The organism is Nocardia cerradoensis NBRC 101014 (assembly GCF_000308535.1).
Taxonomy (GTDB): Bacteria; Actinomycetota; Actinomycetes; order Mycobacteriales; family Mycobacteriaceae; genus Nocardia; species Nocardia cerradoensis.
This window is the reverse complement of the sequence record NZ_BAFW01000001.1, coordinates 1-52922: the sequence shown is the minus strand read 5'-3', so window position 1 is coordinate 52922 and position 52922 is coordinate 1. Positions and strand designations below refer to the sequence as shown.

49 protein-coding genes and 1 tRNA gene are annotated in these 52922 nt (G+C 68.5%); 33 read left to right on the top strand and 17 right to left on the bottom strand.

The window, feature by feature from the left end; translation table 11 throughout:
- Positions 1–12 precede the first annotated feature (12 nt).
- The 3 genes from ON23_RS00245 to ON23_RS00235 all read left to right on the top strand — a co-directional run bounded on the left by ON23_RS00245 (position 13) and on the right by ON23_RS00235 (position 2411).
- Positions 13–1161, top strand: coding sequence for an LCP family protein (locus ON23_RS00245; RefSeq protein WP_083903582.1), 1149 nt, complete (start codon positions 13–15; stop codon positions 1159–1161).
- 9 nt (positions 1162–1170) lie between these two features.
- Positions 1171–1710 carry a ferritin gene (locus tag ON23_RS00240; RefSeq protein ID WP_039775100.1) on the top strand — a complete coding sequence of 180 codons (540 nt, stop codon included), beginning with the start codon at positions 1171–1173 and terminating at the stop codon, positions 1708–1710.
- Positions 1711–1862: 152 nt separating this feature from the next.
- Positions 1863–2411, top strand: a complete 549-nt coding sequence (locus tag ON23_RS00235; protein WP_039775099.1) for a ferritin — start codon at positions 1863–1865, stop codon at positions 2409–2411.
- Positions 2412–2502: 91 nt separating this feature from the next.
- Here the strand turns inward: ON23_RS00235 and ON23_RS00230 are convergent, their stop codons facing one another.
- The 4 genes from ON23_RS00230 to ON23_RS36615 all read right to left on the bottom strand — a co-directional run bounded on the left by ON23_RS00230 (position 2503) and on the right by ON23_RS36615 (position 5849).
- Positions 2503–3429 carry a DUF5926 family protein gene (locus ON23_RS00230; protein ID WP_039775097.1) on the bottom strand — a complete coding sequence of 309 codons (927 nt, stop codon included), beginning with the start codon at positions 3427–3429 and terminating at the stop codon, positions 2503–2505.
- 102 nt (positions 3430–3531) lie between these two features.
- Positions 3532–4299, bottom strand: a complete 768-nt coding sequence (locus ON23_RS00225) for a glycerophosphodiester phosphodiesterase (protein WP_036496965.1) — start codon at positions 4297–4299, stop codon at positions 3532–3534.
- On the bottom strand, positions 4296–5393 hold the full coding sequence (locus ON23_RS00220; RefSeq protein WP_039775095.1) for a DUF4328 domain-containing protein: 1098 nt from the start codon (positions 5391–5393) through the stop codon (positions 4296–4298). The genes ON23_RS00225 and ON23_RS00220 overlap by 4 nt, the downstream gene beginning before the upstream one ends.
- Before the next feature lie 72 nt (positions 5394–5465).
- A complete protein-coding gene (locus tag ON23_RS36615) occupies positions 5466–5849 on the bottom strand; it encodes a rhodanese-like domain-containing protein (RefSeq protein WP_039775093.1) in 384 nt (127 codons plus the stop codon).
- Positions 5850–6299: 450 nt separating this feature from the next.
- On the opposite strand from ON23_RS36615, the gene ON23_RS00210 reads away from it, so the two are divergent.
- The 4 genes from ON23_RS00210 (at position 6300) to ON23_RS00195 (ending at position 9598) form a co-directional block, all read left to right on the top strand.
- Positions 6300–6908 (top strand): hypothetical protein, encoded by a 609-nt coding sequence (locus ON23_RS00210; protein ID WP_039775091.1) that lies wholly within the window; start codon positions 6300–6302, stop codon positions 6906–6908.
- 258 nt (positions 6909–7166) lie between these two features.
- Complete coding sequence (locus ON23_RS00205) at positions 7167–7790, top strand: superoxide dismutase (RefSeq protein WP_036496963.1); 624 nt, start codon at positions 7167–7169, stop codon at positions 7788–7790.
- Between the two features lie 203 nt (positions 7791–7993).
- Positions 7994–8521: a hypothetical protein gene (locus ON23_RS00200; RefSeq protein WP_039775088.1), complete on the top strand. Its 528-nt coding sequence runs from the start codon at positions 7994–7996 to the stop codon at positions 8519–8521.
- A 360-nt stretch (positions 8522–8881) separates the two neighbouring features.
- Positions 8882–9598 carry a TMEM165/GDT1 family protein gene (locus tag ON23_RS00195; RefSeq protein WP_039775118.1) on the top strand — a complete coding sequence of 239 codons (717 nt, stop codon included), beginning with the start codon at positions 8882–8884 and terminating at the stop codon, positions 9596–9598.
- 24 nt (positions 9599–9622) lie between these two features.
- Here the strand turns inward: ON23_RS00195 and ON23_RS00190 are convergent, their stop codons facing one another.
- The gene (locus ON23_RS00190; RefSeq protein ID WP_039775086.1) at positions 9623–10597 is read right to left on the bottom strand and encodes a helix-turn-helix transcriptional regulator; all 975 of its coding nucleotides are present in this window, start codon (positions 10595–10597) and stop codon (positions 9623–9625) included.
- Positions 10598–10658: 61 nt separating this feature from the next.
- Between ON23_RS00190 and ON23_RS00185 the strand changes: the two genes are divergently transcribed.
- Positions 10659–11228 (top strand): DinB family protein, encoded by a 570-nt coding sequence (locus ON23_RS00185; RefSeq protein WP_039775085.1) that lies wholly within the window; start codon positions 10659–10661, stop codon positions 11226–11228.
- Positions 11228–11665, top strand: coding sequence for a VOC family protein (locus ON23_RS00180; protein ID WP_039775082.1), 438 nt, complete (start codon positions 11228–11230; stop codon positions 11663–11665). Before ON23_RS00185 ends, ON23_RS00180 begins: the two co-directional genes overlap by 1 nt.
- A gap of 17 nt (positions 11666–11682) precedes the next feature.
- On the opposite strand, the gene ON23_RS00175 is transcribed toward ON23_RS00180, so the two are convergent.
- Positions 11683–12366 carry a TetR/AcrR family transcriptional regulator gene (locus tag ON23_RS00175; protein WP_051041729.1) on the bottom strand — a complete coding sequence of 228 codons (684 nt, stop codon included), beginning with the start codon at positions 12364–12366 and terminating at the stop codon, positions 11683–11685.
- Between the two features lie 186 nt (positions 12367–12552).
- On the opposite strand from ON23_RS00175, the gene ON23_RS00170 reads away from it, so the two are divergent.
- Positions 12553–13320, top strand: a complete 768-nt coding sequence (locus ON23_RS00170; protein ID WP_036496958.1) for an SDR family NAD(P)-dependent oxidoreductase — start codon at positions 12553–12555, stop codon at positions 13318–13320.
- Between the two features lie 188 nt (positions 13321–13508).
- Complete coding sequence (locus tag ON23_RS00165) at positions 13509–14861, top strand: lipase family protein (RefSeq protein WP_083903577.1); 1353 nt, start codon at positions 13509–13511, stop codon at positions 14859–14861.
- A 105-nt stretch (positions 14862–14966) separates the two neighbouring features.
- Here ON23_RS00165 and htpG read toward each other — a convergent pair whose 3' ends face one another.
- Both htpG and ON23_RS00155 read right to left on the bottom strand, forming a co-directional pair.
- Positions 14967–16970 (bottom strand): molecular chaperone HtpG, encoded by a 2004-nt coding sequence (gene htpG / locus ON23_RS00160; RefSeq protein ID WP_039775080.1) that lies wholly within the window; start codon positions 16968–16970, stop codon positions 14967–14969.
- Entirely contained in the window at positions 16967–18685 is a 1719-nt protein-coding gene (locus ON23_RS00155; protein WP_174376451.1) for a TM0106 family RecB-like putative nuclease, read from the bottom strand. The genes htpG and ON23_RS00155 overlap by 4 nt, the downstream gene beginning before the upstream one ends.
- 382 nt (positions 18686–19067) lie before the next feature.
- Here ON23_RS00155 and ON23_RS00150 point away from each other — a divergent pair, with 382 nt between their 5' ends.
- The 7 genes from ON23_RS00150 (at position 19068) to rraA (ending at position 23656) form a co-directional block, all read left to right on the top strand.
- Positions 19068–19709, top strand: coding sequence for a DUF6474 family protein (locus ON23_RS00150; protein WP_039775078.1), 642 nt, complete (start codon positions 19068–19070; stop codon positions 19707–19709).
- Positions 19710–19723: 14 nt separating this feature from the next.
- Positions 19724–20329 (top strand): hypothetical protein, encoded by a 606-nt coding sequence (locus tag ON23_RS35655; protein WP_051041728.1) that lies wholly within the window; start codon positions 19724–19726, stop codon positions 20327–20329.
- Positions 20330–20402: 73 nt separating this feature from the next.
- The gene (locus ON23_RS00140; protein WP_039775076.1) at positions 20403–21059 is read left to right on the top strand and encodes a YcnI family copper-binding membrane protein; all 657 of its coding nucleotides are present in this window, start codon (positions 20403–20405) and stop codon (positions 21057–21059) included.
- Entirely contained in the window at positions 21056–21610 is a 555-nt protein-coding gene (locus ON23_RS00135; RefSeq protein ID WP_039775074.1) for a copper resistance CopC family protein, read from the top strand. The genes ON23_RS00140 and ON23_RS00135 overlap by 4 nt, the downstream gene beginning before the upstream one ends.
- Positions 21607–22548: a CopD family protein gene (locus tag ON23_RS00130; RefSeq protein WP_039775073.1), complete on the top strand. Its 942-nt coding sequence runs from the start codon at positions 21607–21609 to the stop codon at positions 22546–22548. The genes ON23_RS00135 and ON23_RS00130 overlap by 4 nt, the downstream gene beginning before the upstream one ends.
- Before the next feature lie 91 nt (positions 22549–22639).
- Positions 22640–23098 carry an SRPBCC family protein gene (locus ON23_RS00125; RefSeq protein ID WP_036496952.1) on the top strand — a complete coding sequence of 153 codons (459 nt, stop codon included), beginning with the start codon at positions 22640–22642 and terminating at the stop codon, positions 23096–23098.
- Between the two features lie 72 nt (positions 23099–23170).
- On the top strand, positions 23171–23656 hold the full coding sequence (rraA, locus tag ON23_RS00120) for a ribonuclease E activity regulator RraA (protein ID WP_039775068.1): 486 nt from the start codon (positions 23171–23173) through the stop codon (positions 23654–23656).
- A gap of 34 nt (positions 23657–23690) precedes the next feature.
- On the opposite strand, the gene ON23_RS00115 is transcribed toward rraA, so the two are convergent.
- On the bottom strand, positions 23691–23912 hold the full coding sequence (locus ON23_RS00115; RefSeq protein ID WP_030516732.1) for an RNA-binding S4 domain-containing protein: 222 nt from the start codon (positions 23910–23912) through the stop codon (positions 23691–23693).
- A 156-nt stretch (positions 23913–24068) separates the two neighbouring features.
- Here ON23_RS00115 and lysX point away from each other — a divergent pair, with 156 nt between their 5' ends.
- The 4 genes from lysX (at position 24069) to ON23_RS00095 (ending at position 29090) form a co-directional block, all read left to right on the top strand.
- The gene (gene lysX, locus ON23_RS00110) at positions 24069–27404 is read left to right on the top strand and encodes a bifunctional lysylphosphatidylglycerol synthetase/lysine--tRNA ligase LysX (protein WP_039775111.1); all 3336 of its coding nucleotides are present in this window, start codon (positions 24069–24071) and stop codon (positions 27402–27404) included.
- Between the two features lie 70 nt (positions 27405–27474).
- Positions 27475–28104 carry a histidine phosphatase family protein gene (locus tag ON23_RS00105; protein WP_039775067.1) on the top strand — a complete coding sequence of 210 codons (630 nt, stop codon included), beginning with the start codon at positions 27475–27477 and terminating at the stop codon, positions 28102–28104.
- A 109-nt stretch (positions 28105–28213) separates the two neighbouring features.
- The gene (locus ON23_RS00100; protein ID WP_245555882.1) at positions 28214–28531 is read left to right on the top strand and encodes a hypothetical protein; all 318 of its coding nucleotides are present in this window, start codon (positions 28214–28216) and stop codon (positions 28529–28531) included.
- 244 nt (positions 28532–28775) lie between these two features.
- Complete coding sequence (locus ON23_RS00095) at positions 28776–29090, top strand: hypothetical protein (protein ID WP_039775062.1); 315 nt, start codon at positions 28776–28778, stop codon at positions 29088–29090.
- Between the two features lie 83 nt (positions 29091–29173).
- Here ON23_RS00095 and ON23_RS00090 read toward each other — a convergent pair whose 3' ends face one another.
- The 5 genes from ON23_RS00090 to aroQ form a co-directional block, all read right to left on the bottom strand.
- The gene (locus ON23_RS00090; RefSeq protein ID WP_083903576.1) at positions 29174–30097 is read right to left on the bottom strand and encodes a cutinase family protein; all 924 of its coding nucleotides are present in this window, start codon (positions 30095–30097) and stop codon (positions 29174–29176) included.
- Between the two features lie 348 nt (positions 30098–30445).
- Positions 30446–31915, bottom strand: coding sequence for a glutamate synthase subunit beta (locus ON23_RS00085; protein ID WP_039775061.1), 1470 nt, complete (start codon positions 31913–31915; stop codon positions 30446–30448).
- Between the two features lie 59 nt (positions 31916–31974).
- Positions 31975–36627 (bottom strand): glutamate synthase large subunit, encoded by a 4653-nt coding sequence (gltB, locus tag ON23_RS00080; RefSeq protein ID WP_039775059.1) that lies wholly within the window; start codon positions 36625–36627, stop codon positions 31975–31977.
- Positions 36628–36659: 32 nt separating this feature from the next.
- Complete coding sequence (locus ON23_RS37645; RefSeq protein ID WP_157170126.1) at positions 36660–36800, bottom strand: hypothetical protein; 141 nt, start codon at positions 36798–36800, stop codon at positions 36660–36662.
- A 582-nt stretch (positions 36801–37382) separates the two neighbouring features.
- Complete coding sequence (aroQ, locus tag ON23_RS00075; RefSeq protein WP_051041727.1) at positions 37383–38069, bottom strand: gamma subclass chorismate mutase AroQ; 687 nt, start codon at positions 38067–38069, stop codon at positions 37383–37385.
- Between the two features lie 354 nt (positions 38070–38423).
- Between aroQ and ON23_RS00070 the strand changes: the two genes are divergently transcribed.
- The 5 genes from ON23_RS00070 to ON23_RS00050 all read left to right on the top strand — a co-directional run bounded on the left by ON23_RS00070 (position 38424) and on the right by ON23_RS00050 (position 44779).
- Entirely contained in the window at positions 38424–40388 is a 1965-nt protein-coding gene (locus tag ON23_RS00070) for a DUF4407 domain-containing protein (protein ID WP_244970074.1), read from the top strand.
- A gap of 157 nt (positions 40389–40545) precedes the next feature.
- Entirely contained in the window at positions 40546–41454 is a 909-nt protein-coding gene (locus ON23_RS39040) for a hypothetical protein (protein ID WP_245555881.1), read from the top strand.
- Entirely contained in the window at positions 41451–42488 is a 1038-nt protein-coding gene (locus tag ON23_RS39035) for a DUF4129 domain-containing protein (RefSeq protein WP_039775058.1), read from the top strand. Before ON23_RS39040 ends, ON23_RS39035 begins: the two co-directional genes overlap by 4 nt.
- 10 nt (positions 42489–42498) lie before the next feature.
- Entirely contained in the window at positions 42499–43482 is a 984-nt protein-coding gene (locus tag ON23_RS00055; RefSeq protein ID WP_039775056.1) for an AAA family ATPase, read from the top strand.
- A gap of 4 nt (positions 43483–43486) precedes the next feature.
- Positions 43487–44779 (top strand): DUF58 domain-containing protein, encoded by a 1293-nt coding sequence (locus ON23_RS00050; protein WP_039775054.1) that lies wholly within the window; start codon positions 43487–43489, stop codon positions 44777–44779.
- A 4-nt stretch (positions 44780–44783) separates the two neighbouring features.
- On the opposite strand, the gene ON23_RS00045 is transcribed toward ON23_RS00050, so the two are convergent.
- Complete coding sequence (locus ON23_RS00045; protein WP_039775053.1) at positions 44784–45614, bottom strand: RDD family protein; 831 nt, start codon at positions 45612–45614, stop codon at positions 44784–44786.
- Between the two features lie 151 nt (positions 45615–45765).
- Between ON23_RS00045 and ON23_RS00040 the strand changes: the two genes are divergently transcribed.
- Together ON23_RS00040 and ON23_RS00035 are read left to right on the top strand one after the other, a co-directional pair.
- Positions 45766–46758, top strand: a complete 993-nt coding sequence (locus ON23_RS00040; RefSeq protein WP_039775051.1) for a stage II sporulation protein M — start codon at positions 45766–45768, stop codon at positions 46756–46758.
- 710 nt (positions 46759–47468) lie between these two features.
- Complete coding sequence (locus ON23_RS00035) at positions 47469–47807, top strand: GNAT family N-acetyltransferase (RefSeq protein WP_039775050.1); 339 nt, start codon at positions 47469–47471, stop codon at positions 47805–47807.
- Positions 47808–47831: 24 nt separating this feature from the next.
- Here the strand turns inward: ON23_RS00035 and ON23_RS00030 are convergent, their stop codons facing one another.
- The gene (locus ON23_RS00030) at positions 47832–48455 is read right to left on the bottom strand and encodes a TetR/AcrR family transcriptional regulator (RefSeq protein WP_051041725.1); all 624 of its coding nucleotides are present in this window, start codon (positions 48453–48455) and stop codon (positions 47832–47834) included.
- A gap of 78 nt (positions 48456–48533) precedes the next feature.
- Between ON23_RS00030 and ON23_RS00025 the strand changes: the two genes are divergently transcribed.
- Positions 48534–49541: a GlxA family transcriptional regulator gene (locus tag ON23_RS00025; RefSeq protein WP_039775049.1), complete on the top strand. Its 1008-nt coding sequence runs from the start codon at positions 48534–48536 to the stop codon at positions 49539–49541.
- 174 nt (positions 49542–49715) lie between these two features.
- Here the strand turns inward: ON23_RS00025 and ON23_RS00020 are convergent.
- A tRNA-Leu gene (locus ON23_RS00020) sits at positions 49716–49798 on the bottom strand.
- A 280-nt stretch (positions 49799–50078) separates the two neighbouring features.
- Between ON23_RS00020 and ON23_RS00015 the strand changes: the two genes are divergently transcribed.
- The 3 genes from ON23_RS00015 to ON23_RS00005 form a co-directional block, all read left to right on the top strand.
- Complete coding sequence (locus ON23_RS00015) at positions 50079–51530, top strand: FHA domain-containing protein (RefSeq protein ID WP_039775047.1); 1452 nt, start codon at positions 50079–50081, stop codon at positions 51528–51530.
- 186 nt (positions 51531–51716) lie between these two features.
- Positions 51717–52184: an FHA domain-containing protein FhaB/FipA gene (locus ON23_RS00010; protein ID WP_030516711.1), complete on the top strand. Its 468-nt coding sequence runs from the start codon at positions 51717–51719 to the stop codon at positions 52182–52184.
- Positions 52181–52922: Stp1/IreP family PP2C-type Ser/Thr phosphatase (locus ON23_RS00005; protein WP_039775043.1), on the top strand; the 742-nt coding region annotated here is incomplete at its 3' end. The genes ON23_RS00010 and ON23_RS00005, both read left to right, overlap by 4 nt.

Sequence of the window (52922 nt, the reverse complement as noted above, 5' to 3'; positions counted from 1 at the left end):
AACAATCCGCCGCTGGCCTGGTCGCAGGTGCCGAGCAGTCCCGCGCGGCCGCGCGGCAATCCACAGCCCTACGAACACGGCGGCGAACCGCCCACCCACGCTCCGACCCAGCGCCCGATGCCGTACCGGGAGGCACCGCCGCCACCGCCGCCGGCACGTCCCCGCCGCGCCGAGCGCCCGCCGCGCGAACCCCGTGTACCGCAGGCCCGCCGGAAACGGCATTGGGGCCGATGGTTGCTGATTCTGCTGCTCATCGTCATTCTGCTGCCGGTCGCCGGGGCGATCTATCTGGATCGCTCACTCCACCGCATCGACGCGCTGGCCGCCTATCCGGACCGCGTCGCACAAACGGCCGGTACCAATTGGCTGCTCACCGGATCCGACACCCGCGTCGGTCTGACGCCGGAACAGGAGCAGGAACTGTCGACCGGCGACAGCGCCGACGCGGGCGGTGAGCGCAGCGACACCATCATGCTCGTGCACATCCCGAAATCGGGTGCGCCCACCGTGGTGAGCCTGCCGCGCGATTCGTATGTGAGCATTCCGGGCGTCGGCAAGGACAAACTCAATGCCGCGTTTTCCGCCGGGGGCCCGAAATTGCTGGTGCAGACGGTCGAGAACGCGACCGGCCTGCGCATCGACCACTTCGCCGAAATCGGCTTCGGCGGTTTCGCCGGCATGGTCGATTCACTCGGCGGCATCGATATGTGCCTGCCCGATGCGATCGATGATCCGAAGGCCGGTATCGACCTTCCGGCCGGATGTCAGCATCTGTCCGGCTCGCAGGCGCTCGGCTTCGTGCGGACCCGCGCCACCCCGCGAGCGGATCTGGACCGTATGAACAATCAGCGGCTGTTCCTGTCCGCGCTGCTGGAGAAGGCGACCAGCGCGGGTACGCTCGTCAACCCGTTGAAGGTGTGGCCGCTGGCCCGCGATGTGGCCTCCTCACTGCAGGTCGACAACGGCGACCACATCTGGGATCTCGGCCGGTTGGGCTGGGCGCTGCACGGCAAGACGATCGCCACCACCGTGCCGATCGGCGGCTTCGTCGACGAATCGGGTTCCGGCAACGTGTTGCTGTGGGACAAGGATCGGGCCGGCCGCTTCTTCGATGCGCTGGCACACGACCAGGCGGTCCCGGACGATCTGCTCACCCGGTAGCGTCGGGGTATGTCCGGTACCGGCCCCTTCCCCGACCTGCTGCGCGCGCAGATTCGACGCGAATTCACCGCCTCACAGCAATATCTCGCCGCGGCCGTCCATTTCGACGCGCAGCGGCTGCCGCAGCTGGCACGTATCTGCTATCTGGGCGCGGAGGACAAACGCGCCCATGCCCTGCGGATGGTGCAGTATCTGCTCGACCGGGATGCCGCCGTCCCGGTCACCGGTACCGACGAGGTGCGCTCGGAATTCGAATCCCCCACGGCCACCGTGGAATTCCTGCTGACCCGGGAACGGGAACTGACCGATCACATCACCACGCTGACCCGCACCGCCCGCGATGCGGGGGATTATCTCGGCGAACAATTCGTCCGCTGGTTCCTCGAGGATCAGCTCGCGGAGGTCGCGCGGCTCACCACACTGGCGGCGGTATGCGAGCGAGCGGCGGGCAATCTGTTCGACATCGAGGAGTTCGTGGCGCGCGAGATCCCGGCCACACGCACAACCGACGCCTCCGCTCCGAAACCGGCGGGAACCGCGCGGCGATGAAATTGCGAGGGCAGCCGAAATCGCAGGCAGCCGGCGAATTCCGAAATGCGGCCGGGCAGCTCGGGTAAGGCGCCGGTAACTAAGGCAATACTTGCCTCATTAAGGGTGTACTTGGATGACAGCCGAACTTGACCAGCACTAATGTCGGGCTCATGTCCAGCCACGCCGATTTCTCGCACAGCAAATTTCACGCCCTGCTCCACGATCAGATCCGGCATGAATTCAATGCCGAGCACCAGTACATCGCGATCGCGGTGTGGTTCGACAATGCCGATCTGCCGGTTCTGGCGAAACACTTCTACGCCCAGGCCATCGAGGAACGCAATCACGCGATGATGATCGTGCGATATTTCCTCGATCGGGACATGAGCGTCGAACTCTCCGGGGTCGACGCCGCGCGGTCGCAATTCGAGAATGCGCGCGAGCCGATCCAATTGGCGCTGCAGCAGGAGAAGACCGTCACCGAGCAGATCATCCAATTGGCCAGCACCGCCCGCGAGGAGGGCGATTATCTGGGCGAGCAGTTCATGCAGTGGTTCCTGAAGGAACAGGTCGAAGAGGTGGCACGGATGACCACGCTGCTCACCGTCGCCGACCGGGCCGGGTCGAATCTGTTCGACCTCGAGTATTTCGTCTCCCGCGAGATGAGCGGTCCGAGCGATGCTTCCGGGGCGCCGGCGGCGGCCGGCGGAAATATCTGACGCGAGGAAACGATGAACTCGGCCTGCCGTCCGGCGGGCCGAGTTCGTCGTGTTGAGCCGATGCGGAACGCTTGTCCCGCAGTGGGTTTCGCTAGCGCAGCGTGACCTGGCGCGAGCGCAGACCGTCGCGCGAGCGGCGCTCCTCCGAACTCAGCGGGGCGTCGGAGGCCAGCGCCTCGGCCAGGCGGGCACCGAATTCGTGTGCGGGAGTGACCCATTCGCTCGGGTGCCGTTCGCGATCCAGATCGAAGACCGGCACCAGCAGGCCGTGCGTACGGAACGAACCCGCGAATCGGGAGCCGTCGCCCAGGTGCAGCCCACCCGCGGCGTGCACGCGTGCGAGGGCCAGCATCAGGGCATCCTCGTCCTCGGGCCGGACCCAGCGCAGATGCGCCTTCTCGCCGGCGTCGACCCACCAGGCCGCGCCCACGGATTCGGCGCCGAGGGCCAGCCGGTCCGACGGCATGATCGCCTGATCGGCCTGGTCGATGGTCGCGGCGACCTGCGGATCCGGAGTGACACCCTCCGGAACCCACCACTGGAAGTTCTGGTGGACGGTCAGATCCAGATTCGCCTTGGGATCGATGACCTCGGACAGCGGGGGCACCGCGTCCTGGGCGGCTTCGCTTGCCGCGGTGAGCGATTCGCCGGGTTCGGCGGCCTGCGTCCACAGAATCGCGGCGGCCAGATCGGCGGCCGGATCGTCCGACTGGACCTGCACCTGCGCACCGACGAATCCGGTCGGCTCGTCACCGGCGCGCACCAGGGCGGCCACGGCGCCGGGCAGCACGGTGGCCAGCGTCACCGGGCGCTCGGCGGAGACGCCCGCTGCCAGTTCCAGGGTCGCGGTCGCCGACGGGACGAACTCGCGGAGTGCGACCAGGTCGCATTCGGCGGCCAGCCCGGCGAAGGGGCGCGTCACGGCCGAAGCGGCCTGCTGTTGCGCCGCACGACGTTCGGCGAGGCGCTGGGCCCGATTACTGTCGGGCTTGGGACTGTTGCGCTTGCTCTTACCCACGAACGCAGAACCTACAGGTTCCCGCGGCCACCACCGCGCAGGGGCGCACCGAATGTGGCGCGTAGGGGTGAACCGATTCGGCCGCCGGGTTGTCCCGTTCGGTCAGATACCGTCCAGCACGTTCTTGGTCCGGCCGGGATGGTTGGTCGCGACCCAGCTGACGCCCAGCTCCGCGCACAGTTCGACGTCCTGGGGATCGTCGACGGTCCAGCAGTAGGTGGCGCGTCCGGCGGCGGCGGCCTTGTCGACCAGTTCGGGGTGTTCGCGCAGGGTTTTCACCGACGGACCGACGGCGGTGGCACCGACCGTCGTCGCGGCGCTTCCGCCCAGGTACCGCGAGGATTCGCCGAGCAGTACGGTCGGCAACAGCGGCGCGGCCCGGCGGATGCGCCACACCGCGGTGGCGGCGAACGACATCACGACCGCGCGGGAATGGTCGGCCGAGGCCGGTGTGGCGATGCCGAAGCGCTGCAGTTCGGCCAGCACCTTGTTCTCCACCAGCGCGCCGTACCGGACCGGATGCTTGGTCTCGATGAACAGTTTGGTCGGCCGGCTGCGCCAGTCCAGTACCAGCGTGATCAGTTCGCTCAGCGTCAGCACCGGAGCGGGGCTGCCGTTGCCGCCGAAGTCGAGATCCCGCAGCTCGTCGAGGGTCATCTCGCTGACCAGGCCGGTGCCTGAGGAGGTGCGGTCCACCGTGCGGTCGTGCACACAGACCAGATGACCGTCACGAGTCAGCCGGACATCGCATTCGACACCGTCCGCGCCCTCCTCCAATGCCAGCTCGTAGGCGGCGAGGGTGTGTTCGGGACGGGTACCCGACGCACCCCGGTGCGCGACCACGAACGGTGCGCGATTGCCCTGGCTCACTTGGCCATGACCTCCTCCTGTTCGACGCGCTCCGCCTCGGTGTTCTCGGCGCCGGTGTGCTCGGCTTCGGTGTGCGGCGTTTCGGCGTTCCCGGCAGCCGCCCGGTCCGGAGTGTCCACCGCGGTGACCGGATGGACGGGCTCGATCACCGGGACCGCCGGACCGGCCGCGGGCAGCCAGCGCTTGGCCATCCGGATCCGGCCGCGCAGATCACGACCCTCGCACATCCGCAGCACCCACAGCGACAGCACCGCCGCCGCGACCGCGACCAGATCGGTGTAGACCGTGAAGATCACACCGTCGGCCTGGCCCTGCAGCGTATCGGCCGTGCGCCAGAACAGCGACGCAATGACCATCACACCGTTGAGAACCCAGACGCACCACCAGATCCGCACCGCGCGCAGCGTGCGTGGGTCACCGCCGAGCTGGCGAGCCAGTTCGGTGAGGAAGACACCGGGCCAGACCAGGTTGACCACCGGGATGAGCCCGCCGCACAGCAGCGCCCGCAGGGAGCGGGGATCGCGGCGGCCGTTTCCGGCATAGGCGCTGCGGCGGGCACGGACCAGCCAGCCGAGCAGGCCGACCGCGGTGATCAGCGCGCAGATCAGCGCGGCGACCGAGGTCGCGTAGACGGTGAGGTCGGAGAAGAACAGCAGCAGCGGCTGGATCAACCGGGTGCGGTTGCGCAGCAGAATCAGATAGCGGCCGAATTCGGCGACCGCCGACAGTCCGAACAGGATGACGGTGGCCAGCAGCAGACCGGCGACCCGTTCGGTCAGCCAGTGCAGGACGGCCTGGATCCGGTTCTGTGGCGCGGCGGCGACGTGCGGCGGCCGGTCCCGCAGTCCCCAGCGCGGAATCTCGGTGTAGCGCGGGGTGGCCGGATCGATCGCGGGCGCCGGACGCGGGCGTTCGACCCGCGGGCCGCGCCCCGGCGGGCGGGCCACCCAGCGGTAGTTGCGCCGTTCCGGCGGGGCGTCGACGGGCGCCGGGGACAGCAGCACACCGCGGCAGCGCGGGCACCAGTGCATCGGGGTGCCGTGCACCGCCCAGCGGGCGCCGCACCGGGCGCAGGGTTGCACGACCGTACTCACCGGGCTGCTCCCCCTTCCATCCAGTCGACCTTCATCATCGGGTGTGCGGTTGCGCTCGTCTTCGACAGCTCGTCAGTAGATTTTCGCCTCGGCGTCGCCCGCGCCGCTCAGCGGGCGTCCGGCCTGCTGCCAGGCGACCATGCCGCCGACGACCTGGTAGACATCGAATCCCACGTACGCGAGATACTTGGCGACCTCGATCGAACGTCCGCCCTGGCGGCAGACGACGTAGATGTCGGCGTCGTAGTCCAGTTCGTCCAGGCGCGCGGGCACGTCGATCATCGGGATGTGCAGCGCGGCCGGCGCGTGGCCGAGCTGCCATTCGTCGTCCTCTCGGACATCGAGCAGGATCGCGGAGGGGGCGCCGTCTCCGGATCCGGCGCCCGCCGACGGTGCGGCGTCGAATTCGGCAGGCAGATCCTGGACCGGCACCGAGGGGATTTCGGAGCTCGTCACAATGGACGATCCTGCCACGTCCCCCGGATCGGCGGGGAGACCCGGCAGTCGATCGCCCGGGTGAACTCCAGGTTTGTTCCGGCCGTCCATACCGTGCCGCACACCCCGGGCATCCCGACCTGTGTATATCTCACCCCCAGTTATCCACATAATCCACAACCTCATCCACAGGTTGCGACTTGCGAGACCGGTCGGTTCGCATCAACCGATTCCGGAAAACGGAACGGGGGCCGCTCCGGGACTCCCCTCCTCGGTCCCGGAGCGGCCCCCGCCGCCGCCTGCGGGCCTCCTGCGCTGGTCAACGGTGTATCACCGGCCGCTACGAGAGCCCGACACATACTTGGACGGGGCGGCTGACCGATCGGTTCCCTCCCTTCGGCAAAAAAACGACACCACTAGCGAGAAACCGAAATACCGAGCTCTACGGTGGGGAATCGGTAGCCTGACGCTATGGACGCGAGCAGGGCGTTACTCGACGGATTGGATACGACCGGGCTCAACACCGCACTCGCCGAGGCGACCTGTCTCGGACTCGTGGTCGACGCCGCGGACGGACGACTTCGAATCGAACTGGAGGTACTCACCCTCCCCGGCGACGGGCAGCCCGCCGACGGCCGGGTGTCGCTCACACTGTCCGGGGTCAGCCGGGTCGCGGCATCCCTGCGCCGGCAGCGCTGGGACGATCTGGAACCGCGCATCTTCCCGCTCACCCTCGACACCCTCGGGGAGGCCATCGCCGGATTCGGTGGCGGCGCCCTGCACGGCTGGGATTTCATCGACGTCGACGACAGTGGCTGGGCGCTGTGGCGCGAGCTGCTGAGTTTCGACACCACGATCAGCGATCGGACCCCGGCCCACGTCCTCGAGTTCTCCCAGCAGGAGGGCACCGATCCGCGCGAACTGGATGTGCGGGTCTGGTTCGAGGACATCACCATCGAGACCGCCGACGGAAGTCTGATCGGCCTCGACGATTTCGTCGCCGGCGCGCGGCGCTGGTGGAAGGCACACGATTCGTGCGATCCACGCACCATGCTGCCCGACGTCGCACCGCCGATGTAGACGCCGGCGGACCGCCGAAGTGGCGGAACCGCGTACCGCGATCCGGGCGAAATCGCGCCGACATGCGTTCAGCGTGAATAAATCTCCGAGCCGGGGCATACCACGGGCGTGCGCCCTCGATCCTGGCCGAGCCGTCGATTTCGGGCCGTGGGAATCTAGGGTGGACCGGACCCGGTTGCATCGAGCGGGTGTACGAATGAAGGTTGGTGTGCTCGACATGACCGGGTACACGCGCCGACATCATGAGGAAGGGACATCGTGGCTGAGTACACGCTGCCAGATCTGGATTACGACTACGGCGCCTTGGAGCCTCACATCTCCGGGCAGATCAACGAGATTCACCACTCGAAGCATCACGCCGCATACGTCGCCGGCGTCAACACCGCGCTCGAGAAGCTGGAAGCCGCGCGCGAGGCCGACGACCACGGTGCGATCTTCCTGCACGAGAAGAACCTGGCCTTCCACCTCGGTGGTCACGTGAACCACTCCATCTGGTGGAAGAACCTGTCCCCCAACGGCGGCGACAAGCCGGTCGGGGACCTGGCCGCCGCGATCGACGACCAGTTCGGCTCGTTCGACAAGTTCCGCGCGCAGTTCACCGCTGCCGCCAACGGCCTGCAGGGCTCGGGCTGGGCGGTGCTGGGTTACGACACCCTCGGCCAGAAGCTGCTGACCTTCCAGCTGTACGACCAGCAGGCCAACGTGCCGCTCGGCATCATCCCGCTGCTGCAGGTCGACATGTGGGAGCACGCCTTCTACCTGCAGTACAAGAACGTCAAGGCCGATTACGTGAAGGCGTTCTGGAACGTCGTCAACTGGGCCGACGTGCAGGAGCGCTTCGCCAAGGCCGTCGCTCAGGGCAAGGGCCTGATCTTCGGCTGATACGCCTCTCCGCGTACTCAGGCCATACCCATCGGGTATGGCCTGAGTTGCGTTGCGGGCGTGTTACCTGCGACTTAGCACTCTCTGGTACTTGTGTGCCAGACATTGTTCGGGTCATTCTCGGGTACTCCTATCGCACGATAGGCCGAGGACGGGCTCGCTCATCGTGGAGCCGCCCCCGTTGACAGTTCGGGAGGCATCCGATGCGTACGAACAATCCGGTCGGGGTCACGCCGTTCCAGGCCCGCGGCATACTGCGTGGCTTCGTGATCTCCGGGCGCTGGCCCGATACGACCAAGGAATGGGCGCAACTGCTGGCGCTCGCGGTGCGGGTGGCGAGTCTGCCCGGCCTGCTGACCACCACGACGGTCTTCGGTGCGCGCGAAGAACTGCCCGACGATCCGCATCCGGACACCGTCGGCCTGGTGGTGGCCGAGGGGCCCGTATTGGGCGAGGAAGCGCTCGAACCGGGACGCTTCGCCGATCATGTGCCGCCCGCGTTGATGATGTTGCATCCGCCCTCCGAGACGAATCCGTCGCTGCCCGAATGTGTCGGCGCCGCGTCGGGATGTGTTCTGCTGCCGGGCATTCCGCATCTGGGGCTCGCACACCGGGCGGCGTGGGTGGAGGCCGAGCTCGACGGCACGGTCACCTCGATGGTCAGCCGCGTGGGGGTGGATCCGATCTCGGATCCGGATACCGCGGTGCTGGCCATGCTGCTCGCCGCCTGAGGCCCACGGGTCTCCCGGCAACCCACGGGACGGACGTCCGAACGCGGTGCGGAGCCCCGGCGAAACACCTTCGACGGGTACCCGAAACTTTTCGGCCGCATCGCCAAACTTATTGTGCGCATTGCGATTTCAGCAACAGGGACTTGGCGGCAGCGCGCAGGTAAGGGTAGGCTGAAGGACAGCGAAGGGGAGTAGCCCGCAATCGCATGGTCGACATACTGATCCGCTGAATGGATCCGGCCATCCGAACCGGATTTCCGGTGGGCGAGACCTTCGGCCGACGACAGACCGTTCATACGGGCGTGGTCGGCTGAGGGCGCCCCGTCTTCGGCCGACACGCCGGAGACCTGGGAGCCGATGATGATCGCCGCGATACTACTGAGCTTCGGCGTGCTCTTCGTCGCCGAACTCGGCGACAAATCGCAGCTGATGGCCCTGACCTTCGCGTTGCGTTACCGCTGGTGGATCGTGCTGGGCGGTATCACCGTCGCGAGCGTGCTGGTGAACGTGATCGCCGTCGGCGTCGGACATTTCCTCGGAGCGGCCCTGCCCACCGACTTCATCGCACTCTGCACCGGCCTGATCCTGCTGGCGGTCGGTGTGTGGACGCTGTGGGCGGCCCGGCACGAGGAGCCCGATCCCGACGAACCCGAGACCACCGGCCCCGCCTCACCCGGCCGCGCCTTCCTCATCGTGATCTCGTCGTTCCTGCTCGCCGAACTCGGCGACCGCACCATGTTCGCCACCATCGCGCTGGCCTCGAATCACAGCTGGGTGGCCGTCTGGGTGGGTTCGGTCGCGGGTATGGTCGCCGCCGGCGGTCTCGCCATCGCCATCGGCATCACGGTCGGCAAGCACATTCCGGAGCGCGCGGTCGCCGTCGCGTCCGGCCTGCTGTTCCTCTACATCGGTGCCGCCACCCTGCTCGGCGCGATAGCGCCGGACCTGGGCAAACTCGGCGAGTATTCGATCGCGGCGGTGGTGCCGCTGGTCGGCGGCGCGCTGTGGGGAGTGCTCGGGCGGGCGAATCGGACCGACGAGGAGCCGGCGGAACCGCATTCACTGCACGGACGCTGAGCGGCGCGCCGCACGGCGGTCGGCTCAACCCGGTTCGAATGATCCCCGTTCGGCCAGCGCGGACAGATCGCGGGCCAGGTGAGCCGCTGCTTCGCGGAGTTCCGGAGGCTCCAGCACGTCGACCTCGAATCCCAGACGGACGATGCGGACCGCGAGCCAGTCGAGGTCGTCGCCCGCCACCACCAGAACCGACCAGCCGTCGCGATCGTCTTCGACGCGGCCGACCTGGGGCGGAATCAGGTCGCGCACCCGGGCGGAATCGGCGTGGACGCGGATCCGGGCGAGGAAGCGGTAGGGCGCCTCGGCCACCGATCGCTGGACGTAGCCGACCGGATCCGGATGGTCGCGCGGCCGGAAACGCCAGGTCGTGGCCTGCACCTCCCGCATGCGGTCGAGGCGGAAGGTGCGCCAGTCGTCGCGGTCGATATCGCGAGCCATCAGATACCAGCGCCGGCCGGTGGTGACCATGCGGACCGGTTCGACGGTCCGTTCACCGGCAGTCCCGTTGCGGCCCGAGTACTGGAAGCGGACCCGGACGGCGTCGCGGCAGGCCCGGGCGAGGGTCATCAGCAGTTCCGCATCGATCTCGATACCCGGACCGACCATGGTCTCGGTGGCGTCGTGTACCGCCCGCACCTCGGCACGCAGTCTGGGCGGCATCACCTGATCGAGCTTCGTCAGCGCCCGCAGCGCCGCCTCACCCGCGCCGGCGACGGTTCCTCCCGTAGCCAGGCGCAGCGACACCGCGGTGGCGATGGCCTCCTCGTCGTCGAACAGCAGCGGCGGCAGCCGCGTCCCCGCACCGAGCCGATATCCGCCGCCGACACCGGCCGTGGCCTGTACCGGATAACCGATCGCGCGCAGCCGTTCCACGTCGCGGCGCACCGAACGGTCGGTGACGCCCAGCTCGTCGGCCAGTTCCGTAGCCGTCCACGACGGCCGGCGTTGCAACAGGGCCAGCAGCCGCAACACCCGCTCGGTGGTCGCCTCGACGGTCATGCGGTCATCGTGGCACAGATAGCGGAAGGTTGCTGTCCGCTATTCACGCGAAGCTGTGCTCATGACCGACTGGAACACCCTGCTTCGCGAGCAGATCGACCGGCACTGGACCGACCAGATCCGCCCCCGGCTCGACGGACTCACCGACGACGAGTACTTCTGGGAACCCGTGCCCGATTGCTGGAATCTGCACCCGCGCGGCGCCGGCAACGCACCGATCCAGGGCGGTTCCGGCGCGATGACCATCGACTTCGCCTTCCCACCGCCGGATCCGGCGCCGTTCACGACGATCGCCTGGCGGCTCGGGCACGTGATCGTCGGCGTCCTCGCCGTGCGCAACGCCTCGCATTTCGGGCGCGCGGCCACCGACTACCATACGTTCGAGTACGCCGAGACCGCGAAAGACGCACTGGCCCAGCTCGATTCGGAGTACGCCGGCTGGCTCGACGGCATCGGATCACTGGGCGAAGACGGCCTCGCCCGGCCGTGCGGCGCGGCCGAAGGGCCCTATGCCGAATTACCGTTCTCGGCGCTGGTTTTGCACATCAACCGCGAACTGATCCACCATCTGGCGGAGGTCTGCCTGCTGCGCGACCTCTACCTGCACCGCAACCGACAGGAGGCGAGCTGATGGCCCGCGATGTCCAGATCACCTTCGACTGCGGCGATCCCGCGGGATTGGCCGCGTTCTGGGCCGAGGCGCTCGGCTACCGACTGCAGGATCCACCGCCCGGATTCCAGACCTGGGACGAGGCACTGGCGGCCATGAACGTGCCGCCGGAACGGCGCAACGACGCCTCGGCGCTGATCGATCCCGAGGGTGCCGGGCCGCGGTTGTTCTTTCAGCGGGTGCCCGAGGGCAAACAGGCCAAGAATCGGGTCCATCTGGATGTGCGGGCGGCCCCGGGCCTGACCGGCGACGACCGGATGGCCGCCCTGCAGGCCGAGGCCGAGCGACTGGTATCCCGCGGCGCGACCAGGCTGCAGCGTTACGAACCCGCTCCCCCGCTCGGCAACGGTCACATCGTGATGGCCGATCCGGAGGGCAACGAGTTCTGCCTCGACTGAGCCGGCTCCCGCGGTGGTCACCAGGGATCGAAATGCTCCCGCGGGTCCGCGCGACCGGGGGCGGCGGGCACGCCGCCGAACAGATCGCCGCTGCGCCGGACCAGCTCGAGCATGGGCTCACGCAACTCCCGCAGCCCGTCCGGATCATCGGCCGCGACGTGAGTGGTCACCATGGCGCTGAGCGCGGCGACCATGGTGCGGCACGCGAAGCGCTGCTGATCGGTGCGGGCGTCGAGAATGTCGGCGACGAGCGAGACGAACGATTCCTGCAGTTCCGCGCGCCGCGCGATGGCCTTGGGCCCGGCGGCGTAGACCTCGACGAGGAACAGCCGCGCGTAGGCGGGTTCGGCGGCCAGACCGTCGAGGTAGGCGTCTAGGAGGGCGCCGATCGGCGGTTCGGCCGGGGCGTCGGTCCGTGGCCGCAGCGTGTCCTGGATCCGGGCGATCAGCTGTTCCACCGCCCGCTCGTAGGCCGCCTCGAAACAGTCCTCCTTAGAGCGGAACTGCTCGTAGAAGGTCTCCCGCGACACTCCCGCACGCTTGATCACCGCCGCGACCGACGTGCCCACATATCCGTGGGCGGCCATCGCCTCCGCCATCGCCGCGAGAATCCGGTCACGCTGGTCCCGGACGACCGTTTCCCGCGGGATACCGTGCCGGCCCCGAGGTAGCCGGCGGTCCGCGGGGGCCGAGGCGGTCATGTGGCAACTCCATCGTTCGATCGCGTACCGGTTCGCAAACGAAACTAGCTGGTTGTCTTCCATTCTGCGCGGTGCCGGCTTCCCACGCGGCGCACCCCCGGCTGTGACGGCACCCACGCCCGATATGGTGCTGTTGACGGAAGGCCAGTACCCATAGGGCCGTCACTAACGAGAGGACCAAACACCGTGGAGATTTCGGGCTCCGCCGCGATCATCACCGGAGCTGCGTCCGGTCTGGGCGCCGCGACCGCACAACGCTTCGCCGACCAGGGTGCGACCGTATTCGGTCTCGATCTGACGCAGTCGATCGAACGGGCCGGCGACAGCGTCCCCGCCGGTGTCACCCTGATCCCGACCGATGTGACCAGCAACGACGAGGTCGCCGCCGCGGTGGCGAAGGTCGTCGAATCCGGTGTGCCGCCGCGCATCGTGGTCAACTGCGCCGGTGTGGGCTGGGCGGGACGCATCCTGTCCAAGAACGGCCCGCACGATCTGGAGCTGTTCCGGACCGTGATCACCGTGAATCTGCTGGGCACCTTCAACGTGATGCGCCTGGCCGCCGACGCCATCTCCAAGACCGAGCCGGTCGACGAGTACGGCCAGCGCGGCGTCGTGATCAACACCGCGTCGGTGGCGGCGTTCGAGGGCCAGATCGGCCAGATCGCCTACTCCGCCTCCAAGGGTGGCGTCGCCGGCATGACCGTCCCGGCCGCGCGCGACCTGGCCCAGTTCGGCATTCGCGTCAACACCATCGCCCCCGGCATCATCGACACCCCGATGCTGGCCGGCGTCACCGAGGAGTACCGCAAGGGCCTCGAGGCCGGCGTGCCGTTCCCGTCGCGCCTGGGCCGCCCGGACGAGTACGCGCAGCTCGCGCAGTACATCACCGAACACGACTACCTGAACGGCGAAACCTTCCGCATGGACGGTGCGCTGCGCATGGCGCCGCGCTGACATTCGAGCCGAGGCCGACACGGAATTCCCGTGTCGGCCTTTTGCTTCGACGGCCCTCGGTTGTGAACGATCACAAGCATGGCGGCGTCACTTCGGTGCGAGTGACAGGAATTTCTCCCCAGCGGGAATCAAGGCTAAGTTAAAGCTGATTCTACTGGGTAGTAAGTTCAAAAGGCCAGGTCGTAACGATGCAACTGGGTGACAGAGCACAGCGCTCGCGGGCGAGCGGATCGCCGAGACGGGGTGGGGGCGGCTTCCGCCGGATAATCGCACTCGGGGCCGCGGCATGTGCGGGGGCGGCGCTCGGTTGTGCGGCCGCCGGCACCTCCACCGCGACGCCGGTGAGCGAGTTCTACACTCCCCCGGCGCAATTCGCGACCACACCGGGCTCGGTGATCAAGACCGAGGCGATGCCGGTGTTCGTGGCGCCGCCGGGATTCGGGCCGTGGCCCGCGAACGCGCAGAAGGTCATGTACACCTCGCAGACCCAGGACGGCGCTCCGACCGCGGTCAGCGGCACCTACCTCGACGCCACCGCCGCCTGGCAGGGCACCGGACCGCGGCCGACCGTCGTGATCGCGCCCGGTACCTCCGGACAGGGCGATCAGTGCGCGCCGTCGCAGGCCTTCGCCACCGGTCTCTACGCCCGGATCACCCCGCCGAGCATCTCCGCCAATCAGGAGGCGGTATCGGCGATGGTGTGGCATGCGCTGGGCGCCCGGGTCTTCGTGACCGACTACATCGGACTGGGCACACCCGGCGTCCACACCTACGTCAACCGGGTGGAAGAGGCGCACGCCGTTCTCGACGCGGCGCGCGCCGCGAACGCGCTCTCGGGTACCGGAGCGCAGACGCCGCTCGCCTTCTGGGGTTACTCCCAGGGCGGCGGTGCGACCGCGTCGGCGGCGGAGTTGCAGCCCAGCTATGCACCGGAACTGAATCTGAAAGCGGTGTGGGCCGGCGCGCCGACCGCCGATCTGAGCGCGGTGCTGCAGAAGATCGACGGAAATCTCATCGGAGGTGTGGTCGCCTACGCCCTCAACGGGTTTCTGGAACGCTATCCGGATCTGAAGCCCGAGCTGGACGAGCGCGTCACGCCGCAGGGCGCGGGCCTGCTCGCGGAACTGCAGGACAGTTGTGTGGGCGATGTGATCCTGAAACATCCGCTCCTGCGCGGCAGTGACTTCACCCGGGACCATCGACCGATTCTGGACAACCTGCGCGAAGTACCGGCGGCCATGGACATTCTGGACCGGCAGCGCATCGGCACCCTCAGCCCGACCGCACCGGTCCTGATCACCAGCGGGGTCAACGACGACACCGTGCCCTATCCGCAGGCGCGCCGGCTCGCCGACGACTGGTGCGGCAAGGGCGCCACCGTCACCTTCCGCAGTAACGGTCTCCCGCCGATCCTGCCCGGTATGGCGCTGCCGAACCACTTCGGTCCGGAGATCATCGACGGTTTCAGCCCGAGCGGTGTCATCCCCTATCTGATGGACCGGTTGAACGACAAGCCGATCGCCGGTTGCACCGTCGACTGATGCGCCGCCGACGGCGGCCCGCATTCCGCGGCACGCACGGAGAGGCCCGCGCGCCGAGGCCCGCAAGGAAATTCCTTGCGGGCCTCGGTGTTTCGGTTGTCGTGGTCAGAAGGTCTTGGTGAGGCGGTCTGCCAGGACCCGGGCGAAGTGGGCCGGGTCTTTCAGTTCCCCGCCTTCGGCCAGCACCGCTGTGCCGTAGAGCAATTCGGCCGTTGCCTGCAGATCCTCGGACTCCTTGTCCTTGGCGTAGGCATCGCGCAACCCGGTGACCAGGGGGTGCTCCGGGTTGAGTTCCAGAATCCGCTTGGATTCCGGGAGCGCTTGGCCGGAGGCGCGGTACATGCGCTCCAACTGCGGGGTGAAGTCGAAGACATCACCGACGACACAGGCCGGGGAGGTGGTCAGGCGGGAGGACAGGCGGACCTCCTTGACGCTGTCGCTCAGCGTCTCCTGCAACCACTTCAGCACATCGCCGAAATCCTTCTCCCGCTGTTCGCGCAGCTGTTCGGAGGCCTTCTTCTCCTCCTCGGTCTCCAGATCCACCTCGCCCTTGGCGATCGACTGGAACGGCTTGCCGTCGAAGTCCGGCACCGAGCCGACCCACATCTCGTCGACCGGGTCGGTGAGGATCAGCACCTCGAGGCCCTTGGCCTTGAAGGCCTCCATATGCGGCGAATTCTCGATCTGCTGCCGGGATTCACCGGTCATGTAGTAGATCTTGTCCTGGCCCTCGGCCATGCGCTCCACGTACTGCGCGAGCGTGGTCGGCTCGGAATCCGAGTGCGTCGAGGCGAAAGACGAGACCTGCAGGATGGTTTCGCGGTTGTCGAAGTCGGAGAGCAAGCCCTCCTTGAGAACTCGGCCGAATTCGTTCCAGAAGGTCTGGTACTTCGACTCTTTCGCGGTGGCCTCGTCGGAACCGGATTCGGCCGATTCGGCGCTCTGCAGATCCTTGATCGTCGACAGCACCTTGCGGACCAGGCGCTTGCGGATCATCTGGATCTGCCGGTCCTGCTGCAGAATCTCGCGCGAGACGTTCAGCGACAGATCCTGTGCGTCCACCACGCCCTTGACGAAGCGCAGATACTCCGGCATCAGCTCTTCGCAGTTGTCCATGATGAACACCCGGCGCACGTAGAGCTGCACGCCGCGCTTGTGCTCGCGCATGAACAGATCGAACGGCGCGTGCGAGGGAATGAACAGCAGCGCCTGATATTCGAACGTGCCCTCGGCCTTGAGCGGGATGATCTCCAGCGGATCGTCCCAGGCGTGCGAGACGTGCTTGTAGAACTCCTTGTACTCCTCGTCGGAGACGTCGCTGCGCGGGCGCGTCCACAGCGCCTTCTGCGAATTGAGGGTCTGCTCCTCGAGGATGGTCTTCTCGGTCTTCTCCTCACCCTCACCCTCGGTGACGGTGCGCTCCACCTGCATCCGGATGGGCCAGGAGATGAAGTCCGAGTACTTCTTGACGATCTCGCGGAGCTTCCACTCCTGCGTGTAGTCGAAGAGGTGATCGTCCTCGTCCGCGGACTTCAGGTGCAGCGAGACCGCGGTGCCCTGGGGCGCGTCGTCGAGGGTTTCGATGGTGTAGGTCGAGCTGCCGGCCGCGGACTCCCAGCGGGTGCCCTCGGACTCACCCGCACGGCGGGTGGTCAGCGTGACCTTGTCGGCCACCATGAAGGTCGAGTAGAAGCCGATACCGAACTGGCCGATGAGGTCCGCGGGAGCGGAGCCTGCGGAGCGACCCGAAGAATTGGCGTCGGCTCCTTTCATCTCCAGCAGCTGGCGGCGCAGCTCGGCGGTGCCGGACTTGGCCAGGGTGCCGATGAGATCGACAACCTCGGCGCGCGACATGCCGATGCCGTTGTCGCGGACGGTCAGCACCCGGGCGTCCTTGTCGACCTCGAGTTCGATATGCAGATCCGAGGTGTCGACCTCGAGATCCTTGTCCCGGAACGACTCGAGCCGCAGCTTGTCCAGCGCGTCCGAGGCGTTCGAGATCAATTCCCGCAGGAAGGTGTCCTTGTTCGAGTAGACCGAGTGGATCATCAGTTCCAGAAGCTGATGGGTCTCGGCCTGAAACTCCAGTTGTTCGACGTGATCGGTCACGTGCAGATATTACGACGGACCGCGGGTGGCTCGCGAAAGTCGGTCATCGCGGGAACCTGCGCGTCGGCACTGTGCGCGCGGGGTTGCGCGGGCGCCATCCATTCGCGCAGCACCTGGGTGGCGCGGACGTCGTCCTCGTTGTACTCCAGCAGGCGGGTGCGCTGCGACAGATCGGGCGCCCCGTCGTACCCGACCGCCAGGCGATACCAGCTCATCGACGCCTCGCCGCCGGCCTCCGGATCGCGCCAGCCGAATCCGGCGACCGGGGCGATCTTCTTGAGCCCCTTGCCGTTCGGGCAGATGAACTGCTCCGACACCGCCTGGAACATATCCACCCACTGCGGGCTGTCGACGAAGGCGCGGACCTCGTCCTCGGTGGGGACGCCGGGCCGACCGGCGAATCGGCGCGCCGATTCGTAGAGCCACTTGTCCTCGGCCGTGCGCGAGTAGCAGTAGGCGGCGAACGTCTTGCCGGCCGCGGCCGCATCGGCGCGCACCGCCATCAGCCAGGTCCAGAACTCGGCGAACGAGCGGGCCTCGTCGGCGGTGGGCAGCGGATCCCAGGTGAAGAAGGGGCGATACACCCCGTCGAGCAGGGTCCCCCACAGGTAGGCGCCGTACTCCTGATAGCTCTCCAGATCGACGTCGACCTCCACGTCGGCCCGGGCGACCCGCACCCGGTCCACGCGGCGGACCAGCGGCGCGCCCGAGATCCAGGCACGCGCGGTCACGACCGTCTCGGCGAACGGCTCGTACTGCCAGTCCTCGGGTTCCTCGGCGGTCCACTCGGCCAGGTCGTCGATGGTCTGCACGCCGTGGCGGCGCAGCAGTTCGGCCCGCGAGCCGGGAGCGACAAGGCTGACGTCGCGGTGGGCCGCCAGCCAGCCCTCGCAGCTCACCGCGGGCGGTTCGGTGATGTCGCGACGCTCACCGCCGGCCGCACTGGGCGCCCGCGTCCACCACGGGCACTGCCGGCATTCCGGCACCTTGGACGGAACGGTCGGCAGCTCACCGCGCACCACCGCGATGCGATCGGCATAACGCCGGTCGTACTCGTCGAGCACCGGGGCCAGATCGTGCACCAGGATCCGGTCGAAGTGATAGCCGATGGCGCCACCGACCAGCGCGGGACTGGCCAGGCCGTGCCGCTGCAACATGCGATAGAGGTGGGCCAGCCGCTGCTGGTCGCGCGGTTGGGTGCGGACCCGGACGTGCCGGTCGGGACGCGGATCCCAGCGGTACAGGTCCGAGGTGGTGGGATGGAAATCGGCCGGATCCGGCTGGCGCGGATCGGTCACCTTGTGGTTGACCACGATGATCGGGATGTAGCCGCCGCGATCGGTATCGCGCAGCAGGATCTCACAGCCGCCGCGACGGCCGGTATCGGACTCCTGCGGCAGCAACGCCCCCCAAATACGCTGCGCCCCTTCGGAACACGCGCGCAGCGTGTCCTCGGCGCGGCCGCTCGCGTGCTGATCCGGGTCGATGATCACCCACGCCTGCGGATCGGCGGCGACGAGCGTGTCGCGGACCTTCGAGCGATGCGCGGTGGCGGCGTCACGGCGCTGTTTGACACCCGCGTCCTCCGGCACCCCCAGCAGCCGTTCCGGATGAGTCGCATCCAGATGCAGCCGGTGCCGGCAGCCGACCAGCGCGCGAGCGTCGACATAGGCGATGCGCGGCGGGTGCTCGCCGGACCCGGCGGGCGCCGACAGATCAGCCGGGTCGGCCGGAGCACTCGCCGTGCCGGCCGAAACCTGCTGCGCCCGTTCCACTTCGGCGGGCACCACGACGGTTCGTCGAGCAGCAGCCCGCCGCTCGTCGCCTCCGCCGTCCTCCTCGCGACCGTCTTGGTCGCCGCTGCCCGAATACACGCTAAGCAGTATGGTCCCTACCTCCGACACTCCCGCGAACCGCCTGCGTGCCGGGCGTACGCGGAGCCGCTACCTCGGCACTCACGCGGCCGGCGAGCCCGGACCGGCACGCGCCCCGGCCGCCGCGACGGCGCCCTCGGGTGCGCATCCCGCTACAGTTGGCGCAAACCGTGTGGCATGTGGGTATATCAGCATGACGGAACTTCGTGACGGAGGGCTTTCGATGGGGTTGTTCACCAAGCGCAAGCGGCGTGCGGACCGCAAAGCCGAGGCGAAAGCCCTCAAGCACAAGGCCGCGCTGGAGGCCAAACTCGGCGCCCGCAACGAACGCAAACGTCAGCGCGCCGAACTCCGCACCCAGCGCGATGTGGCGAAGGCACAGATCGCGGCATTGAAGGCCGAGGAGAAGGCCGCCCTCAAGACCGCCGAACGGGCCGACCGGGAACTGCTCACCGCGAGCCAGGTGAAGAAGTATCTGGGCGTGGCGCGGGTGCTGGTGCCGGTGCTGGCGCCGCTGGCCTACCGGGCCGCCACCTTCGTCCGGGGCCAGATCGACACCCGCCGCGCCCACCGGCTGGGTATCGGCCTCGGTGACCTCGGCAACTTCACCGGTCACGGCGCCCGCCTGCAGGCCCGGATCACCGGTGTCGAATCGACCCTGGCCGGTATCGAGAACTCCGGCGACAAGAGCGGCGAGACGCAGAAGTTCGTGGCCGCCACCCGCGACCGGCTCGCCAGCCTGTCCGCGGCCGTGCGCACCGCCGAGCAGATGCCCGCGCCACGCCGCCGGGCGGTGCACAACTCCATCTCGCACGAACTCTCCGGCGTCGAAGCCGATATCCTCGCGCGCCTCGGCGTGCACTGACCGACCGTTTCGTCATGCTGCATCGTGCCCGGACCGCCACCGGATCCCCGCCGCACCGGCGAGCGGTCCGGCGGCCGGGCATCGATGGGCTCCGGGGCGGCCTGGTCGGTATGGCGGTGGTGGTCCTCGCCGCGGCCGCGCACGGCTGGGCCGGCGGCGGCTATCCCGGCTCGGCGACGGCGGCGCTGCTCCTGCTGAGCGCGGCGGTCGCCGGAACCTTCGCCTCGATGCTGCCGCCCGCCGGCGGTGCGTGGCGCCGAGCCGGCGTGGCGGCGGCACTCGGTGGCGGACAGGCGGCTTCGCATATCGCGCTGAGTCTGCTGCCCGCCCACGAGCCGGGTGAAACATCGTGCGGGAGCGGTCATTCCGGCCTGACGTCGATCTTCCCGAGCAGCTGGATGATGCTGGCGCACACGCTCGCGACCGTGGCCTGTGCCGCGCTCATCGTGGCCGTGGAACATCTGTATGCCGCTGTCTCCCACTCGGTCCGGGCCGTCACGACCCGGCCGCTGCCGCCGGTGGATATCACCACCCCCCGGTGGCGGACCGCCGCGCGGCCGGCGTGGCAGCAATGGCGCGCCGGTGCCCTCGGCTCCCGCGCACCACCGGTACTCGCCTGAACCGCCCCCGACCACAGGCAATTCCCCGGCATATCGCCGAGTACCGAGAAAGTCACCCATCGTGAGCTCAATCATGTCCACCTCACTGTCGCGCGCCCTGGTCGCGACCGGCGCCGCCGCAGGTCTCGCCCTGCTCGCCTCCGGCACCGCGGCCGCCCACGTCACCGCCGACGCGCCCGGCGCGGCCCAGGGCGGTTACGCCGTCATCACCTTCCGCGTGCCGACCGAATCGGCGACGGCGTCCACCACCAAGCTGACCGTCGCGCTGCCACAGCTGTCCGCGGCCCGCACCGAACCCGTCGCGGGCTGGACCGCCAAGACCGAGAAGAACGACAAGAACCAGTTCACCTCCGTGACCTGGACCGCGAACCCGGGTAATCCCGGCATCACCCCCGAACAGTTCCAGCGCTTCGCCCTCGCGGTCGGTCCGCTGCCGAAGCAGGACAAGATCAGCTTCCCGGCCACCCAGACCTACAGCGACGGCAAGGTCGTCAACTGGAACGAACCCATGCCCGCCGGCGGCGACGAACCCGAGCACCCCGCGCCGAGCGTCACGCTGGCGGCCGCCGGATCCGAGCACGACCACGCGGCCGGCATGTCGAGCGAGACCGACAATGACGAGTCCGATTCCGACAACACCGCGCGCTGGCTGGGCGGTATCGGACTGGTGCTCGGTGCCCTCGGCGCCGCGCTCGGACTCGGCAGCCTGATCCGGAGCCGGCGCGCATGATGCGCCGCATACTGTTCGCCCTGGTCGGGGCGCTGGCGCTGAGCGGAGCGACGATCGCGGTCGCCGGCCCCGCCGCCGCGCATTCGACGGTGGTATCCACCGACCCCGCCGACGGCGCGAAACTCGCGACCGGCCCGGCGCGGGTCAGCATCACCTTCAACGAGAATCTGCAGCCGAGCTTCCCGTCGCTGACCGTCGTCGGCCCGGACGGGAATCTGTGGTCGAAGGGCAAACCGGTGGTGGACGGGCCGACCGTCAGCGTCGAGGTCGGTGACCTCGGCCCGGCCGGCACCTACACGATGGCGTACCGGGTCACCTCCGCCGACGGCCATCCGGTCAGCGGCACCCGTACCTTCGAGCTGACCACGCCCGGTCACGGGACACCGGGGGCCAAGGCCGACGCCAAGAGCAGCTCGGGTGGCGACGGTGATTCCGGTGGCGTACCGCTGTGGGTGTTCATCGTGGCCGCGGTCGTCCTGTTCGGCGGTGGGTTGGCGTTCGCGCTGTTCGGCGGTCGCTCCCGACGGCCGGGCAGCGGCGGCAAACCATGAGGCCTGGGACGGCCGGCAACAGATCGACCGCACTGCGTTACGCACTGCTGCTGGTCGTCCCGGCCGCCCTCGTCGGTGTCGCCGCCGGATGGGCGCTCGCCGCACCCGATCCGGTCCAGGCCGAGGCGCCGGTGCGCACCCTGGCCGACGGGCTGGGCGCCACGGTTCTCGGCCTGGCGGCGCTGCCGCGCCTGCACGACCGGCTGCGGCCCGCGTGGCGGCTGCTGGCCGTGTTCGGCGCGCTCTGGACGGTCGCGGAATTCGTGCTGCTGTCCACCGAGGCCGCCGAGGTGGTCGGGGTCCCGCTGAGCCGGTTGCGCGCCGCCGATTTCGGCGACTACGTCGCGCATGTCAGCGGCGGCCAGATCGGCATCGCCGTACTGATCGGCACCGCGGCGGTCGCCTGCTACAGCACGCTGGCCTTCCGGCGACCGGACCGCGCGAGCGCCGATCTGGTGCTGGTCTTCGCCGCGGTGACCCTGGTGCTGCGGCCGATCACGGGCCATATGTCGCAGCAGACGCTGGGCTCGGTCCTGGCCGCGGTGCACGCTCTCGCCGCGGCCGCCTGGTTCGGTCTGCTGCTGGCGTTGGCGCTGGTGGTGCGCACCCGCGGTGAATGGGCGGTGATCCTGCCGCGCTATTCGGGCTGGGCGCTGCCCGCGGTGGCGGCGGTGACGGTGACCGGCGTGGTCAACGGGCTGGTCCGCGTCGGTGATCCGGTCGCGCTGGTCGACACCGGGTACGGCCGCATCCTGCTCGCGAAGACGGTCATGGTCCTCGCGCTGCTCGGGCTCGGCTGGTGGTGGCGGCGCAGCTGGGTTCCGGTGGCCACCGACCATCGGATGAGTGCGGACGACTCGTTGCGCCGGGCACTGATCGAGGTGGTGGTGATGGCGGCGGTGTTCGGCTTGGCGGCGACCTTGTCGGTGACGGCCTGAGTCCGAGCCCGGGCCGGATAGGCCCTGCGAACTGGAGTGATAGCAATTACATCCGGTCCGGGCCGGACTGCAACACGTTACGGTTACTCTCATGACCGCAGTGAAGATCGTGGCCGATTGCGCCGCGCCGGCCGAGACCGCGTTCGACTACGTCAACGACTATCGCCATCTGCCGGAATTCGTCACCGAGGTCCATTCCTTCCGCCCGATCACCGATCAGGTGGCCGGGCTGGGCGCGACGTTCGACACCGAGATCAAACTGGGCCCCGCCTCGCTGACCTCCCGGCTGCAGATCGTGCGCTGGGAGAAGAACGTCGCGATCGCGGTGAAGGCCGTGACCGGCTTCGAGATCGAATCGACCTTCCTGTTCCATCCCCGCGGCGACCGCGACTGCACGGTGGACGCCATCGTCGAATACCGGGTGCCGGGCGGGCTCGCGGGCAAGGTGCTGGGCAAGACCATCGAGCCGTTCGTGAAGCTGTCGGTCAAGCACACCACCCACAATCTGACGACCAAGATCGCGGAGTATCAGCGCACCCTCGACAGCTGAACCGGGCCGGGCCGCGGCAGGCGGCGGGAAGGTCTCAGGATCCGATCGTCGCCCGCATGGCAAGCTTATTTCGTGACCGATTCAGCAAACCTAGTGGCAACCGCCGACCTCGCCGATGAGATCGGCCCCGAGATTCGTAGCTGCGATACGCAATTCACGCAGTTCGGCGGCAATCCGGTGTTCAGCGGGCGCATCGTCACCATTCGCTGCTTCCAGGACAATCTGTTGGTCAAGCAGACTCTCAGCGAACCCGGTGAAGGACGTGTGCTGGTCGTCGACGGCGGCGCGAGCATCCACACCGCCCTCGTCGGTGACGTGATCGCCGGACGCGGCGTCGACAACGGCTGGTCCGGCGTCGTCGTCAACGGCGGCGTGCGCGATTCGGCGATTCTGCGCACCCTGCCCATCGGCATCAAGGCGCTGGGCACCAATCCGCGCAAGAGCACGCAGACCGGATCCGGCGAACGCGATGTGCCGGTCGAATTCGGCGGCGTCACCTTCGTTCCGGGCGAGATGCTCTACAGCGATCACGACGGGGTCGTCGTCCGCGCGGAATGAGCCGCCGATCGCCGCCGGGCCCGCGCCCGCCGAACTATCCGCCTGCCACCCGCACGCGGTGGCCGGCGAGTGCGACCACGTCTCCGGCATGGAGCTGGCGGCCCCGCCGTAGTTCCACCTCGTCGTTGACGCGCACGAGCCCGGCGGCGATCACGGTCTTGGCCTCCGACCCGCTGTCGATGAGATTGGCCAGCTTCAGGAATTGCCCGAGTCGAATGACTTCGTCTTCGATCGGCACATCGACTGGATCCGACATGGGTTACATCTTTACCGCCGCGCCCGGCGGGCCGCACGCCGCCCCCGTCGCGATGGGTACCGGGGTCCGGCGAAAGGATCGAATATGACCGTGCACGAGCAGGACTCGCCCGGTGGCCTTCTCCCCTCGAGCGGTCCCAGCCCGCACACTGGTGCGGTGACTTCCACGCAAGACCAGCTTCACTCGCGCGACCGCGGATCACCCTCCTCACCGGTTCCACATCGCGCCCACGGTCGGCTGAGCGAAGTCCCCCACCTGGTCGGCCTGGTGCTCGGCGTGTTCTCGATTCTGTGTGCGCTGTGGAGTATTTCGCCCGGCCTGCGCTACATCACCTCGGTCCCGCGGCACTACCTCGACGCCTACTATTTCGACGCGCCCGACACGAACCTGATGTGGGCGGTGATCGTCGGTCTGCTCGCCGGGGCGACGGCCTCCCGGAAACGCATCGCCTGGTGGCTGCTGGTCGGGTACATGGCGCTGTTCGCGCTCGCCAACGGCCTGGATTTCGCCGAGGAACAGGATCCGCACGCGCTGGCCGCGCTGTTCGTCCACCTGGCGGTGATCGGCCTGATGATCGCGGCGTGGCCGGAGTTCTACACCCGGGTGCGGCGGGGCGCGGTGTGGAAGGCGCTCGGTGTCCTGGTCAGCGGGCTGGTCATCAGCAGTCTGCTCGGATGGGGGCTGGTGGAACTGTTCCCCGGCAGCCTGCCGCGCGGTGCGCAACGCCCGCTGTGGGCAGTTTCGCGGGTCACGGCGACAATTCTGGTGGCGGACAACAACTTCGACGGCCATCCCCCGCATGTGGTGAATCTGCTGCTCGGCCTGTTCGGTGCGATCGCGCTGCTGGCGGCTGCGCTGGTGCTGTTCCGCTCCCAGCGGGCCTCCAACGCCATGACCGGACTGGACGAATCCGCGGTGCGCGGCCTGCTCGCCCGTTCCGATGTCGAGGATTCGCTGGGCTACTTCGCGACCCGCCGCGACAAGGCCGTGGTGTTCGCGCCCAGCGGTAAGGCGGCGATCACCTTTCGCGTCGAACTCGGCGTCTGCCTGGCCTCCGGCGATCCGATCGGTGTGCGGGAGGCGTGGCCGCAGGCCATCGATGCCTGGTTGCGACTGGCCGACGAATACGGTTGGGCCCCGGCCGTGATGGGTGCGGGTGAACTCGGCGCCACCGCCTACCGCCGGGCGGGCCTGTCCGCGCTGCGCCTGGGCGACGAGGCGATTCTCGACACCCGTTCCTTCTCGCTGGCCGGGCCCGAGATGAAGCAGGTCCGCCAGGCCGCCAACCGTTTACACAAACAGGGCTTCACCGTCCGGGTCCGCCGGCACAGCGAACTGTCACCGGATGAGATGGCGCAGATGATCGCCCGCGCCGATTCCTGGCGCGACACCGAAACCGAACGCGGCTTCTCGATGGCACTGGGCCGGCTCGGCGACCGGCTCGACGGAGACAGTCTGCTGGTGGAGGCGCTCGACCGCGACGGCCGCGTATGGGGCATGCTCTCGCTGGTGCCGTGGGGCCGCAGCGGTGTCTCGCTCGATGTGATGCGACGAGATCCCAAGGGCCCCAACGGAATCATGGAATTCATGATTTCCCAGCTGGCACTGACCTCGGAACAGTACGGGATCACCAGGGTCTCGCTGAACTTCGCGGTGTTCCGTTCGGTCTTCGAGGAGGGCGGCCGGATCGGTGCCGGCCCGGTGCTGCGGCTGTGGCGCAGTGTGCTGATGTTCTTCAGCCGCTGGTGGCAGCTCGAGGCGCTGTACCGGTCGAATGTGAAATATCAGCCGCAGTGGGTGCCGCGGTTCTTCATCTTCGAGGAACGCCGCCAGCTGCCGCGGGTGGCGCTGGCCAGCGCGCTGGCCGAGGGCTTTCTGCCGCGCTTCGGCACGCAGCCGGACGCCTCGGCGCACACCGGTCTGCATTCCGCGGTGCCGCCCACCCTCACGGGCCTGCACGCCGACGGCAGCCCGCCCGAGGCGCCGCCCTCGGAACTCGAACAGGCCGCCGCCCGCCGCCCCGAACAGGTGCGGGTGCGGATGGACAAGGTGCGCCGGCTCGAATCGGCCGATATCGACGCCTATCCGGTGGCCTACGCCCCGACCCATTCGATCGCCGATGCCCGCCGCTCCCCCAAGGGCACCACGGTGCGGGTGTGCGGACGGCTGTTACGGATCCGCGATCACGGCGGCGTCACCTTCGCCGAGTTGCGCGACTGGTCCGGCGACATCCAGATCCTCATCGACCGGGACCGGGTCGGCGCGCGCCGCTCGCGTTCGTTCGGCGAGTACTTCGACCTGGGTGATCTGATCGAGGTGAGCGGCCAGATCGGCACCAGCCGCCGCGGCGAACTGTCGCTGCTCGCCCAGGACTGGCGGATGATCGGCAAATGCCTGCACCCGCTGCCGGACAAGTGGCGCGGACTCGCCGACCCGGAGGCGCGGGTGCGGCAGCGCTACGTCGATATGACGATCAACGTCGAGGCACGCGAGGTGCTGGCCAAACGCAGCGCGGTGGTGCGGTCGCTGCGGGACACGTTGAACGGCTGGGGTTTCCTCGAGGTCGAGACGCCGGTACTGCAGCAGGTGCACGGCGGCGCCAACGCCGCGCCCTTCCGCACCCACATCAACGCCTACGACCTGGACCTGTATCTGCGCATCGCACCGGAGCTGTATCTCAAGCGGCTGTGCGTGGGCGGGATGGAGAAGGTCTTCGAGCTGGGCCGGGTGTTCCGCAACGAGGGTGTGGACTACAGCCACAATCCGGAATTCACGATCCTGGAGGCCTACGAGGCGCACAGCGACTACGAGCGGATGATGCACGCGTGCCGCCAGCTGATCCAGAATGCGGCGATCGCGGCCAACGGCGCCTGCGTCGCCCTGCGACCGGATGCGGACGGAACACTGACCGAGGTCGACATCTCCGGCGACTGGCCGGTGCGCACCGTGCACGGCGCCATCTCCGACGCCGTCGGCGAGACCGTCACCCCCGACACCCCGGTGGAGCGGCTGCGATTGCTGTGCGACAAGGTCGAGGTGCCGTATCAGCCGGGCTGGGACGCCGGGCAGATCGTGCTCGAGATGTACGAGCACCTCGTCGAGGACCGGACCCTGGAACCGACCTTCTACATCGACTTCCCGACCTCCGTCTCACCGCTGACACGCGCGCATCGCCGCATCGACGGTGTGGCCGAACGCTGGGATCTGGTGGCGTGGGGTGTCGAACTCGGCACCGCCTACAGCGAATTGACCAATCCGATCGAACAGCGCCGCCGCCTGACCGAACAGTCGCTGCTGGCCGCGGGCGGCGACCCGGAGGCCATGGAGCTGGACGAGGATTTCCTCGAGGCGCTGGAGTTCGCGATGCCGCCCACCGGCGGCCTGGGTGTGGGCGTGGACCGCGTGGTCATGCTGATCACCGGCCGCAGCATCCGCGAAACCTTGCCGTTCCCGCTGGTCAAACCACGCACCGGCCAGGGCGACGGGCGCTGACCGCACCGACGGTGTCCGAGGGCGCGCACCCGTTCGCGAACCCGGAACCGGCGTCCGGCACAGTAGATCCGTGCAGCTTGTTCTCGTGCGTCACGCCCAGCCCGGACGGGTGCTGACCACCTCCGGTCCCGCCGATCCCGAACTCACCGAACTGGGTGTCGAACAGGCCCGGCGGGTACCCGCGGTGATCGCCCGCTTCGCGGGGGGCGAACATCGCATCGCACGGGTGGTGAGCAGTCCGCAGCGGCGGGCCCGCGATACCGCCGCGCCGACGGCCGAGAAGCTGGGACTGCCGGTCGACGTGCTCGACGGGCTGGCCGAATACGACCGCGACCTCCCCGCCTACATCCCGATCGAAGATGCCAAGCGGGACTTCCGCGCCACCTACGACCGGATCAAGGCCGGACATCTGCCCGAACAGATCGACGGTCCCGCGTTCGTGGCGCGGGTGCTGGGCACGATCGCCGATATCGTCGCGGCCGCCGAACCGGCCGATACGGTCGTCGCCTTCGCCCACGGCGGGGTGATCAACGTACTGCTGCAGGACGTGCTCGGCCTGCGACGGCCGCTGACCTTTCCGATCGACTACTGCTCGATCACCCGAGTGCTCTTCTCGCGCAGCGGGACCCGGACCGCGGCCACGGTGAACGAGAACAGCCACGTCTGGGAGCTGTTGCCGCGCAATCTGCCGGCGAACTGAACTGCCGTCACAAATTCACAGCCGATTACCAGCGCGATCGCTTGTCCGTCCCAGGATCGAGTCGTTCGATGGGTGACCATGGGCCCCCGCACGACGGCCCGTGTTCCGAGTGAAAGGTAATCCGTTGCTCTCCAAGAGTTCTTCGCGCCGCAGGCTGATCGCCCGCATCGCCGTCGCCGGCGCCGTGGCCGCCGCCCCCGTGGCCGCGCTCGCCGTTCCCGCCTTCGCCGACACCCCGTCCGCCGCACCCGTCGACCGGCACGACCACGACCACGACCACGACGGGTGGCGTCATCACCACGACCACGACCACGGGCCCTGGCAGCCGGGCCCGGGCGGTTTCCTGCCCGGTGGTCCCGACGGCTTCCTGCCCGGCGGGCCCGGCGGCTTCCTCCCCGGACCGCCTCCCACCGGCTCGTTCGGCTGATCGACCGCGACGGCATACGAGGGCCGCTCCTTTTCGGGAGCGGCCCTCGTTGCTGTGTGGGAGGCGGATGCACCGGCCGGGACCGGTATCCGCGGCACCGTGACCGGTCGCTTCAAAGTTCATTCACAGTTCGCGGACATCGCCGTCCCAGCCGGGGGCGTTTCGATGTACTCGTGAGCCGCCGGGCCGACCGGCCCGAAACCGACAGCGCGGCTCCATATTTCGCAGACGAAAGGCCGAAACCTTGCAGACCACCGCGAAGCCGAAGAACCGCACCCGCCGCCTCGTGACCCGCGTCGCCGTCGCCGGCGCGCTCGTCGTCGTTCCCCTGTCCGCGCTCGCCGTACCGGCCTTCGCCGACACCCCCGCCAACGCTCCCGGCGCGGTCGCCATCGACCGTGACAACCACCCCGGCGACCGCGATCACGACGGCGACCACCGCGGGCCGGACGGTGACCACCGCGGCGACAACCGCGGAGATCGGGACCGCGGACCGGAGAACCAGCCGGCTCCCGCGCCGCAGCTGCCCCAGCTCCCGCCGACCGGTTCCGCCGGCTGATCACCGGCTCCGCCTGCTGATCCCGGAAACGGTGAAGGCCACCCCGCTCGATGCGGGGTGGCCTTCACGGGTGGATCACCGGCTCATGCCATTCCGGCGATCCAGTTGTGCATCCAGGAGATCGCGGTCTGACCGCCGCCCACCGAGTAGCTGCCGTAGGAGGTGTGAGTACCGGACTGGTAGAAGTGCTCGAGCTGTTCCACCCGCTGCTGGTTGGCGTCGTCGGTGAGCTGCGACTGCAGAGCCGCGACACCGCCGTGCGCCATCAGATCGCCGATGATCGAACCCGCCTCGAGCTGGTACCGCCACAGATTGGCCGCGCTCGCACCGGAGGCCTGCGCCAGGAAGCCGGCGAAGCGGGTGACGTAGTCGGTGTCCTCGGTGGAGCAGTACAGGTCACCGGCCGCGCAGATGGTGCGCACCCGGTCGCTGAGGAAGCCGAATCCACCCACGCGCGGACCACCGGCACCGGCGCCGCCGACCACCGGGCCGACCTGGACGTCGGTGGGCGAACGGCGCGGATCGGAGATCAGGCCCACACCCGAAACGCGGTCCGGCGGAACCACGCCCAGGCCGGTGCCGATCTCGGCCGCCAGATCGCCCGCGGCATCCGCACCCTGGCTGTAACCGACGATCGCGTAATGCGTGCCGGCGCAGCGGGCCGCCATCCCCTGGATGAGGCCGCGCGCGTTGTCGGTCGCTTCCTTCTTGGAGGCGCCGTAGACATCGCCCTCCCACGGGAAGGCGGTCGCGGCGTAGCTGACGTAGTCGACATCCGTCGAACTCGGCAGGCCGCGGGTCACACCGGACAGCATGCCGGGGCCGACCATGTGATCGGGCTTGTGGTCACCGGTTTCCCAGGTGCCCGGAATCGCGACGACATACAGGCTCGGGCATCCGGGATCCGCACTCGCGGAACCGCTTCCGATCGCGGTACCCGACACTGCCATACCAGCCAGTACCGCGACTGCCGCCCCGGCGGCCGCGACAACCTTCTTCAACCGCATGCTGCTCCAGTTCAAGCCAGCCCTCGCCGGGGCTCCTCATATGTATTCGCCGCTGATGATGCCGCCGCCACATTGCCGCGCGGTAAATTCCCGGCGAAGCAAAAACCGCCCGCCTCCGTGACACGCGGCAGCGAGACGACCTCGCGACAACGAGTCCGGACACGGACCAAGAGCATTTACGACATACCGGTGCTCAGGATAACGGCGGCATCGAGGAACTGCCATCCGAGCTCGAAATCCCGTCCGATTTCCGATGTTTGAGACTCGGGTAGACGTTTCCGCACTACAGAGCGAAAAAACAGGCGTCCACGGGCTCGAAAGCCCGTGGACGCCTCTGATTTTCGATTGTCAGCGCTGAGCGACCGCCGTCGGAGCGATCGGCGCCGGAAGCGCGGTTTCGCCCTCGAGGTGCTTGTCGACCGCCGACGCGGCGGCCCGGCCCTCCGCGATGGCCCACACGATCAGCGACTGCCCACGACCCATATCGCCCGCGACGAAGACGCCGGGAACGGTGGTCTGGAAGTCCTTACCGCGCTTGACGTTGCCGCGCTGGTCGTAGCCGACGCCGAGATCCTCGAGCAGACCCGGCTTCTGCGGGCCGACGAAGCCCATCGCCAGCAGGACCAGATCGGCCTCCAGCGTGAAGTCGGTGCCCTCGACCTTCTCGAAGCGGCCGTTGACGTTGCGAACCTCGTGCGCCTGCAGTCCGGTCACCTTGCCGTCCTCGCCGATGAACCGCTCGGTGTTCACCGAGAAGACGCGCTCGCCGCCCTCTTCGTGTGCCGAGGAGACCCGGAACATCAGCGGGTAGGTCGGCCACGGGGTCGACTCGGCCCGTTCGGCCGGCGGCTTCGGCATGATCTCGAACTGGTGGATGCTGGCCGCACCCTGCCGGTGCGAGGTGCCCAGGCAGTCGGCGCCGGTGTCACCGCCACCGATGATGACGACCTTCTTGCCCTTGGCGTGAATCCGCGGCAGGCCCTCCTCGTCGGCGACCGGATCGCCCAGCTGGACACGGTTGGCCAGCGGCAGGAATTCCATCGCCTGGTGGATGCCGTCCAGATCGCGGCCCGGAATCGGCAGATCCCGCGCGATGGTGGAACCACCGGCGAGCACCACCGCGTCGAACTGCTCACGCAGCTGCTCGGCGGTGATGTCGACACCGACGTTGACGCCCGCCTTGAAGATGGTGCCCTCGGCCTCCATCTGTGCCAGGCGGCGGTCGATGAAGCGCTTCTCCATCTTGAATTCCGGAATGCCGTAGCGCAGCAGACCGCCGATGCGGTCGTCGCGCTCGAACACCGTGACGGTGTGGCCGGCGCGGGTCAGCTGCTGGGCCGCGGCCAGACCGGCCGGACCCGAACCCACGACCGCGATCTTCTTACCGGTCAGGCGAGTCGGATAGACCGGCTGCACCCAGCCCTCGTCGAAGGCGTTCTCGATGAGTTCGACCTCGACCTGCTTGATGGTGACCGGATCCTGGTTGATGCCGAGCACACACGACGCCTCACACGGCGCCGGGCACAACCGCCCGGTGAACTCCGGGAAGTTGTTGGTCGCGTGCAGACGGTCGATGCCCTCGCGCCAGCGATCCCGGTACACCAGATCGTTCCACTCGGGAATCAGGTTCCCCAGCGGGCAGCCGTTGTGGCAGAACGGGATACCGCAGTCCATGCAGCGGCTGGCCTGGGTCTGCAGGGTCTGGTGGGAGTAGTTCTCCTCGTAGACCTCTTTCCAGTCCATCAGTCGCAGCGGTACCGGACGGCGGGTGGGCAGCTCCCGCTTGGTGTGCTTCAGAAATCCCTGTGGATCACCCACGTGCGGCCTCCGTCTTTTCGCCTCTCACAGCCGTCCGTGCGTTGTGCACGCGTCTCACGTTATCCACGTGCGGCCTCCATGATCGCCTCGTCGACATCCCGCCCGGCCTTCTCAGCCTCGGAGATAGCGAGCAGTACCTTCTTGTAGTCGCGAGGCATAACCTTCACGAAGTGGTTCACCTGCTGCGACCAATCGCTCAGGATGCGTTCGGCCACCGCCGAACCCGTCGCATCGCGATGGCTCGCGACGACGTCGCGCAGCCAGGTGAAGTCCTCGCCCTCGAGCTGTTCGATATCCACCAGCTCGGTGTTGAGGTTGGCTTCGAACGTGCCGTTCGGGTTGTAGATGTAGGCGATACCGCCCGACATACCGGCACCGAAGTTCCGGCCGGTCTCGCCGAGGATCACCACGCGGCCACCGGTCATGTACTCGCAGCCGTGGTCACCCACACCCTCGACCACCGCGGTGGCGCCCGAGTTGCGCACGCAGAACCGCTCGCCGACGACACCGCGGATGAACGCCTCACCGCTGGTGGCGCCGAACAGGATCACGTTGCCCGCGATGATGTTCTCTTCGGCGACGAAGGACTCCGGCGCGTTCAGCGACGGCCGCACCACCAGGTGCCCGCCCGAGAGACCCTTGCCCACATAGTCGTTGGCATCACCGAACACCCGCAGGGTGATACCGGCCGGGACGAACGCGCCGAAGCTGTTGCCCGCCGAACCGGTGAAGGTGATGTCGATGGTGTCGTCGGGCAGGCCGGCGCCACCGTAGAGCTTGGTCACCTCGTGGCCGAGCATGGTGCCGACCGTGCGGTTCACGTTCGTGATCTTGGTCTCGAACTTGACCGGCTTGCCGCGCTCGAGCGCATCCGCCGCCTGGGCGATGAGCTGGTTGTCCAGCGCCTTGTCCAGGCCGTGGTCCTGAGTCTTGGTGTTGCGGCGGTCCTGGTACATGAACGCCGTCTCGACATCGTCGAGGATCGGCGACAGATCCAGCTTGCTCGCCTTCCAGTGCTCCTTGGCCTTGGTGGTGTCGAGCAGGTCGACCCGGCCGATGGCCTCGTCGAGCGTGCGCAGACCCAGCGAGGCCAGCAGCTCCCGCACCTCTTCGGCGATGAACATGAAGAAGTTCTCGACGAATTCGGGCTTACCGGTGAACCGCTGACGCAGGACCGGGTTCTGGGTCGCGACGCCGACCGGGCAGGTGTCGAGATGGCAGACGCGCATCATGACGCAGCCGGAAACCACCAGCGGAGCGGTCGCGAAACCGTACTCTTCGGCGCCGAGCAGCGCGCCGATCAGCACATCGCGGCCGGTCTTCATCTGGCCGTCGACCTGCACCACGATGCGGTCGCGCAGACCGTTGAGCAGCAGCGTCTGCTGGGTCTCGGCCAGGCCGAGCTCCCAGGGTCCGCCCGCGTGCTTCAGCGAGGTCAGCGGCGAGGCGCCGGTACCGCCGTCGTGGCCGGAGATCAGTACGACGTCGGCGTGCGCCTTGGAGACGCCGGCCGCGACCGTTCCCACACCCGGCTCCGCGACAAGTTTCACGTGAATCCGAGCCTGCGGATTCGCGTTCTTCAGGTCGTGGATCAGCTGGGCCAGATCCTCGATCGAGTAGATGTCGTGGTGCGGCGGCGGCGAGATCAGGCCGACGCCCGGCGTCGAGTGCCGCACCTCGGCGACCCACGGGTACACCTTGTGCGCGGGCAGCTGACCGCCCTCACCGGGCTTGGCGCCCTGGGCCATCTTGATCTGGATATCGGTGCAGTTGGTCAGGTAGTGCGCGGTCACACCGAAGCGGCCCGAGGCCACCTGCTTGATCGCACTGCGCCGCCAGTCGCCGTTGTCCTCCGGCTCGAAGCGGGCCGGCGACTCGCCGCCCTCACCCGAGTTGGAGCGGCCGCCGAGGCGGTTCATCGCGATGGCGAGGGTCTCGTGCGCCTCCGCCGAGATCGAGCCGTAGCTCATCGCGCCGGTGGAGAAGCGCTTCACGATCTCGCTCGCCGGCTCGACTTCCTCGACCGGAATCGCGTGCCGGCCTTCGGTCTTGAGCTTGAACAGGCCGCGCAGCGAGGCCAGGCGCTCGGACTGGTCGTCGACCAGCTTGGTGTACTCCTTGAAGATCGAGTACTGACCCGAGCGGGTCGCGTGCTGCAGCTTGAACACGGTGTCCGGGTTGAACAGGTGGAACTCACCCTCGCGCCGCCACTGGTACTCACCGCCGATCTCGAGTTCGCGGTGCGCGCGCTCGGTGCGGTTCTCCAGGAAGGCGATCCGGTGGCGGGCGGCGACCTCGGCGGCGATGTCGTCGAGACCGATGCCGTCCAGCGGCGAGGTCAGGCCGGTGAAGTACTGGTCGCACAGTTCCTGCGACAGGCCCACGACCTGGAACAGCTGCGCGCCGCGGTAGGAGGCGATGGTGGAGATGCCCATCTTGGACATCACCTTCAGCACGCCCTTGCCGGCCGCCTTGTTGTAGTTCTTGACGGCCGCGGCGTAGTCGGCCGCCTTGTCGCCGGTGCTGCCCGGCATCTCCAGCGCACCGCGCTCGAGCATGTCCTCGATCGACTCGAAGGCCATGTACGGGTTGATCGCGGCCGCGCCGAAGCCGACCAGCATCGCCATGTGGTGCACCTCGCGGGCGTCACCGGCCTCGATGACAAGGCCGACCTTGGTGCGGGTGCGCTCGCGCACCAGGTGGTGATGCACCGAGGCGGTGAGCAGCAGCGACGGAATCGGCGCCAGCTTCTCGTTGGATTCGCGGTCGGACAGCACGATGATCCGCGCGCCGCCGTCGATGGCGGCCGACACCTGGGCGTTGATGGCCTCGAGCGCCTTGCGCAGGCCCTTGCCGCCCTTCTTCACCGAGTAGAGGCCGCGCACGACCACCGAACGCAGCTCGGGCCGCGAACCGTCGTCGTTGATGTGGACGAGCTTGGCCAGCTCGTCGTTGTCGAGAATCGGCTGGGTCAGCGTGATGTGACGACAGGACTCCGGTCCCGGATGCAGCAGGTCGGCCTCGGGACCGATGGTGCTGCGCAGGCTGGTGACGACCTCTTCGCGGATGGCGTCCAGCGGCGGGTTGGTGACCTGCGCGAACAGCTGCGCGAAGTAGTCGAACAGCAGGCGCGGACGCGAGGACAGCACCGCGATCGGCGTATCGGTACCCATCGACCCCAGCGCCTCACCGCCGGTCTTGGCCATCGGCGAGATCAGCAGACTCAGTTCCTCGGTGGAGTATCCGAAGATCTGCTGGCGGATGAGCACGCGGTCGTGCGACATGTGCTCGTGCGGACGGTCGGGCAGCTCGGCGAGCTTGATGATGCCCTCGTCGAGCCACTGCTGATACGGCTGCTCGGCGGCCAGCTGCGACTTGATCTCGTCGTCGCTGATGATGCGGCCCTGCGAGGTGTCGACCAGGAACATGCGGCCGGGCTGCAGACGGGCCTTGCGGACCACCTTCGACGGCTCGATGTCGAGCACGCCGACCTCGGAGGCCATGACGACCAGGCCGTCCTCGGTGACCCAGATGCGCGACGGGCGCAGACCGTTGCGGTCCAGCACCGCGCCGACCACGGTGCCGTCGGTGAAGCACACCGAGGCCGGGCCGTCCCACGGCTCCATCAGCATGGAGTGGTAGCGGTAGAAGGCGCGCTGCGCCGGGTCCATCGACTCGTGCCGCTCCCAGGCCTCCGGGATCATCATCAGCACGGCGTGCGGCAGGCTGCGGCCACCGAGGTGCAGCAGTTCCAGCACCTCGTCGAAGCGCGCGGTGTCGGAGGCGCCCGGGGTGCAGACCGGGAAGATCTTCTCCAGCCGGTTGTTGCCCTCGCTGTCGGTGCCGAAGATCTCGGAGTTCAGCAGCGCCTCACGGGCGCGCATCCAGTTCTCGTTACCGGTGACGGTGTTGATCTCACCGTTGTGCGCGACGCGGCGGAAGGGGTGGGCCAGCGGCCAGGACGGGAAGGTGTTGGTCGAGAAGCGCGAGTGCACGATGCCCAGCGCCGACTCCACCCGGTCGTCCTGCAGATCCAGGTAGAACGCCCGCAGCTGCGGGGTGGTGAACATGCCCTTGTAGACGAAGGTCTGACCGGACAGGCTCGGGAAGTAGACGGTCTCGCGGCCGACCGCACCCTCGCCGGCGCCCTGCTTGCCGAGTTCGTGCTCGACCCGCTTGCGCACGACGTAGGCACGCCGCTCCAGATCCATACCGCTGAGCTGCTCGGCCGAATCGGCGGGAGAGGCGATGAACAGCTGCCGGAACGTCGGCATGGCGTCCCGCGACAGCGCACCCAGGGAGGACTCGTCGATCGGAACCTCGCGCCAGCCCAGAACGGCCAGGCCCTCTTCCTTGACGATCTTCTCGACCCGGTAGCAGGCGCGGGCGGCCTCGCGGCGCGCCTGCGGCAGGAATGCGATACCGGTGGCGTAGGAACCTTCCGGCGGCAACTCGAACGCGGCACCGCTCTCGGCCAGCGCGGCCCGGAAGAACGCATCCGGGAGCTGGATCAGGATGCCCGCACCGTCACCGGAGTTGGGTTCCGCACCCGCAGCACCACGGTGCTCCAGGTTCAGCAGTGCCGTAATAGCCTTGTCGACGATGTCGCGGCTACGACGGCCATGCATGTCGACGACGAACGCGACACCGCAGGAGTCGTGCTCGTTCGCCGGGTCATAAAGACCAGTGCGGCCAGGTGACCGGTGTCCCATTCGCGGCTCGCCGCGGTGGCCAGGAAGTTGCGTCATGCCTCTGCCTTCAAGAAATAGGCGCCTTCAACGAAGAGGCCTTCGATTTCGATGCCTTCTTTCCGATGGCCCTCGTCGAAACGCCTCCGCCTAGACTGCGTCCGGACGTTGCGGCGACCAGCGGCGCTGATGGTCATCCCGTGCAGTCGAACTCTCCAGTTGTCCACCCGCTTCGGTTTCGTAGTCGGGTGCTCGGTGGTAGCGGAACTCTGAGGAGTTCCTTACCCACCGCGCCGTGCTCGCCCGCTAGGCTGATGCTTGCGGCTCGTGGCCGAGTCGGGGCGACGAGTCGGACATTTCACGTCCGACACCTAGAGCAAACGATAAGTCAGGACCGGAGCCCAACCAACTTAGGTTGTGCTAAATACTCCGTCTACCTGGGCATCTTCATCGGTCCTCCACTACCTGCGCGTTCTCCAGTGTAAAGCAGCCGACGCGGATCGCTGAGTCGCGTTCGCCACTGCCGTCGATAGCGTGCGAGCATCGCCCGCGAGCTGGGAGCCCGGGCCTGCGCAACGCTCTCACCTGCGTCGAAACAGATTTCCCCGTACGCGGCGGCGGCAAACCGGGGTGTAAGGCGGCTAACTCTCCGGACACCCGGAGGAGACATTCCGGATACCGGAGCGACAAGCCACGCCAATGTGCGGACCGTACGGCATCGTTTGCGAATGTGGAGTTCAGCACATTCTGGGCAAACCAAGATCGAGAATGACTGTGGTTTATTTCACATACGTTGCGGGACAAAGCGTTACGGTCGCGCGGACCAGCGCCGCGCCGTGCAAGGCGTCCACTCGGCCCGAGGTCAGAACGGGGAACACGGCGGCCGCGAGCTGCTGCGCACAATCCGGGGCGCCCAGCACGCTGCGATGCGCCGCCAGCTGATTCAGGATTTCGCCGTTCACCTCGTCGATCACGGGCCGCACGGCCGCCAGATCCGACGCATCCGATGCGGGCACGGCGGCCGGATCGAACCGCCAGCGGGTGAGTAGTCCGTACTGCACGGTCTTGTTGGCTTCGATCTGCCCGGTGAACACCTGCCGCACCCAGTCCTGCGGTAGCCCCGATCGGGTGCCGGCGGCGGCCATCGCGTCGTAGACCTGCGCCTCGCGCACCGGATCGTCGACCACGGGAGGCTGTCCGGTCCGCTGCGAGGTGGTCCATTTCGCGGCGGCCACGGCGTCGGCGGTGTTCAGGCGGCGCAGCACCAACTCCACCAGGGGACTCAGTACCGACCGGCCTTCCTCCGCGGGAGCCGCCTGCGCTTGTGGGAGTACCTGCTCGGCGGTCATCGGCGCCGCGATCGCGAATGCCGAGGTGAACAGCACGGCGACCGCGACGAGGCGAGCGCGGCGGCGCCCGCGGCGACCATCGCATCGCGACAGCGCGGCGCGGGCCTCGACCGCCACTGTGGAGTCGCCGGTTTCACCCGCATATGGTCCCCCGCTCCCGTGAGCACCGGCTTCCGGAGTCGCTCGCACGTTCCGCCCTCCTGTCACGGCCGCACCCTCGCGTCGATCGGGCGGCCTACCCGAGAGTAGGGTTTCGCTCCCCGGCCGTCTGTGAGGCTTACCACATCGATGCCGCCGCACTCGGTGGTTCCCCGGTCGGCCTGTCACGCTGAACCTGATTGCGCGCGGCCGGGGCGCTCGGCGGATTACCCGCTCCGCCCGCGCGCGGGGGCACACCACCGCCCGGACCACGATGCAACGACCGTTTCGCCCGGTGGCGACAACGATTGGGACCCAGAGGATGTGAATCCGTTGACCGATCCCCGCGTCTTCGATCAATCCGCCACCGGACGCCCAGCGTCCGAACCCCCGGGCACCGAAGCCGCGGCCCACGAACCCCCGGCCCCCGAACGCCCGGCCCACGAATCCCCGGCGTCCGGCTCCCCCACGACCGAACCGAGAGCGACGTCCCGGTGGACGCCGACCGGTGTGCTGACCTGGCTCGGGGGCGCCGAAGCCGGCCGCGGTGACCGGCACGAGGCGTCGACCTACGCCGTCACCGGCGGGGTGGTGCTGCTGTTCGCGGTGCTGTCCGGGATCGTCGTCGCGGCAGCGGGTGCGGCGGCGCACTGGCCCGCCGCGGTCGTGGCGATCGTCGCGTCGGCGGCGACATTGCTGGTCGGCGCGATATCGCGAGCGCTGGCCACCGCGCCACTGTCGGACCGGGCCGGCCGGGCCGAGCGGTTCGGGCGGATCGCGGTCGCGGTGATCACCGGTGTGCTGGTGGCCGAGCTGGCGAGCACGGTGATTCTCGCCGGATCCGTCGACCGCACGCTCGACGATCGGTCCCGCCGCGACGCCGATTCCGCCGCGACCGTGGTCACCGCGCGCACCGAACTCGACCGGGCGACGGCCGAACGCACCGCCCTCACGCAGACCATCGCTCAGGCACAGGCCGATATGGATCAGGCCCTGGTCGTCGCCCGCTGCGAATACAACCCGACGCCGCAGTGCCCGCAGACCAAGATCACCGGGGTGCCCGGCCGGGGCCCCGAATCGCAGACCGCCAACGCGATGCTCGACGACGCTCGCGGGCGGTTCAACACCGCCCAGGCGCGCATCCAGCCGTTGGACGCGGAGATCGCCGCCCGCCAGAGCGCCCTGGAGCAGGCCCGTACCGCGGCCTTCCACACCGGGGACCGTGGTCTGGGCGCGCGCTGGCTGGCCATGAACGACTACACCACCGGGCATATCGGCGCGCTGCTGTTGCGCCTGCTCACGATCGCGGTCGCGGTGGTACTCGCCCTGCTGCCGCTGATACTGCGGTCCTGGCGTGGCGAATCGTCGTTCGACCGTGCCGTGGCCGCGCGGGCCGAAGCCGACCGGGCCGCGCGGGCCGCCGACACCGCGGTCGCGGTCCAGCACGCCGAACACCGGGTGGCCACCGCACAACTGGCGCTGCACGCCGACACCGCGATCGATCGCGAACGCCAGCGCACACGGGTGATCGCGGCCATCGGGAACCTGGAAATCGGCATCACCGAACCGCAGCGCCGGGCGGTGGCCGAATTCGAAGCGCTGGCCGCCCTTCCCCCGGGGGCGCAGACCGCCCCGAACGCATTGCCCGCCGCCGAATCCACGGCCCGAACCGACCCCGCACAGGAGGCGACCGTGACCGCACGGAATCTGCCCGCACAGCTGCCCTCGACCGGCCTCGCGCCGAATTCGCCCGCCGCGGTGCCCGCCCCCCGCGACGATGCGAAAAAGGGTGGTGGACTGGAACTTCCGGTGATCGGCACGGTGCCGTTCACCGATACCGCGGCGCGCTGGATCCGGCCGCTGGTGCCCGGATTCGTCACCTCCGCACTCGACCGGACCATCGACACCGCGACCGCACCACTGCGGACTGTCCGTCAGGTCTTCGAAGAGGCGGAGGAGATCACCTTCACCCTCAAACGCACCCGCAAGGTGACGGTGAACTCCGAGGATTCGCATGATCCCGCGGCGGGCTACGCGCATCCGGGCCAGGCGCTGCCGAACGCGCCGTACGCCCAGGTCACCGCGTCGTATCCGTACGACGCCTACCAGCACGACCCGCGCTACGCCGCCTACCGGCACGACCCTCGCTATGCGCGCTATGCGGCGCTCCCGTACCGGGACGCGGCCCACCCCGGTCTGCCGGAATCCGGCCCGTACGGCGAGTTGCCCGCCGCCGACGCGACCGAACTCGGCTACCGCGCCCCGCGCGAACTGCCGCCCGGCTCCGGCCGCGACTGACCGCGGGCCGCGACCGGACGCACCCGGGATCACGGCCCGGCGCAGCGGCACGGCGCGTCGGTGTGGCCGAACCGGGTCGCGTCAGCTCGTGGGCGGCCCCGGCCGGGTGGCCCTCGGATAACCGTCACGCGTCCGGGTCCGTGGATAGACTCGGCCCGTGTTTCCAGCCGTGACCGGTCGAGAGGGGCGATCGTCCGCCCACCGCGTGGTGCCGCCACGCGGTGCCGACGACCGCGACTCCGCAGGTGGAGACGACGCCGAACGAATTCCGGTGCGGCCGCTGTCGTGGCGTGAGTTGGCCGATCTGCCCTTCGCCGTGTTGCAGCATCGAATTCGGCTGATCGCCGGGCTGGCGGGGGCGGGATCGGCCGTGGCCCTGGGGATCGTCGCCGGGATCACCGCGCTGGTGTCGTTCGCGACCGACGGCTCGAGCGCCGGAACCGCCTGGGCGGCAATTCTTTCCACAGTCTGCTGTGCATGGGTGCTGCGGCTGTGGACAGTCGGCGTCACCGTGCCGATCGGGCTCGCCGTCGTCGGCGCCCAGCCGATCACCGCGCGCACCGCCGCCCAGCGCCTGTTTCCGGTCTCGGGCCGGCTGCTGCTGAATCAGGTGATTTCCACATCGATCGGCTTCGGCATCCTGTTGCTCGGCACGCCGCTGATCGTCACGCTGATTCCGGCGGTGATCTGGCTGGCCCGGGTGCGCGGGACGAGGTGGCCGATCGCGCCGGTCCTGTTCACCGAATCGATCCCGTACCGGGCGGCGGTCCGGCGAGCGAAACTGCTCACCACCGGCCGCGTGATGCCGTTGGCCGGTCTGTGGCTCTATCTGCGCGCGGTACTGCTGGTGCTGGCGGCGCCGGTCGCGGGACTCCTGGGCTTCCTCTCCGATATCTCCGGCACCCATCGCTGGGCGGTCGTCATCCTGCTGTCCGGTGCGGTGTTGCTGATTTCGGCGTTCGCCGCGGCCGTGGACGCCGCGACCGCGGTGGTGGTCCATATCGACCGGCGCTGCGGCCGCGAAGGTTTCGATATCCGGATACCGACCGGGCAGGCGACACTGTGACCGACGACGACGCCCGGCCCGATCGGTCCTCGGCTCCTCCTCCCCCGGCGCTCGGCCCGGCCGCCCAGCACCGCGCCGCGGCCGAATCCGCCGCCGGGCACCACGATTTCGATACCGCACTGCGCGAACGCTTCCGCGCCGTCGTGCGCGGTCTCGAACAGGGTGGGGTGCTCGAGGTCCGGCGTTCGCGGACCGCGCGCGAAACCGCATCGGCCGCCGCGCGCGCTCTTCCCGGCGCCGCCGCCGAATTCGACGGCGCAGCACACAGTTTCGACGAGATCGTCTACGGCGGGCGTACCGCCACCCCGGACGAATATCAGCGCCTCACCTCGGCCGACCGGTATTCGCTGGCGCCGCCGCCACCGCCGGACCCGATCGAACAGCAGCGTTCGGCCCGCAGGCGCCGTGGCCGTCGTCAGCTGCCGCCACTGCCACAGTTGTTGCGCGACAAGCGTTTCTGGGCCGCCCTCGTGGGCGCGCTCGTCGTCGCGCTGGTGGTGTATCTGCTGTTCCGGCTGGCCGCCGCACCGACGGCCCCACCACAGCCGACGCAGCCGCACGCACCGCCACCGCCCGATCACCCGGATGTCCGCCCACCCGATGTGGGTGAGGGCAGCGATTCGATCTTCCAGCGCCTGCCGCCGTGGCTGGCCTACGGCGGGTCGCAGGCGCTGATCTTCGCCGCGGTCGTGGTCTGGTGGCGCGCCCGCCGCCGCGGTGCCGTGGTGGGCGAACCCCGCCCGGTGCAGGTGGCGGCCGGGGAGCTGCTTGCCGGTCAGGCCGCGCTCTACCGCAGAACCAAGGATCGCGACCATGTCGCGGCGAAATTGCGCGCGGCCACCTTGCGGCGCATCCGCGGCCGTGTGGACCTGCGCGCCGATGCCGCGCCGGAACGAGTGAGCGCGGTGATCGGAGCCCGGATCGGCGTCGACCCCGCACGCGTCGCCGCGGTCTTCTACGGGCCCGTCGCCGATGATGCGGCGCTGGAATACGTGGCGGCACAACTGGACTGGATCGAATCGGAAACAGGATGACGGAGACCGGATGACAACGGCGCAGACCAACCACACCCCCACCGCCGACCAGGCGCTCCGGGCGCTCGGCGAGGTACGTGCCGAGATCGGCAAGGCCGTCGTCGGCAACGACCACGCGGTACTGTACCTGGTACTCGCGCTGCTGTGCCGGGGCCATGTGCTGTTGGAAGGTGTTCCGGGCGTGGCGAAGACGCTGCTGGTGCGATCGCTGGCCGCGGCGCTGGAACTCGAGCACACCCGGGTGCAGTTCACTCCGGACCTGATGCCGGGCGATGTCACCGGCTCCCAGATCTACGACCCGCATTCGGCCGAATTCACCTTCCGCCGCGGCCCGGTCTTCACCAACCTGCTGCTCGCCGACGAGATCAACCGCACGCCGCCGAAAACCCAATCGGCGCTGCTGGAGTCGATGGAGGAGCGGCAGGTGTCGGTCGCCGGCGTGCCGCAGCCGCTGCCCGATCCGTTCGTGGTGATCGCGACCCAGAATCCGATCGAACAGGAGGGCACCTACCCGCTGCCGGAAGCGCAGCTGGACCGGTTCCTGTTCAAGGTGGACATCCAGCTGCCCGGCCGGGACGACGAATTCCGGATTCTGCAGCGCCACGCCGCCGGCTTCGATCCGCGCGATCTGGGCGCGGCGGGTGTGCGCCCGGTCGCGGGGGCGGCAACTATCGCGGCGGCGCGTGCCGCCGTCGCGCAGGTGACGGTCAATCCGGAGGTGCTGGCCTACATCGTCGATCTGTGCCGCGCCACCCGCACCTCCCCCGCGGTTCAGCACGGCGCGTCACCGCGCGGGGCGACCGCGGTGCTGGCCTCGGCTCGGGCCCTGGCCTGGCTGAACGGGCGCGCCTTCGTAACACCCGACGACGTCAAAACCGTTGCGGTGACGGTCCTGCGGCATCGTCTGCAGTTGCGTCCCGAGGCCGAACTGGACGGCGTGACCGGTGACGGCGTGATGTCCTCGCTGTTGGCCGCGGTCCCGGTTCCGGTGTAGCGCGATGATCGTGACGGGTCGGCTCGCCGGCTGCGCGGCCGTGGCGGCGGTGGTCGTCGGTGTCGCGCTGCCCTCCTGGGCCGGAGTCGTGGTGCTGACGGGCGTGCTGGCCCTGCTGGTCGCCGTCGACGTGATCGCCTGTCGCACCGGCGATCTCGAATTGTCCCGGGTGCCGCTCACCACCGTCCGCGTCGGCCGCACCGCCACCGTCGAGCTCACCGTGCTGAATCGCGGGCCGGGTGCGGTGCGGGCGCTGCTGTGGGACGACTGGCCGCCCAGTGCCCAGGCGCCGGCCGAGACTCACCGGTTGCGGCTGCCGCCGAACACCACCACCCGGCTGGCCACCACCGTCCGCCCGGCTCGCCGCGGCGATCGGATCGCGGGGCCGGTCACGGTCCGGTTGGTCGGCCCGCTCGGCCTGGCGGGGCGGCAGTTCCGCCGCACCGTTCCCGCCACCGTTCGTGCGCTGCCGCCGTTTCGGACCGAACGTGTCCTCGCTGCCAAGGTGAAACGGCTGCAGCATCTGGACGGCCGATCGGTCGCCACCCTGCGCGGCCCGGGCTCGGAATTCGATTCCTTCCGCGAATACGTGGCCGGTGACGATGTGCGTTCCATCGACTGGCGAGCCACGGCCCGCGCGACCGATGTGCTGGTCCGCACCTGGCGGCCCGAACGCAACCGCCACGTGCTGATGTTGATGGACACCGGCCGGATCAGCGCCGCCCGGCTCGGCGAGCAGACTCGGCTCGACACCGCCATCGAGGCCGCGCTGCTGCTGGGCGGATTGGCGGCCGCGGCCGGGGACACCGTCGATCTGCTGGCCTTCGATCGCGAGATCCGCGCCGAGGTGCGGGGCGCACGCGGAAAAGCCGTGCAGCCCAAGCTGATGCACGCCCTCTCGGGCGTCGTGCCCGCACTGCTGGATGCCGACACCCCGGCGATGGTCCGCACCGCGGTTCGCCACACCCGGCGGCGCAGCCTGGTGGTCTGGTTCACCAGCCTCGACGGGGCGATGGTCGAAGAGAATCTGCTGCCGGTACTCCCGGTGTTGAGCAGTCGGCACCGGGTGCTGCTGGTGTCGGTCACCGATCCGGAGATCGCCGCGACCGCGACCCGTCGCGATTCCGCCGCCGAGGTCTATGCCGCCGCGGCCGCCGAACACCTGCTCACCGAACGCGCGATCGTGCGAGAAACCCTGCAGCGTCAGGGAATCGACGTGGTGGCCGCGGCGCCGGATCGCGTGCCGGAGGCGCTGGCCGACGAGTATCTGGAACTGAAACGGTCGGGCGCGCTCTGAGCGTTCACGCCCCCGGCCGGACCGCCGGGGCGTACGGCTGCGCGGGGGCCGCCCACTGCTGGGGCATCGGCCAGAACGGCAGGCGCGGTGGCGGCAGAATCCGGCGTTGCCGCTCCCCGATCACCGCGCCGAGAATCTGCAGCGGCGGATATCCGGCCGGGGGCGCCACCCGCAGTTGCGCACAGACCGCGGCCACCAGCGCCGCACCGAGTTCCGCCTGTACCTGCGGGGTGAGCTGCGGGAAGCGGGTCAGATACCGGCGCACCGGCAGTGCGAGATCCTCGGTGAGCCCGGACAGATCCAGCCGTCCCACCCAGTCGACCAGCCACGGCGGCGCGACGGCCAAGGCGGGCACGGGAATTCGCGCCCGATCCGACACCACGACGGTACCGGCCAGGATGTCGCCGACGCGGCGCGCTCGCGGCGAACACAGCGAGGTGACCACCGCGACCAGACCGAACCCGCCGAGATTCCAGAAATCGACGAGCGCGCCGGCGAGGCCGCGGGTCAGCGCGTGCCGGAAATCGACGGGCCCGCCGTCGCCGCGCACCACACGCAGGCCCAGCGCCATCTTTCCGACGGTCCGCCCGCGCGTCAGGGTCTCGCTGACGACCGGGTATCCGACGAGGACGGTCACCATCGTCACCAGCACGGCCACATCGACCCACGCGCCGTCGGGTTCGAATCGGAACAGCACGCCGACGACGGCCGACAACAACAGCAGGGCGAGAACGAGCTGCAGCACCAGATCGATCGCGAAGGCCGCGGCGCGGGTGGGGATGCGCGCGATCGGCAGCTGCAGGGAGACGGCCTCCCCCGTGGTGAAATCGGCCATGATCGCTCCAGTATCCCGAATCGGGCGCGTGCGAACTAGCCTTCGGAGGGCAGGTCGGCATGAGCACAGGAGAATTGCCGCGATACCCCGCGAAGCTCATTGCGGCGATTCGACCGGGTGCGGGTGTCCCGCATGAGCACAGGAGGAGCCGATGGACGTCGATGCCTATTCGTTCGCGCAGCGGCGGCATTGGGATCGGCTCGACCGGCTGACCGCGCAGCGGCGCCTCAGTGGCGCGGAGGTCGACGAATTCGTGGCCCTGTATCGCCGCACCTCCCAGCAGCTGGCACGACTGCAATCGCATTCACCGGATCCGGAGTTGATCAACGGCCTGAGCGCGGTCCTGGCGCGAGCCCGGGGCCGGCTGCTGGGCGCACGGACCGACACCTGGTCGCAGATCGGCTATTTCTTCACCCACCGGTTTCCCGCCGCGGTGTATCGAGCGTGGCCGTGGTGGGCCGGGGTGGCGGCGGCGTTCCTGGCCGTCTCGACCGGAGTCGGCATCTGGGTGTCCGGTTCCGGTTCGGCGCGAAGGACTTTGGGGCTGCCGTCGGACGCGGCATCGCTGACCGCCCCCGGCGGCCGCTTCGAGTCCTACTATTCCGAACACCCGCACGATGCCTTCGCCGCACAGGTGTGGACCAACAACGCCTGGGTGTCGGCGATCGCGTTGTTCACCGGCATCCTGATTCTCCCGGCCGCCTATCTGCTGTTCATGAACGCGCTGAACGTGGGGGTGTCCGCCGGGCTGATGGCGGATGCCGGGCGGCTCGACTCGTTCTTCGGTTTCCTGCTGCCACACGGCATGCTCGAACTCACGGCGGTTTTCGTCGCCGGCGGTGCGGGGCTGAAACTGGGGTGGACACTGATCGATCCGGGGCGGTCGTCGCGGGCGGAGGCGCTGGCCCGGCAGGGCCGGGCGACGGCCACGATCGCCCTCGGGCTGGTGGCGGTCCTGCTGGTCTCGGGCCTGATCGAGGGGTTCGTCACGCCCGCCGGCTGGCCTGCGCCGGTACGCATCGGTATCGGGCTGGTTGCCGAGCTCGGATTTCTGACCTACGTCTTCGGCGCCGGACGCCGTGCGGCGCAGGAAAGTGCGGCGTTGCGGGCCACGGCGGACGCGGACGAGCGCATATCGAGCTAACGCGGACCGGGTTGTGCTGAGGCTGAGAAAATCCCTTGCGAGAGGGCGGGGATTCGAAGGATCATCGGAGTGCCGATTTGAGATCCACTGGCCGCAGCGAGTCCAGCTCAGCTGCGGCCAGCGTTACCGTCGACTCTACACAATCGTTATCCCCACGCAACCTCCTGCACACTCCGTCTGCCCGGCCGTAACCGAGCCGAAACCCGCAGCCAGACAGCACTTCCGGAGACCAGGCGCAAATACCTGGCGGGCGGTCGGAAATAGCGGTGCACCCCATACCGCAACGCTCGAGTAGCCGGGATTTTTCTGCCATTTCGACGGTTGGTCGCACTGCCGGATTCGCGGACCGCGATCATTCCCGGGCGGGTCGCCCGTTGCTTACCTGTTCGACATCACCGCAGGTCAGCGCGTCAACCGAAGGCGCTGTAGCGCCATCCGGAAGGACGGCACGACCGAGAAACAAACTTTGAGTTTGTTAACGCCGGAGATTCCAAGTCTGCCGTCAGGTAATTCTCAGAATGTTGCGGATGCGCTTCCATTGAATTGTGCTGTTATTTCGACAGCGAACTCGAACAACAATTTTTCGCCAGTAATACCGGAACCGAATAACGACCGGTCAGCCGCCGAGAATGCGGCGAAGATCACACTGCCGCGCGCGTCCTCGCCCGAACCTGCCCGAATCCGGCCGGCCGGGCCGCAATACTGAGACCATGACCGCCGAACAGCAACCCTCCCCGGTCGTCACGCAGGCCGCGGAGCGGTTCGAAATCAGCGTGGACGATCGGCTCGCCGGCTTCACCGAATACCTCGACCACGAGGGGCAGCGGATCTTCTACCACACCGAAATCGACTCCGACTTCGCCGGACGCGGCCTGGCCGGCGCCCTGGTCTCGCAGGTGCTGGACCGTACCCGCGAGGCCGGTCTGCGCATCGTGCCGATCTGCCCGTTCGTGGCGGGATACATCCAGAAGCACGAGGAATTCGCCGACATCACCGACGCTGTCACGCAGGACGCCGTCGACTACGTCCGCACCCAGCGAGGCCGCTGACGAACGGCACCCCGAGGACAACCGTCAGGCAACTCCGCCCGCGACCGGAGCGTCCCACGCCCCGGGCAGATTTCGACTCGACACCTCGGCGATCTCGCGCAGGCGCGAAAGCGGAGTTCCCAAGCGACTCAGTTGGATGAGGCCCTGCGCGGTCATCACCACCGCGGCGCTGTAGGCGGCCAGGGTCGCAGCGTCTAGCTCGGCCCCGGATTCCTCGGCGGCACGGCGTAACCGCTCGGCGACACTCTGTTCCATGGCGGAGGTGGTCCGATTCCCGATGCCGATCACCTCCGGCAGGCGCGAGCCGAGCTGGGCGATGCTGTTGAGCATCAGGCAGCCGCGGCGATCGGGCTGTGCGACGCAGTCGTCGATGATCGCGTCGAACAACGCGCGCACGGCCGCGCGCGCCGAACCGGGAGCCGAGGTCACCACCTCGCGGACCAGGCGGGCGCGGCCCTCGCAGTAGCGTTCGAAGGCCGCGAGGAACAGTCCGCGTTTGCTGCGGTAGGCGGCGTAGATGCTGCCGTTTCCGATGCCGCTCGCGCGCGAGACGTCCTCGACCGACGTCTGCTCGAAACCCCGGGACCAGAACAGTTCGGTGGCGGCGTCGAGCAACGCCGATTCGTCGAACTGCCGTGGCCTCCCCATGGCGCCCACCGTATCAATCACACTGCGACCCCGGCCACAAAGCTTGTTCTGGAGGCGTTACTCCAGAATGATGGCGGGATGGCCCTCGAACTCGCTCAACTACCGCGCCGGCGGATAGGAATTCTGGTCTTCGACGGCGTCAAGATGCTCGACTTCACCGGCCCCGCGGAAGTTTTCGTCGAGGCCAACCAGGCCTGCCCGGGATACGAGGTCGTGCTGGTGTCGGCGGATGGCGGCAGTGTGGAGACCTCGATCGGCGCCCGGATCGAATGCGCGGTCGCGGCGGCCGACGCGGGTGTCTTCGACACCGTCGTGATTCCGGGCAGTGAGCTGCCGCCCTCGCGATTCGTCACACCCGAACTGCTCGCGGCGGCGCGGCGGCTGTCCTGGAACACGCGGCGCCTGGCGTCGGTGTGCAGCGGCGCGTTCGTCCTCGCCGAACTGGGCCTGTTCGACGGACGGAGGGCCACTACACACTGGAAGTTCGCCGCACATCTGGCGCGGCGCTATCCCGCGATCGACGTGGCCGCCGACGACATCTACGTACGCGACGGAAACCTCTACAGCTCAGCCGGAGTGACCGCGGGGATCGACCTGGCACTGGCGATGGTCGAGGAGGATTTCGGCCCCGACATCGCACGCCGGATCGCTCAGCTGATGGTGGTGTACATGCACCGCGCGGGCGGGCAGTCGCAGTTCTCGGCCTCGCTGTCCGGGCCGGCGCCGCGCAGCCCGCTGGTGCGCAAGGCGGTCGATCTCATCTGCGCGGAACCCGCCTTCCCCCATACGGTTCGGACGCTGGCGGCACATGCCAACGTCAGCCCACGGCATCTGAGCAGACTCTTCCGCGCCGAATTGGAGCGTTCCCCCGCTGAATACGTCGCCTTCATCCGCTTCGGGGTCGCCCGGGACATGCTGCATGCCGGCTGTGGAGTGACCGAGGCGGCGATGGCGGCGGGCTACGGCAGCAGCGAGGCGATGCGCCGCGCGTTCATAGCCCGGCTCGGGATATCGCCCAGTAAATATCAGCGCCGGTTCCGGTCCACCGGTTCGGGCGAGACGCCGCTGGTGGCCGCCGTGTCTTGATCCGGTGTCCAGCCGGCCGGACTGCCCCCGGCGCGGGTGATCACCGGCGAGGCCGATGTCCTGAGCGACGAGATCGCCCAGGCGGTCTCGGTGCTGCGGGCGGCACTGCCCACCGCCTGACGGACACGAAAAAGAAGAGCCGCAGACCGGATTCGATCTGCGGCTCTTCCTCTGTGGGCGAAGGGGGACTTGAACCCCCACGTCCCGAAGGACACTGGCACCTGAAGCCAGCGCGTCTGCCATTCCGCCACTCGCCCGAGCGACTGGACGACAGTATCACGCACCCGCTTCGCATACGAAATCGCCTGCTCACGACGGTTGCGGAGCAGAATTTTCGGGTACCGGGAACCGTGGGTGGCCGGTCGTGAGTTACAGCGGTGGAGGATCGTGGATATCATGCAGTGACCGTGTCCGTTCGACGACACGCCCTATCGGCATGTCGTGTCGCGGGATCGTGACGCCCGGACGACACAGACCGATCAGCTGACGTAGACATACAGCGTAGGCAACGAGGGCGGGCATCGAAGGGAGGCCGGTATGGGCATCGTCTCGCGATTCGAGCGACGTCTGCAGGGCGCCGTCGGTGACGCTTTCGCCAGGGTCTTCGGCGGCAGCGTCGTTCCCCAGGAGGTGGAAGCGGCGCTACAGCGCGAGGCCTCGGATCGCCTGAGCGAACTCGAGGGCGGGCATCTGCTCGCCCCGAACGTCTACGTGATCACGGTCAACCCCACGGACCTGCAGGAACTCGATGCAGACCACGAGTTGACCACCCGCGCGTTCGCCAAGCATTTACAGGACTACATCCGCGATCAGGGGTGGCAGACCTACGGTGAAGTGCACGTCGAATTCGAGGCATCCCCTACGCTGCACACCGGACAGTTCAGGACGCACGGACGGGTCGACCCGGATGCGGGCCGCCGGAACCCCCCGGCGCCGCGCCGGCCGCCCGATCGACCTGGACGACCCCCACAACGACCCGCACACCCGCAACCAGGAGCTGGCCCCATGACGCAGAACTCAGGCTACGACCCCAGCCGAGAGCCCGCGGAGTCCGATCCACGCAACCGCGGGTACGCACCCCCGCCGGGGGGCCGCCCCGCGCCGCAATATCAGGACGACTACGGCCGGGGTGGTCAGTACCCCGGTGCCGGTGAATACGCGGCTCCGGAATCGCAGCCCGCCTACGGCGACTATCAGCAGGGCGGCGACTACCAGAACGGCTACGACTACCAGCAGGGCGGTGCGGGCTACCAGCAGGGTGGCGCGGCCTACGGTCAGCCGGGCTACGAGCAGGGCAGCTACGACCAGAGCAGTTACGACCAGGGCTACGGTCAGCAGGCGTACGCCGACCAGGGGTACGGCCAGCAGCAGGCGTACGAACAGGGCGGCTACGAGCAGAGCGGCTACGACCAGGGTTACGGCCAGCAGGGCTATGCCGACCAGGGGTACGGGCAACAGCAGGGTTATCCGGAGCAGAACTACGCGCAGCAGCCGGGCTACGGCCAGGCGCCCGGATACGACCAGGGCTACCCGGCTCAGGGCGGCTACGGCCAGCAGGGGTACGCCGACCCCGGCTATGCCGATCAGGGGTACGCCGACCAGGGCGGTTACGGCGCCGAGGATCAGGCGTACGGACAGCAGCCGGCCTACGGACAGCAGGGCGGCTACGCCGCGGCCCCGCAGCCGGCGCGCGGCGGGTCCGGCTATTCGGCCACCCTGCACCTCGACGACGGCAGCGGCCGCACGTACCAGCTACGCGAGGGCAGCAACATCATCGGGCGTGGCCAGGACGCCCATTTCCGGCTTCCCGACACCGGGGTGTCCCGTCGCCACATCGAAGTGCGCTGGGACGGTCAGGTCGCCATGCTCTCGGATCTCGGTTCCACCAACGGCACGCTGGTCAACGGCTCGCCCGTCCAGGATTGGCAGCTCGCCGACGGCGATGTCATCCGGGCCGGGCATTCCGAGATCCTGATCCGGATCGTCTGATCCCGTAAGCTCGCCGGTGCAGGTCACGATGGGGCGCGAAAACCGCTCGCCCGTATCGTGATCGCAACCGGTCATCGGCCCTATTATGCTGCCAACATTCGCTCGGCAGCCGGGCCGTGCTGACCAGCACGCCGGTTGGGGGACGAAACGCCACTACGGGACCGGTCGAACAGGAGGTGGAGCGCCGTGCAGGGACTGATCCTGCAGTTGACCCGTGCGGGGTTCCTCTTGTTGTTGTGGCTGTTCGTGTGGGCGGTGCTTCGCACCTTGCGCAGCGACATCTACGCGGCATCAGGCATTCGGATCCAGCCCCGACCCACCCGAGGTTCGGTGGTGCTGCCATCCTTCAGCCGTGGCCAGAAGGGCGCCAAGTATCTAGTGGTGACTCAGGGTTCACTCGCCGGCACTCGGATCACGCTCGGCACCCAACCGGTGCTCATCGGGCGTGCAGACGACTCCACGCTGGTACTGACCGACGACTACGCCTCGACCCGGCATGCACGGTTATCGCCGCGCGGCGAGGACTGGTACGTCGAAGACTTAGGATCGACCAACGGGACCTACCTCGATCGAGCGAAGGTCACCACTCCCGTCCGAGTTCCACTCGGCACCCCTGTCCGTGTCGGTAAGACTGTGATCGAGCTGCGATCGTGACTCAAGTTCTCCGCTACGCAGCGCGTAGCGACCGTGGTCTCGTCCGGGCGAACAACGAGGACTCCGTCTACGCAGGTGCACGCCTGCTGGCGCTCGCCGACGGCATGGGCGGTCACGCCGCCGGTGAGGTGGCCTCGCAGTTGATGATCGCCGCGCTGGCTCATCTCGACGACGACGAGCCCGGCGACGATCTGCTCGGCAAACTCGACCGGGCGATTCGCGAAGGCAATGCCGCGATCGCCGACCAGGTCGAAGAGGAACCCGAACTCGACGGTATGGGCACCACGCTCACCACCATCCTGTTCGCGGGCAAGAAACTCGGCCTCGCCCATATCGGCGACTCCCGGGCCTACATGCTCCGCAACGGCGAGCTCGCCCAGATCACCCGCGACGACACCTTCGTCCAGTCGCTGGTCGACGAGGGCCGGATCACCCCGGAGCAGGCCCACACCCATCCGCAGCGGTCACTGATCATGCGGGCACTCACCGGAAACGAGATCGAGCCGACGCTCATCGTCCGGGAAGCCCGCGCCGGTGACCGCTATCTGCTGTGTTCGGACGGCCTGTCCGATGTGGTGAGCGACGAGACGATCGCCAACACCCTGCGCGAGGGCAATACCGACGAGGCGGCCGACCGGCTCATCGAACTGGCTCTGCGCAGCGGCGGCCCCGACAATGTCACCGTCGTCGTCGCCGATGTGATCGATCTCGACTACGGCCAGAGCCACCCCATCGTCG

Bases quoted from the DNA above. Each gene is read 5' to 3' on its own strand.
- ON23_RS00035 (WP_039775050.1), top strand. From the start codon at position 47,469: ATGACCGCCGAACAGCAACCCTCCCCGGTCGTCACGCAGGCCGCGGAG.
- ON23_RS00235 (WP_039775099.1), top strand. From the start codon at position 1,863: ATGTCCAGCCACGCCGATTTCTCGCACAGCAAATTTCACGCCCTGCTC.
- gltB (WP_039775059.1), bottom strand. From the start codon at position 36,627: ATGGGACACCGGTCACCTGGCCGCACTGGTCTTTATGACCCGGCGAAC.
- ON23_RS00055 (WP_039775056.1), top strand. From the start codon at position 42,499: ATGACAACGGCGCAGACCAACCACACCCCCACCGCCGACCAGGCGCTC.
- ON23_RS00165 (WP_083903577.1), top strand. From the start codon at position 13,509: ATGCAACTGGGTGACAGAGCACAGCGCTCGCGGGCGAGCGGATCGCCG.
- ON23_RS00150 (WP_039775078.1), top strand. From the start codon at position 19,068: ATGGGGTTGTTCACCAAGCGCAAGCGGCGTGCGGACCGCAAAGCCGAG.
- ON23_RS00140 (WP_039775076.1), top strand. From the start codon at position 20,403: ATGTCCACCTCACTGTCGCGCGCCCTGGTCGCGACCGGCGCCGCCGCA.
- ON23_RS00040 (WP_039775051.1), top strand. From the start codon at position 45,766: ATGGACGTCGATGCCTATTCGTTCGCGCAGCGGCGGCATTGGGATCGG.
- ON23_RS00135 (WP_039775074.1), top strand. From the start codon at position 21,056: ATGATGCGCCGCATACTGTTCGCCCTGGTCGGGGCGCTGGCGCTGAGC.
- ON23_RS00195 (WP_039775118.1), top strand. From the start codon at position 8,882: ATGATCGCCGCGATACTACTGAGCTTCGGCGTGCTCTTCGTCGCCGAA.
- ON23_RS00210 (WP_039775091.1), top strand. From the start codon at position 6,300: ATGGACGCGAGCAGGGCGTTACTCGACGGATTGGATACGACCGGGCTC.
- ON23_RS00025 (WP_039775049.1), top strand. From the start codon at position 48,534: ATGGCCCTCGAACTCGCTCAACTACCGCGCCGGCGGATAGGAATTCTG.
- ON23_RS00175 (WP_051041729.1), bottom strand. From the start codon at position 12,366: ATGACCGCCTCGGCCCCCGCGGACCGCCGGCTACCTCGGGGCCGGCAC.
- ON23_RS00050 (WP_039775054.1), top strand. From the start codon at position 43,487: ATGATCGTGACGGGTCGGCTCGCCGGCTGCGCGGCCGTGGCGGCGGTG.
- ON23_RS37645 (WP_157170126.1), bottom strand. From the start codon at position 36,800: ATGACCATCAGCGCCGCTGGTCGCCGCAACGTCCGGACGCAGTCTAGG.
- ON23_RS00130 (WP_039775073.1), top strand. From the start codon at position 21,607: ATGAGGCCTGGGACGGCCGGCAACAGATCGACCGCACTGCGTTACGCA.
- ON23_RS00045 (WP_039775053.1), bottom strand. From the start codon at position 45,614: ATGGCCGATTTCACCACGGGGGAGGCCGTCTCCCTGCAGCTGCCGATC.
- ON23_RS00200 (WP_039775088.1), top strand. From the start codon at position 7,994: ATGCGTACGAACAATCCGGTCGGGGTCACGCCGTTCCAGGCCCGCGGC.
- ON23_RS00240 (WP_039775100.1), top strand. From the start codon at position 1,171: ATGTCCGGTACCGGCCCCTTCCCCGACCTGCTGCGCGCGCAGATTCGA.
- ON23_RS00030 (WP_051041725.1), bottom strand. From the start codon at position 48,455: ATGGGGAGGCCACGGCAGTTCGACGAATCGGCGTTGCTCGACGCCGCC.
- ON23_RS00015 (WP_039775047.1), top strand. From the start codon at position 50,079: ATGGGCATCGTCTCGCGATTCGAGCGACGTCTGCAGGGCGCCGTCGGT.
- ON23_RS35655 (WP_051041728.1), top strand. From the start codon at position 19,724: ATGCTGCATCGTGCCCGGACCGCCACCGGATCCCCGCCGCACCGGCGA.
- ON23_RS00090 (WP_083903576.1), bottom strand. From the start codon at position 30,097: ATGCGGTTGAAGAAGGTTGTCGCGGCCGCCGGGGCGGCAGTCGCGGTA.
- ON23_RS00180 (WP_039775082.1), top strand. From the start codon at position 11,228: ATGGCCCGCGATGTCCAGATCACCTTCGACTGCGGCGATCCCGCGGGA.
- ON23_RS00185 (WP_039775085.1), top strand. From the start codon at position 10,659: ATGACCGACTGGAACACCCTGCTTCGCGAGCAGATCGACCGGCACTGG.
- ON23_RS00115 (WP_030516732.1), bottom strand. From the start codon at position 23,912: ATGTCGGATCCAGTCGATGTGCCGATCGAAGACGAAGTCATTCGACTC.
- ON23_RS00125 (WP_036496952.1), top strand. From the start codon at position 22,640: ATGACCGCAGTGAAGATCGTGGCCGATTGCGCCGCGCCGGCCGAGACC.
- ON23_RS00190 (WP_039775086.1), bottom strand. From the start codon at position 10,597: ATGACCGTCGAGGCGACCACCGAGCGGGTGTTGCGGCTGCTGGCCCTG.